This is a genomic window from Ectobacillus soli (genome assembly GCF_042610425.1).
GTDB lineage: Bacteria > Bacillota > Bacilli > Bacillales > Bacillaceae_G > Ectobacillus.
The window spans coordinates 57,672-115,096 of record NZ_JBGJZM010000005.1; the positions used below are offsets into that span (position 1 = coordinate 57,672).

Consider the following 57,425-nt stretch of genomic DNA (forward strand, 5'->3'; position numbering starts at 1 on the left):
ATTGGCTTGTGCAACAATATCTAAAATAATTGAAACGAGAATAATAAATCCAAAGCTTGTTGTTAAGCTTTGTGTGAATACCGTTGTTTGAGTCATAAATCCAGGTCCAATAGCTGAGGTTGCCATCAAGAAAGCAGCGCCTAGTAGTAAAGACCAATTTACTTTTTTGGGGGATACAGAAGTTTGCTCTGTTTGTGTGGCTTGTTTTAATATCGCCATTGTTTCTTTCCTCCTTCATTCTATCTCGTATTATTTACCTATCGCCTGAACAGTTACTTCTGATGCTTCCAAAGTCTCTCGAATAAGACGAGCAAATAGTAGCGCTTTTGCACCATCGCCATGAATACAGACAGTATCTGCTTTAAGTGAAATATCAACGCCTTGCTGCGATTGTACTTTCCCTTGTTTAACCATTCTGATTACTTGATGAATGGCTTGCTCTTGATCATGAATTAATGCATCTGCCTGACTGCGAGATGTTAGCTTACCATCCTGTTGATAGGTTCTGTCAGAAAAAACTTCGTGTGCCGTTTTCAGACCAATTCTTTCTCCTGCATGAACTAATTCGCTTCCGGAAAGACCAAAAAGAATTAAGGTTGGATCTACGTTATAAATTGCTTCAGCAATTGCTTCAGACATTTTTTTATCTTTGGCTGCCATATTATAGAGAGCACCGTGTGGCTTTACATGCTGCATTTTTGCTCCCTCTGCTTTGACAAATCCAGAAAGAGCACCTACTTGATAAACAATAATATCGTATACTTCTTGTACGGTAAGATTCATATTACGTCGACCGAAGCCTTGTAAATCAGGGAATCCAGGGTGAGCACCAATTTCTACTCCCTTTTCAAGCGCCAACTTTACCGTCTTTCGCATTACCCCAGGATCTCCTGCATGAAATCCACATGCAATATTTGCTGATGTAACAAAATTTAGAATCTCTTCATCCATTCCCATTTTATATGCCCCAAAGCTTTCACCTAAATCACAATTCAAATCGATTCGATACATGGAAATCCTCCAATCTTCAACACTGAAATCCTATAATTTTCAATATATTCAGAAATTTAACGAACTACTTAATCCAATTCGATTAACCACCTTTCAATCGTTTATCTTTTGTTCCATTTTACGGAATTATTATTCTGAATTTTGGTTATATTTATTGTAGCATAAAATTTTCATTCATCTATCTTTATGTTAGATTTTCTTACAAATTTATTGTTATAGTTATACTTTGTATTCCTTGAAGAAGGGTGGAATTCACGCCTAATTTAGATAAAATTTCTACTACTAACATAGGATAGTTCTTCTACACAAAATCAGCGCTCTGTTGTATAGTTAAAAGTATCATTGTTTAATAATTTAGATATTTTCTGACAGATAGAACCTAATTTATTTGTCTCGTGTACTGTGAATTACTTAGAATCTAGCTATCATTCTTACTTCCACTAATTAAAAAGAAACGAGGGTCATTCCACTATGATTAAAGCAATCTTTTTCGACCTAGATGACACACTGCTATGGGATCAAAAGAGCGTAAAAGAAGCGTTTGCTGCTACTTGTCGCTATGCACAAAAGAAATATGCAGTTGATCCAGAAGTGTTAGAAGAGGCTGTGCGCAAAGAAGCGAGAGAACTTTACGCATCTTATGAAACGTATGAATTTACGAAAATGATAGGAATTAATCCTTTCGAAGGACTATGGGGAAACTTTTTAGACGACGAGGATAACTTCCGTAAAATGAAAGACATTATTCCAGCCTACCGCAAAGAAGCATGGACGCGGGGATTGCTAGCGCTTGGCATTGATGATCCGGCATTCGGCTATGAACTTGCGGAGCGTTTTCCAGAGGAACGACGCAAGAGTCCATTTGTCTATGAAGAATCATTTGAAACACTAGATGCGCTAAAGGGCAAGTACAAGTTGTTACTCTTAACCAACGGCTCTCCTGACTTACAAAATACGAAACTAGACATTACGCCGGAACTCGTACCGTACTTTGATGAAATCGTCATCTCTGGTGCATTCGGTAGAGGTAAACCAGATCCTTCTATCTTCGAGCATGCCTTATCTCTTATGTCGCTAAATAAGGATGAAGCAATTATGGTCGGCGATAATTTAATGACAGATATCCTCGGTTCTTCCCGTGTGGGAATGAAATCCGTTTGGGTGAATCGTCATAATAAAGAACGTAACGAAGTCGTACCAACCTATGAAATCAAGCATTTAAGTGAGCTTCACACGATTTTGGACTCTCTTAAATAAGGAAAAGCAGCTCAGGCCCTGAGCTGCTTTTTTCTAATCAAACGTTTGATTAGCTTTTTTTCTACTAGAAAGATGCGTATCTTGAAAATGTGTTGGATATTTCAAACCGTAACCTAGCACACGGTCTATCGCAATATGTGCTGTCCAGATGATGCCAATCATGATGACTGCATCGCTATGAATCCAATATCCCACAAGGAACATTGCTACAGACAAGATGTACGTATGAAAAATATTGTAGATCCACGCTCCGACCTTTTCCTTCCACACATATCCAATCATAGACAAATCCGGCACAAACAATAGTAGAAAAAAGGTAAGCCACCTAAATCCATACATCCCATATACATATAGACTCAAGATCAAAACAGCTACATTTTCGAACCGAAGTAGAAGTTTAGTACTATCCATACTTTGTCTTAGCCCTCCACTCTCTCCTTCAATGCTTGATTCATTTTTTCATAGCCTTGGAGCGTATCGGTGAACATTTTCTTTTGAAATGCTTGTATAATCGGAATGAGAATGCCGTCAAAATCTTCGTATTGAACAAATTTCACTTTTTCATCCGAGATTCGTTCGATTACAAGATGATGATTTCCATCAAAGATTTTCGGGATATTTTCTGCTCTACCAATCCAATTAATTTCTTTGTTTTGCTCTACTTTGAGAAGCGTTGGAGTAAATGGATCTAATGTTAAGCTACCGTTTTGCAATCTCATATGAAGGGTTTGGCCAGGTTGTAACTCACCGTTTGCACTTTGCATAAATGGATTCCATTCTTTATAGGCTGATAAATCACTTAAAACAGCCCATACTTTATCTTCTGATGCATTGATTTCAATTTCAGAAGATAAACGTTGATGTCCAAAGCTAAGTGCAAGCAAAAGTACCCCGAAAAACACGACAGTAGCAATCACAATTTTTACCCAACGCTTCATTTTCATTTGTTTTAATCTCCTTTTTCGTTAAGTTGGTATACTGATTCCCATTCCCTTTAACACCCATTCAATTCCTGTAATGCCGTTGCGATCAAGCGAACCAGCAGCTTGCAAGGTTAGACCATCTAGTATGGCCTGCACAATACTTGCTAGCACTTCAATTTGTGTATCCTCTAAGTTAAGCTCTAACCGTTTGATTACCTCGCAAACCTCAACTTGCATCTCTTTATAAATCTCCGTAAGTGCAGCCGCTAACTTTTCGTTCTGTCTTCCTTCTACCCATAAACTAACTAACAAGGTAAACCATTCTGGATTTTCCTTTCGAAATTCTACAACATGATTCATGGCAGCAAGTAGAATTTCATTTGGACTTTCAACCTTTTGAAGTCTGAGAGATGCATCGCGCATTCCCCTGTTAATCATCCACTCTCGTACCACATCCACAAGTAATTTTTCTTTACTCCCAAAATGATAACCAATTAATCCTTGTGCGACGCCTGCCTTTGCTGCAATTTCTTTCATGGATGCCTTCGAGTATCCTACCGTTCCAAATAGCGTATAGGCCGCCTGTAAAATAGCGTCTCTGCGATTGTCACTTACTTCAGATGATTTTCCGTTTTTCATATCTTTCACCTCAAAACTGTTTGAACAACCAATCAACTTATGTATTCATCATAATACTGTTTGAATGAACAGTCAATATTCCACTATCACTTATCTTCATTGATTTACATCCGTCACGTTATAAGCATGACAAAAAGGCTTCCTGTCCTCCGAAGCCTTTTTGTGTGATACCCTTTATAAAATCATTGCTATCTGCCCAATCCTTTTTTATAATAGTCTTCCATTACCTCTTTTGGAACCATACTGCCCCCTGTAGCCCACATAATGTGTGTGGCATTTTTCATTTTATCTGTTAGGTGATTTTTTTGTATATATTCCTTTCCTTCTTTTTGCTTCCATAAAGAAATTGGACCAAATACACTTGCTAATGCGGAAGGCTCGAGGTAAATATTTTCTGTATCAATCAATGCACGTAATAGTTTATACAGCCTATCATCACTTACGGTATAGCATCCGCTTAACAGAGGCTCTATAGTTTGCCCCACAAATCCGGATGACCTTCCAACCGCAAGGCCATCTGCTACTGTCCTGTTGTCGATGCCAAAGTCTTGAACAGACACTTTATCATACAATCCTGTTACTAAACCTAGTAACATACACGGTGAATGAGTAGGTTCTGCAAAGAAACAATGCACATGATCTTGATATGCTAGTTTTAAACCAAAAGTAACTCCCCCTGGTGCGCCACCTACTCCGCATGGAAGATAAACAAACAAGGGGTGATTTTCATCTACTGTAATTTTCATATCCTCTAATTGTTTTGTTAGACGAGAGGCTGCCACTGCATAGCCTAAAAATAAATCTCGAGAATTTTCATCATCTATGAAATAACAATTAGGCTCGCTATTCGCTTGCTTTCGTCCTTCATCTACAGCTTTACTATAATCCTCCTTATATTCAATAACCGTTACACCTTTACTTCGAAGAAGGTCCTTTTTCCACTCCTTTGCATCGGCGGACATATGGACCGTTACGTTAAAGCCTATTTTCGCACTCATAATTCCAATGCTAAGTCCTAAGTTACCTGTCGAGCCTACTGCAATAGAATAGTTTGAGAAGAAGGTTCTAAATTTCTCGCTATCCATCATGGAATAATCATCATGCAGACTTAACAATTGGTGTTGAAGAACTAAGTCCTCTGCATGTTTAAGCACTTCATAAATGCCGCCTCTTGCTTTAATGGAACCTGAAATAGGAAGATGACTGTCACATTTTAATAAAAATTGACCTGGTAATTCTAGTTCATGTATTAGTTCTAAATGTTGGTGCATAGAGGGGATTTTAACGATAGGAGATTCAATAATTCCATTTAAATTTCTTGTTTCAGGAAAGACTTTCGCGATATACGGAGCAAATCGCTTTAACCTTTCTTCTGCATCTTTTACATCTGCACCCCCGAGCTTAGTTTTCTTAATTCCCTCTTGAAATGATTCATATGCAGGATTTGGCCAAAATACTTTCGTTGTTGAAATAAGTTCGTTTAATAACGGATATTCATGTATCCAATCCTGTATGGCTTTTCCCTCAATCTGAGTGGTTCTCATCTTTGTCCCCCTCTATTCAAAATAACGGTTATATGATTATTATTTTATTAAACCTAACTGGAACACTTCATAACATGTATTTACCTTTGAGAGACTTTATTTACAGTCCAAAAATTAGCTATATCTCGTCTAATAGTAACACTTTCGGTTACATCGGATGAACAACTAACTACATTTTCCATTGTTGTTCCAATTACAAAAATAATATAACGGTAGTCCCCACATACATAGATTCGGTGAAATATGTTTTATTAATCATTATGTTTTATAATGAAAGAAGATCTAATCTAGAAAGGCTGGTGTCCTATGACACATTCTGAACCCATTAAACTTACATCTCTATCATCAAAAGGGGGCTGCGGCTGCAAAATTGGTCCGTCTGATTTAGCAGAAGTCATGCGTACCCTTCCAAAGTCCATAGCAAATCCAAATTTACTTGTAGGACTTGATACAAGCGATGATGCTGGTGTGTATCAAATCAATGATGACCTTGCACTCGTACAAACGGTTGATTTCTTTACACCGATTGTGAACGACCCGTATTCATTTGGACAGGTTGCAGCTGCGAATGCCATTAGTGATATTTATGCGATGGGCGGAACACCGCTCACTGCCCTTAACATTGTTGCGTTTCCAATTGATACCGTAGACAAACAAATTCTTGCTGATATCCTACGCGGTGCAGCGGATAAATTGAAAGAAGCAGGCGCAACCCTTGTTGGAGGTCACTCCATTGACGATAAAGAACCGAAATTTGGGATGGCTGTTACCGGCCTCATTGATCCCAAAAAGGTACGGACAAATGCAGGTGCAAAACCCGGTGACAAGCTTATTCTCACAAAGCCGATTGGCGTTGGTATTATGACTACTTCGATTAAGCACGAAGCCTTAACAAACGAAGAAATTGACCGTGTTACGAAGGTTATGACAACCTTAAACAAAACGGCTGCAGAAACAATGAAGCCGTACAATGTTCATGCCTGCACCGATGTAACGGGTTTTGGTCTTCTTGGACATGCAACAGAAATGGCCAAAGGAAGCGGCGTTGGTATTCATATTGTGAAGGATCAAGTACCTGTATTACCGCGAGTCAGAGAATTAGCTGAGCAAAAGCATATACCAGGTGGTACGAAAAATAATTTTGCTCACGTGAAGGACTCGATTACTTTCCCACAAAACCTCGATCAAATCGATCAATGGATTCTTTGTGACGCAGTGACTTCAGGAGGCTTGCTCATATCTGTAGCAGGCGATGAAGCAGACACATTATTAGCTGACCTTATTAACCGAGGTGTAGAAGCAAGCTTAATTGGAGAAGTTGTTGCCGAGCACCCTGGACAAATTATTGTGAAGTAGGACAAGAGAGGGAATGATTGCGTTGTTCCATGACATGGAAATCGAAGAAGTACTTGAATTACGAAATAAGAAGGATCTTGTTTTCATTGATGTAAGATCCCCTTCTGAATTTAAAAATGCGACGATTCCCGGTAGCATCAATATACCGCTTTTTGATGATGCAGAACGGGCAGAGGTTGGTACTATTTATACGCAAGAAAGCGTTCAGCTGGCGAAGCAGCGAGGTCTTGAGATTGCTTCCGCCAAACTACCTGCATTCGTGCAGTCCTTTCACGAAATCGAAGCAGAGAAAGTAGTCTTTTGCTGGCGCGGCGGTATGCGTAGTAAAACATCCTCGACGGTTTTAGATCTTATGGGCATTCACACATACCGGATTAAAGGCGGGTTTCGTGCGTATCGTAGATATGTTGTAGACGCGTTAGAGCATTTTCATTTAGAACCTCCTGCTTATGTAGTGAACGGGTTCACTGGATCTGGAAAAACCATTATTCTGCGAAAACTGTTAAGCGAGGGCTATCCTGTTCTCGATTTTGAAGGAATGGCAAATCATAGAGGTAGCATCTTTGGACAAATTGGCCTTACACCGCACAACCAGAAGTCATTTGATTCTCTTCTTTTCGAAACCTTGCTTCCCCTTCAGCAAGCACCATATGTATTGATGGAAGCAGAGAGTCAGCGCGTCGGAAAAGTCGTACTTCCCCATTTTATCATGGAGAAGAAAGAACAAGGAAAAGAGTTATTTATTGAATTACCGACGAAAGAGAGAGTTCGCAACATTCTAGAAGACTATCGTCCTTGGGAATACCAACAGCAATGCATAGACGTATTCCAAAAAATCAAAAGTCGTATTCATACCCCGATTGCAGCACAAATTCAGGCAGACTTACTAGCCGGCGATTTTGCTTCCGCTGTGGAGTTATTACTTGAAAACTACTATGATCCTCGGTATGAATATACGATTAAACAATATCCAGAAAATCGCAGAATTCATATTCAAGCGCAAAATACAGAAGAAGCTTTCTTGAAAGTTCGAGAAATCTTGCAAAAGCAGCATGTATAAAATTGAGGCCACTGAAATACGTTACGTTTTTCAGTGGCCTCTTTGATTTTTCCTCCTTTTCATTTCGGATCATATCCTATCAATTTCGGATTGTATTTCCTTTGTTTTGGATCATATCCGTCGTTCTTCCGATCATATCTTCGTCCGGTTCCCCTTGTTCTAGCCGAATCCCCATGCCTTGGATCATATCCTATCAATTTCGGATCGTATTTCCTTTGTTTCGGATCATATCCGTTGTTCTTCCGATCATATCTTCGTCCGGTTCCCCTTGTTCCAGCTGAATCTCCATACCTTGGATCATATCCTATCAATTTCGGATCGTATTTCCTTTGTTTCGGATCATATCCGTCGTTCTTCCGATCATATCTTCATCCGGTTCCCCTTGTTCCAGACGAATCTCCTCACTATTTATGAATCCCGGGGGTTATGCATATATTTACAGCAACAAGCCTACATACAAACCGAACAAGCCAAATCCCAAAAGTATTAAACCAGAAATCCAATTAATCCAGATCAACGATTTTAGGTTCATTTTATTTTTAAATAATCCTACCCCTGTGCTTAACAGAAGCCACCATAACGCGGACCCGACAAATACACCCGCTACTAACATAAATGCTGAAAACGAAGAATGTTCCATTGTAGACATTCCAAGCCCTGCAAACACACTTATGAAGAAAAGAATCGTCATTGGGTTCGTTACCGTTAAAAACAACGTCGTGGTGTATGCTTGCAACAAGCCATCTCCCTTCGCTTGTGCCGCATGTTCAGCAGGTCTGCTTCTAAGAGTGCTCACACCTAAATAACATAGAAAACATCCACCAATCAATTGAAACCATAGTTTTTGATCGATGAGGAAGGTAGTGATAAAGGATAAACCAAATCCTGCAATGCTTCCATACATCGCATCCGCCGTTGCAGCCCCAAGTCCCGAGACAAATCCGTAAAGTTTCCCTTGCGCAAGTGACCTACGAATACAAAGAACCCCGATTGGTCCAACCGGTGCGGCGATTACAAACCCCAGCAATAGCCCTTTAAATAACAAGTTTACATCCATTTGTACACCTCTTATTATTCAGATTCTTTTACATAAAGCGGAACCTGATGGGTCTCCTTGTATGTATCCATCACAATAGTTGTTCTCGTTTTAATAACACCTTTTTTGAACCCGATCCGCTATCGTCGGAGCAGATAAGCCAAGTTCAGTTGCTAAATCGGCCATGTAACTCTTGCAAGTTTCATTAAAATTTCAATAATTTTCAAATCAACTGAATCCAAACTATATCACCTTCGATATAAAGATATTTTTATTAAAAATACTATAAATAAAATGTAATATAAACATTTATCTTATACATAAAGGAATAGAATATGAATTAGTCTGGTATATAAATTTACAATTATTTGAAAGTAGTTAGAAACGTACTTTTTCAGCTGGTTAGGTGTAACTTACTATTTAACAAAACTAGAGGCCACTGAAACAAAGTTTCAGTGGCCTCCCCATTCCAACAACTTCTTCTTATTTCTTTTCTAATTCCTTTTTTGCAAACCATTCTGTCGGAGCTACGTGTAAGTTAACGTTCACTTGCTTCGTTTCTAAGTATTCGTCGTATCCATACGTTCCTAGTTCTCTACCAATTCCACTTTGCTTATAGCCACCCCACGGTGCTTCATTATACGTATAATGATACGTATTAATCCATGTGATTCCAGCACGTAATCGTTTAATCACACGGTGTGCTTTCGCTACATCCGAAGTGAACACAGCCCCAGCCAAACCATATTTCGTACCGTTGGCAAGTGCAATGGCTTCTTCTTCGGTTTCAAATGTTTGAATCACTAGCACAGGACCAAAGATTTCTTCTTGTACAATCCGCATGTCTCGTGTGGTATCCGTGAAAATAGTGGGCTCGACGAAATAACCGGCTCCTTCCATTCGTTTACCCCCGCATAAGACAGTTGCTCCTTCTTCCTTACCTAGTTCAATATAACCAAGAACTCGGTTCAGCTGTTCCTTAGAAATAAGCGGACCCATTTCACTCGCAGGATCCGTCCCTGGTCCAACAACAATCGCTTTTGCACGGTCCACAAGCTCAGTTACAAACGAATCGTATATTTTCTTATCAAGCAACAATCTAGAGCCTGCTGAACAAACTTGGCCTTGATTAGCAAAAATAGCATAGAGAGCATGATCCACCGCAACGTCAAAATCAGCATCATGAAACACAATATTAGGTGATTTCCCGCCTAGCTCAAGTCCTACTTTCTTCACAGTATCTGCCGCTGCCTTCATAATCGCAATTCCTGTTGATGTTCCGCCTGTAAAGGCAACCATATCTACAAGCGGATTTCTAGATAATTCTGCTCCAACTGTCTCACCGGCTCCTAACACCATATTAATGACACCTGGCGGAAAATCCAGCTGATCGATTAAGGAAAAGAGCCGAATCAGTGATAGCGGAGTTTGTTCTGCCGGTTTAATGACAATCGTGCATCCTGCAGCTATAGCCGGTGCAAGCTTTTGCGTAGCCATTACGAGCGGATAATTCCACGGAATAATTTGTGCAACAACACCGACTGGCTCGCGTACTACCATTGCTTGCATATCCTCTGGTACATCATAGGTTTGTCCATGAGGGGCAGCTGCTAAACCTGCGAAATAACGCAACTGATTCACAGCATCGCTCACATCATAATCCGCTTCTCGCATCGTTTTCCCGCCATTTAATGTCTCAATCTTCGCAAACTCTTCCCTGTCTGCTTCTAGAAGATTCGCTAACTGGTGAAGCAAATGGGCACGATCTCTAGCATGACTCGAACCCCATTCAGCTTGGTTATCAAAGGCACGTCTTGCACAGGCAACGGCCCACTTGGCATCATAAATCGTACCTTCCGTCACATAACTAATCACTTCTTCTGTAGCTGGGTTCACAACAGGTCTTGTATCCCCTTTAGAGCCAAACACCCATTCTCCGTTAATGTACATTTTCCCTACTTGTTGTTTTTGCATACATATCCCCCGTTTCTCAACCTAGCTCCTCTATTTTGCTACCTCATTCAAAATGGGTAGAACCTGCTCATTCTGATCGAAAATTAAATTTTTCAAATTCACTTTGAAAACCTTTGTTATAAATAATACGTATACAGTGCCAATGGCCGCCCAGCTTAATCCTAGAATAAAGGACGTTGGTTCAATATTAAGCCAAAGCACAAACACAAAGGAGAAGCCAATCAACGGAAGCACAATGTTATTAAATATATCTTTCATCGTTTTTACCTGTTTGTTCTTAACTGCATAATGAGCAATAACAGACAGGTTCACAAAGGAAAAGGCGATTAACGAACCGAAATTAATAAAAGCTGTTGCAGTTTCAAGATTAAAGAAAATCGCAGAACTGGAAATCACCCCTACCATTCCAATGTTAAAAACAGGTGTTCTCCACTTTGGATGAACATAACCGAATGTTTTCTTTGGCAGTACACCGTCTCTTCCCATTACATAAAGTAAACGAGATACACTTGCCTGAGAGGCAAGGCCAGATGCAATGACACCAACGAAAGAACTCGATAAAAAGATCAACTGAAATATTTTCCCACCTACATATAAAGCGATTTCCGGCGCTGTAGCATCTGGGTTTTGAAACACACTCACATTTGGATAAATCGCCTGAGCAAAATAAGAACTAACGATAAAAATTACCCCTCCGATAATAGCTGTTAGAAAGATGGCTAACGGAATCGTTCGCTTCGGATTGTCAGTTTCTTCGGAATACGTTGTGATTGCATCAAATCCTAAAAAAGAAAAGCATAAAACAGTAGCCCCGGTAACTAGAGATGATAGATTCATATCTCCTGAGAAAAATGGTGCAGGTGTGAATACTTGTCCATATCCCATCCCTTTTTTAAGCTCCATAATCGCAAGAACAATAAAGGTTCCAATAATTAGGACTTGATACAAGACAAAGAGTTTACTTAGGTTTGCAGTTGTGTTAAGACTAGTCATATTTACAATTGAAAAGAATAAAACAAATGCGATAACCCATATCCAGGAAGGAATATTTGGGAAAATTGCTTCTAAATATATTTTACCTAGCAAGACATTTACCATCGGTAACAAGAGATAATCAAGAAGCGATAGCCAACCAACAAAGAAACCGATTCGGGGACCCATTGTCCGCTGCGCATAGGTGTATGCTGATCCAGATGTTGGGTAAACACGAACCATTTTCCCATAACTAAACGCTGTAAATAACATAGCGACAAGTGCGATTATATACGCAGTCGGGACGTGACCATTCGTATCTCCGGATACAATTCCAAACGTATCAAATACTACCGCAGGTGTTAAGTAACCTAACCCAAGAACCACCACTGCCCACAATCCGAGAGACCGTTTTAATGTCACGCCATTTTCCATATATCATTCCTCCTCATGTACCAATCAAATTTTTCTAGGCCAAGCCTTTATCTCAAATAATCAGCAATTATTTTCTAAAAATTCAGTTAATTATTGATACACGACCATCATAACTGCGTTTGCAATTCCTTATATTCCTTGGCAAGTGATGCAAAACTACGATTCAACGTTTCTAGCAATCTATCAATTTGTTCATAAGAGATGACAGCTGGCGGTTCAATTCGGATAACTGTTGCATTATTTATCGTTCCGCTCACAAGAATTTTCTCGTCAAACAATCGTTTCGCTATATCGTATCCAAGTTTATTGGATGTAAATTCCATTCCAATTAATAACCCTAGTCCGCGAACTTCCTTTAAAATCTCTGGATATTTCGTTTGCATTTCCATTAAATGACCGACTATATATGCGCCCTTCTCGCTCGCTTGCCCCGGAATATCATCTTCGAGAATCGTTTTAATTCCAGCAATAGCCGCTGAACAGCAAAGTGGATTCCCCCCAAATGTAGAAGAACCAAGAAGGAATGGATTCTCCTCCATTTTAGCCCACAGCTTTTTCTTAGCTACCATAGCTGCTATAGGCATTACGCCTCCGCCAAGCGCCTTGCCAAGGGTCATAATATCCGGTACAACATCGTAATGCTCGATTCCAAATAGCTTACCCGTACGACCCATACCTGTTTGTACCTCATCTACAATTAACAAACATTCATAACGATCACATATTTCTCGTAACCGTGGAAAATAATCAGCAGGCGGAACATTTACTCCCCCTTCACCTTGAACAGGTTCCACAATAATACCCGCTACCGTTTCTCCGACTTGAATTAAATTACGGATTGCTTGCTCAGTGCTATCAGCATCCCCATATGCAACATGGGTAAATCCCTGCAACAGTGGCATATACGGTTCCCGGAACAGTGCCTTCCCTGAAGCAGAAAGTGAACCAAGCGTTTTTCCGTGGAATCCATTAATAGTAGAAATAAAGTGTTTTTTCCCCGTTGATAGGCGGGCCAACTTTAATGCCATTTCATTCGCTTCTGTTCCGCAGTTAACTAAGTAAGACATCTGTAAATCCCCAGGTGTGATGTCTGCAAGTAACTTTGATAAATACCCTCTAAGCGGATCGACCAGTTCTTGACTATGAAGAGCATAACGTCCTAGTTGTGCCTGAACTGCTTCCACTACTTGTGGATGTCGATGTCCTAGCAAGAACACTCCGTACCCACCTAAGCAATCTAAATACTCATCACCTTTCGTATCACGAAACACAGCACCTTGTCCTTCCCATTCCACAACCGAGGAATCACTAGAAACGGATTTGCGGTGCTTCAATATCGCCTCATTCACAAATGTATTAAAATTGTATACAGAATCCTGAATAATCTGTTGCTGCTCTTGCTCATTTAACGTTGTTTTTTCAATAAGTGTAAGTATTTCTCCCGCCGACTTTAACACGTCTTCTTTTGACTTCTGCATAGTATCACCTTTCATAATTAAAGACTCTTTTCCTATTCACAAAAATATAAACTACGTTCTCCACCTATTCCTCGCATGAATAAATCTATCAGACCTCCTTATTCTTCATGTAGTTAGGTGTCTATTTTTTGTGAATATCGCCTCCCTTAAATGCGCTGTATGTATATAAACAGATTATGTTTACGATTTATATACTCTTCCTATTATGTAAAGATAGATGGTATATGAGATAATTTATCTACGGAACCACTAATTAGTAATTAATGAGAATTATACTATTTGGTTTTTCCCATTGTCAGAATATTTGTTACATTTTCTTACATTGTATTTTACTTACTTAAGTTTCTTTACATTTATAACAAGTACTTGTCAGCTTTGCCGCGAACAGATAAAAAATAGCGAAGGAGACCAAGGCATGCTATCTACACAACAAATTGATGCGATTCACGATATGCAAATGGTGTGTGAACAAGAGGAATGGATTCGCTTAAAACTAAACTGGGATATGCTTACCTCCCCTGCTGAAAATACAACTACCTTCCTTCATTTTGAACAAGAAGAACTAGTCGGATTTATCGGTCTATACATCTTTGGGAATAACGTAGAATTGTGCGGAATGGTAAAGCCAAATTATCGAAAAAGAGGAATTTTTACCTCCATGTTCCAAAAGGCGCAGGCATTCATCGAAGAACGGAACTTTAGCCAGGTTCTGTTGAATGCACCATCCTCCTCTATGTCTGCCAAGGCATTTTTACATCATGTAGGTTGTGATTATATATTTTCTGAGCTTCAAATGAAATGGGTTGAGACAGAGCTAGGTGAAGTGGAGGGCATTACGCTAAGACAAGCACTTCCGAATGATTTTGACATAGAAGCGTTACTAGATGTGCACTGCTTTGGATTTTCAGAAGAAGAAGCCATTGATTATAATCAACGAATCAAACAGGAAAGTACACAGATATTTTATATAATTGAAAAGAACAAACAACCAGTAGGAAAAATACGTATCAATCATCACAATAATGAGGCTTGGATTTACGGGTTCGCTGTTTTTCCAGAATATCAAGGAAGAGGAATCGGTAGAAACGCTTTAAAAGCAATCATACAAGCTTGGCGTACCCATAGTCTTTTTCTAGAGGTAGAGATGACAAACGAAGGCGCAATAGAATTGTATACATCTTGCGGATTTCGCATTATTCAATCTCAGGATTACTATCGTTATTACTAAAAAAGGTCAGACGCTTTGTCTGACCTCCTTAAATATCCATAAACCCTTTTCCAAATACATCCCGAACATCATGGACAATCACAAAGGCTTGCGGATCAATTCTTCTAATAATTTTCTTTAATCGAAGTAACTCTTGTTTATTAATGACAGCATAAAGAATTTCCTTTGATTCCTTTGTATAATTTCCGCGACCATTTAATATCGTTACCCCTCTCTCTAGTGTCGTATTAATTTCAGTAGCAATTTCATCTTTACTCTCAGAAATAATCGTCACTGCTTTCTTCGTGTTAATCCCTTCAATAACATAGTCCATCACTTTCGTTCCAATATACAGCATCGCAACCGTAAACATTAACTTCTCTGCGCCAATTACGAAATACGTGAAGACGACAACGATTAAATCGAAGAATAATAATGCATAGCTAACATTCCAGTCCAAATATTTATTTGCAATTCTAGCTAATATAACAGAGCCGGCTGTTGTGCCACCCACACGTAACACAAGTCCAATCCCAAACCCCATTATGACACCCGCAAAGACAACACCAATTAATTGCTCATGTAATGGAACCGCCCATCCTGCTGTAACATGTAAAAAGAATGAATTGGCAACTACCGCTACGATCGTATAATAGGTCGTTTTTGCATCTAGAAATTTATATCCAATTACTAGTAAAATAGCATTTAATACAAGAGTACTAATACTTGGCGATATATGAAACAAGTAATAGAAAATAATGGAAAGTCCAGTGACCCCGCCTTCCCCAAGATTAATTGGAATGACAAACATATTAATTCCTAATGCAAAACAAAATGATCCTACTAAAATAAAAAATAAATCCTTCCACACACGTTTATCCAAGCGAATACCTCCTTAAAAAATGCAATAAAAAAAGAGCTCTCTTTCAAGACGAGACACCTCTTATACATCATCATTATTCAAATTATCAATAAACCATTCTAGCTAACAGAATGAATATAGTATGTCAAAGTATGCTTGTCAACACATATGGAAATAAAAAATAATTGCTTTTTGCTACGAATTTGTACTATAATAGCCTAGCGATGAGCTGAGTTGTGTAAGTCGCTGAACATGCCTCTTTTGGCACACACGAATGTGGCGTGTGGTTCAAGCGCCTCAATACGCGAAAGACGTTTGCTTGTAAAAGCAAACGTCTTCTTTATTTACAGCTCAGATAATTTTTTAAGATGCTTTTCCGTAATATCCTCTACTTTTTTTACACGTCTCGCATATTTTTCGACTTCTCCCATAAAATCTGTATTCATCCATACATTCACGATTTCAAGAGCTATCGCCGAACCAATGATTTTTCCGCCGATGCATAGCACATTGCTATTTGTATGCTCCCTTGCTAATTTTGCGCAGAACGGGTCTTGGCAAACAGCTGCTGTAACACCATAAATCCGGTTTGCAATAAGGGCACTTCCATACCCAACGCCATCAATAAAAATACCTCGTTCTACCTCTTGTTTTGCAACAGCTAAGGATGCGGGATAAATATAGTCTGATAAATCACATGCCTCTTTACTATTTGTACCAAAGTCTACAACTTCATGACCTTGTTTTACTAATAATTCCTTTACTTCCTCTTTCAAATCTCTACCTGCATGATCACTTGCCATCGCAATTTTCATAGAAGTACCTCCAATATGTAGTGATGTATCCTTCATCTATTTTTACATACTGGAGTCATTCTTATTAATTATTCGTATGAAAATTACATGACTTTTCTAGGTAAAAATAGAGGAATAGCATGATTATCCATTCCTCTGTTACTTGTTATTTTCCAAACGAAGACAAAAACTTAACCCGATCTCCCATTGGTGGTACGTTGTTATCTACAAGGGAAATTTCAAGTAAAGCCGGACCTTGCTGCTTTAGTAAATATTGAATTTCGGTTTCTTGAATGTCTTCCATTGCCGTAATCTGATAGCTCGGTACACCCATTGCGGCTGCCATCGCTGCAATTGAAACAGGCTGTTGCTCAAATCTTTCATGAACCCGTTTGTATTGCAAGGCATGTCCGTGATACACCATGCCTAGTCTCGCATTGTTCATGACGATAAATAAAATAGGAAGATTATATTCCTTTGCAGTTAAGAGCTCCATACCATGCATAAAGAAGCATCCATCTCCTGTGATACAAGCAATCGGTCTAGATTGATCCGCTAAGCTCATTCCTATCGCAGTCCCAATTGCCGTTCCCATTGCCCCGAAGTGAACATTAAGATCAAATGACTGATAAGAAGGCACCTTCATATAATGGATGACATAGGACATGAACTCTCCAATATCTACGTTGTATCGCATCGAAACAGGCATTTGCTTTTGCACTGCTAACAATACATTTTGCGTATTATATTCCTCTGTAACCTCATATGTAATTTCATACATGTTTTCATCTACGGAAGCACTCATTCCGCGTGCTTCTAATTCATCAATAAGCATGCGAAGTGTTTCTCTCACATCTCCTAAAATTGGCATATCAACCGCATACTTTCTTCCGAATATGTCACGATCATGATCAATTTGAACGACATATCTATTTTCTGTTAGCTTTGTATTATAGTTATTTGTTGCTGTTTCTCCTAGGCTAGAGCCGATCACAACAAGTAAATCATTTGCTTCCCCATGAATAAGGGAGGAAGCTTGCTCGTGACCAGCAAATCCATAAATTCCTTTATACAATGGATAGGATTCTGGCAGCAAGCCCTTTGCTTGCGGGGTTGTGACAATCGGATATTGTAGCAACTCTGCTACCTGCAGAAATTCAGGAACAGCATGACGTGCTCCTTGTCCGATGAAAAGAATTCCTTTGCGAGCCAGAAGCTGATTTGCAAGCTCTGCGATTTCTTCAGCTCTCGGAACAAGCTTTTTGCGAACCGGGAATTGCGGTATGATAGCCGATTCAATTTGTTCAAGCTGCAAATTAATTGGCATCGCAACATGTACCGGACCTGGTACACCAGAAAGGGCGATTTCTACCGCCTTTGCTACTTCCGTTAGTAAATCCTCTGCTTTCTGAACGGTCACACTGTATTTTGTTACCGGTGCATAGATAGGTTCTGCATTTAACTCTTGCGAAGCATTTAAACCAACTGTAGTCGTAGGAACAGCTCCGGTTAAAAATAAGATGGGAAGCTGTTCCCGCATTGCATTGGCTGCACCCGTCACTAAATTGGTACTTCCAGGGCCACTGCTCGCAATACAAACCGATAAATTGCCTGAATACTTTGCGTAGCTAGCTGCCATATAAGAGGCAGCCCCTTCATGCTTCGCTACAATCGGTGTCATGCTCGGGATTGTGTACAATTCATCAAAAAAAGCGTTCACGGAGCCTGCTGGAATACCAAATATATATTCCACCCCGCCATTTGCTAAATAATCAAGTACCGGTCTGACTGCTTTCATTGTTATCCTCCTAGTGTAGTTAAATAATTGCTGGATCTAGTGTATGAGATAATAGTAGATTTGTTAGGTCTTTTGCTGGCAGTGGCTTACTAAAAAAATAACCCTGTATTTGATTACATGCCTTAGATTGCAAGTAAACAAGCTCTTCCTCTGTCTCGACTCCCTCGGCAGTCACAATTAAATCTAATTGATGCGCCAAATCAATGACTGTTGAGGTAATCGCTTTAATTTTGGGATCAACCTTGCAATTACGAACAAAGGACTGGTCAATTTTTAAATTATCAATTGGAAAATCTTTCAAATACCGCAAAGAAGAATAACCTGTTCCAAAGTCATCGATTGCAATTGTAATACCAAGCTTTTTTAATTTGTGCATTTTTTCAATGGCAGAGCTTTGTAAGACTACACTTTCCGTAATCTCAATCTCTAAATGCTGCGGACTTAACTTGGTTTCTGCGAGTATATTCCCTATAATCATACTGATGTTCGATTGATAAAACTGTCTCGTAGATACATTCACAGCAATGCTAAGCTGTTCAAATCCGAGCTCTTGCCATATTTTATTTTGCGCACAGGCCTCGCGTAAAACATACTCCCCAATGGATAAGATTAAGCCCGACTCTTCAGCCAATGGAATAAACCTAGCTGGAGAGATAAACCCTAATTGCGGATTGTTCCATCTTAGCAATGCCTCGGTGCCGATAATTTTCCGTTTGCATAAGTCTACTTTCGGCTGATAATACACTTCTAACTCTCCACGCTCTAACGCCGTATGAAGACTATTTAATAGCTCCGCCCGTTCCTTACTTTCCTTATTCATGACAGGAGAATAGAAATGATAGCAATTTCCACCATTCTCCTTGGAACGGTACATCGCTGCATCAGCACGAGCAATCAGCATTTCTACTTCATCGGCATCAGTTGGATATAAACTAACCCCGATACTTATGGTTGTAAACAAATCCTGTTCTTCAATGGTAATTGGATCTCGGAACGCTTTCAAAATGGTCTCGGAAAGGATAGATAGTTCAGATGATCCTATTACATCCTCAATTAATATCAGAAACTCATCGCCGCTTAACCGGCCTAATGTAGCTCGTTTGTGCATACAACCTAGCAATCGGTTTGCCACCTGCTCGAGCATTTTATCCCCCATGCTATGCCCTAACGTATCATTAATGAGCTTAAACCGGTCTAAGTCAAGGAACATAACAGCTATAGAGCTTTTCTGCTCCTTTGCCTTTTGCATCGTCGCTTTAATTTTTTGATTCAAGGAAAATCGATTTGGAAGCTGTGTAATCGAATCAAAGTAAGCCTGATGATGAATTCGTTGCTCTAGAATCTTTCGTTCGGTGATATCCTTAAACGTAACGACAATCCCAACAATCTCTTCCTCTTCTCGAATTGGTGTACTTACATATTCAATTGGGAATATAGCCCCATTTGTTCTGCAATAGTATTCATCATTTCGTTGCTGGACAGTTCCTTCTGTTAAAGCCGTATAAAGAGGCGACTCCTGAAAAGAATACTTGTTTAAGTTTCCACGCAAATGTTGAATAACCGCTTCATAAGGCTTACCCACGACCTTATCTATCGTCAACCCGAGCATTTCTGCCGCCTTCGGATTGCAAAATGTAATGATATGGTTTCCATCCATACCATAAATACCCTCACCCGCGGAGTTTAAAATCAATTCGTTTTGCTTACTTAAATGCTGAATTTGTGCGACTACTGATTCTAGCATTACATTCTTTTCTCGAATTTCTTCAGTTCGTTTTGCCACAATTTCCTCTAAATTTTCCCTGCGTAGTATATTGGCTAATGCAGTTCCAGATGCATCAACAATGGACTGTGCAAGCTGAATTTCATATTCTTCATAGCTATGTGGTTCATATAAACTCACAGCTGCAATTGCCCCTACTACTTCGCCAGTTGCAATAAGCGGAAAAATATACATCCCGTGTATATTGAAATTCTCAATGATTTTTCGATTTGGCCTTGGATCTAATTCCACATTTGGAATAATAATTGGCTTCTTCGTTTGTAGCACTTCAACAAAAACAGGGTCATTCTTAAAATCCGCATTTAACTTCTCATGATCCTTCTTCCACTGTTCTTCATCCCAATCACTTTCTGCACTCAATCCTGTAGGTGATATCTTACCCTCAAAATGATCAACAATATGAACCCCGATATTTTTATTCTGCAATACTTCTCCAACATAGTGAAAACATACTTCAAATACTTTCTGACTGGTTAAACATAGAGAAAACTCCCGTATTGCATCCAGTAAGATTTGCTTTTCAGCAAGAAGAGCTTGTTTTTTTGAGAATAAATTCGTATTTCGTATAGCGACTGCTGCCATATTTACATACGCTTCGATGGATTCGATTTCATTCTTTGTTAAATTTAAAAATTGGTCGTAATTAAACAAAAACACAGCGCCAAAAATCTCTTCTTCATAAATAATCGGCATCGCAAATAGAGACTTAATACGAAAATTCTCAACCGGCCTTGCATCGGGCCGTTTATCTAATTCTGTATTCGGAATGTAAATGCCTTTCTTTGTTCGAATGATTTCTCTTAGAAGCATATCACTATCTGGATGAATCACGTGCTGATCCAATGTCATACCGTTAATCGTTTCCGGTTTGCCAACATACCCTCGAAAGGAACCGTCTCCTTGCTGAAGATAAATTCCTACCGAATCACATTGCACAACCTCTTCCGAAATTGCTGTAACTACATGTCCCAACGCTTCATACAAATCTAATTTCGAATTAATAAGCTCTGTAATCTTAGCAAGCTTGGAAAAACGTGCGTTTTCTGGCATAGTAACCCCCTTTCTTGCCTGTATCTATCATCACAAAAAGGCAATTAGAATAAATGAGCATAATGCTTCTGCAATAGGGTCACAACTAATCCCATCGTTTGACCTTTAAAGGAATCGGCAACCGGTTCACCCATAGCCGTAGTATAGGAAGATTTACCTGTTTCTTCATCATACATAAAGCCTAGTTCTGCTAATGCTTCCTGAATCAACTCAGGTAATCCAAAGCGTCCCATCTGCTCCGTAAAATACGCTGTAGGATAAATTTCCACTAACCCGTCTCCAACATCGGTAAAAACAGTTAGTAAATCATAATCGTTTTTTAGTATCCATTGACCTTTAGAAAACAAGGAAATGCGAGCGTTTGCTAACAAAGATATGCCATCTAAATTCACACCATAAATATCATTGATAACTTTGCGTATTTCTGAACCTGTTAAATCCTGGTTTACCTCCAAAAATAGATCCATAATTTCCGTCTTACTTAAGTCGCTTACAGCGTAGATGTTTCCTACAGAAGAACCATTCTCAATTACGTTCATTAAATACGCTGGATAGTCCTCTTTCTGCGGAGATACAACTTTTTCTAAATGAATAGCAAACAAGTTATCTACTATTTCTCGAATCACTTTACCTGAAACTTTAGTACGTTCCGTAAGCAGAGTGTCCATCTTCTCTACCTTACTCAAATGATCCACTTCATTAGTTTCATACTCCGGATTTGCATAAACGAGTTGTGTCAAAAATATTCTTCCCTTCTACGTTGAATGCTAGGTTTAGTTGTGTGATTGGTTGCAATAACTAGTAGTATAAATAAACACTTTCTATCTAGAAACATATATTCTATTTTACTTTTAGTAATTATAAAAATGAAAGTAAAATATTATTACTATAATGTTAAGTTATCGAAGATCGTACGCTCCTTACTGACATCATATCGTAAGAAAATAGACGAAACAATATTGTAATAAAAAAAGATTGCCATCAAAGGCAATCTTTTTCATTCCTAATCATTACACCATTAGCTTACAAATATCATTCGTAAACTCTACTGGATCTTCAATGGATAATCCCTCAATGAGTAGTGCTTGGCTGTACAATAAATTCGTAAATAATGCTAATTTATCTTTATCCTGTTCAAACGAATCTTGTAAGGAATGGAACACTTCATGATTTACATTGATTTCTAAAATCTTGTCCGCTTTTACGTTTTCGTTATTTGGCATAGATTGCAGTACTTTTTCCATTTCAATCGTAAGCTCACCGTCCGTAGAGAAGCAAACCGGATGTGTTTTTAATCTCTTCGATGCCCGTACATCTTTTACTTTGCCAGATAAGATATCCTTCATCGCTGCAAAGATTTCTTTGTTTTCACTTTCTTCATCATCTGTCTGTTTTTGTTCTTCTGACTCAATACCTAGATCACTGCTAGATACGGATTTGAATTCTTTCTCCTTATAAGTCATAAGTGTTTTGATTGCGAATTCATCAATATCCTCAGTAAAGTAGAGAATTTCATACCCTTTATCAGATACTAATTCTGTTTGTGGCATTTTTTCGATTCGGTCGTAAGATTCACCAGAAGCATAGTAGATATACTTTTGCTCTTCTGGCATTCTAGAAACGTATTCGTCTAACGTTACCATTTTCTTCTCTTTTGAAGAGTAGAACATAACTAGGTCTTGAAGTACATCTTTATTTGCACCGAAATCACTATACACTCCGTATTTCAATTGTCTACCGAAGGACTTATAGAATACTTCATACTTTTCACGATCATCCTTTAGCATACCTTTTAATTGGCTTGTTATTTTGCTCTTTATGTTTTTACCAATTAATTTTAGCTGTTTATCATGCTGTAGGATTTCGCGTGAAATGTTAAGTGATAAGTCTTCTGAATCTACCATCCCTTTAACGAAGCTATAGTAATCTGGAAGTAGATCCGCACATTTTTCCATAATTAATACGCCGTTAGAATAGAGTTCAAGTCCCTTTTCAAATTCCTTTGAATAATAATCAAACGGAATGTTTTCCGGAATGAAAAGAATCGAATTGTAGCGCACTGCACCGTCTACTTTGACATGAATATGCTTCAGTGGTTTATCAAAGCCATAACGTTTTTCCACATAGAAGTTTTCATAATCTTCGTTAGTGAGCTCGCTTTTATTCTTTCTCCAGATTGGCACCATGCTGTTAATCGTTTGTTCTTCTTGTACAGATTCGTACTCGCTTTCGCTTTCTTCTTTTAATTTGCTTTCAGTGACATCCATTTTAATTGGGTAGCGGATGAAATCAGAGTATTTCTTTATAATTGCTTTCAGACGATATTCTTCTAGATATTCATCATAGTTCTCATCTTCTATATTTTCTTTTAGCTTCAAAGTAATTTCTGTACCTACTGCTTCCTTATCACACAGTTCAATGGTATAGCCATCTGCACCTTCCGATTCCCATTTATAAGCTTCACTACTACCGAGTGCCTTACTCTTTACCGTCACTACATCAGCTACCATAAATGAGGCATAGAAACCCACGCCGAACTGACCAATAATATCATAGCCGTCTTTCAATTCCGTTTCCGCCTTGAATGAAAGTGAGCCGCTCTTCGCAATGACACCAAGGTTTGTTTCAAGTTCTTCCTTTGTCATTCCTATACCTGTATCGATTAGTGTTAACGTTCTATTTTCCTTATTTGGAACTACCTTTATGTAATAATCTTCCTGATTGAAGCTTAGTTGTTCATCGCTCAATGCTTTGTAATAAATTTTGTCGATTGCGTCACTAGAATTGGAAATTAGTTCGCGTAAGAAAATTTCTTTTTGCGAATAAATCGAATGAATCATCATGTCAAGAATTCGTTTGGACTCCGTTTGAAACTGTTTTTTCTCCATTATGAATCTCCTCTCAAATTAGGAATCGTTACAATTTCTTAGCACTCGGTTCGATAGAGTGCTAACTCTATTTTAATAACATATCGTGAAGGATATGTCAATGCATACCAGTTTTAAAAGGAGGGCTTAGTAAAACCCATGGATCTATTAAGACCTATTCATGGATTACTAATTACATTATATTATTTCTTCATTCTGATTGGCTATCTGGAATACCTTCTTTTGCAAAGTTACTTTCTTGTTCCAATTGCAACAAGTGTTTTACCGAGACCATATATTACCTGGAAAGAAAAAGCAAAAAGGAGCCTTGTCTACGTTAATAGAAAAGGCTCTTTTAAGTCCTGCCTATAATATACCGAAGTGTGATGAAGCTTAAGACACTTTATATTTAAAGCGATAGAAGACCAGTCCGATAAGGGTGCCGATAGCGGCTGGAACAAGCCATCCTAATCCTAAATCATAAAATGGAAGAATATTGGAGTAAAACTTTGCAATGCCGTCAAAAACAACATTTTGTGTACCTGGCATCATGGTTATTAATGCATTGTAGCCATCTATTAAGCTAATAATTAATGTTAAAGCTACAGTTGAAAAATAAACTGCGGAATTGCTTTTGAATAGATCGGCAAACAGTGTTAGCAAGATAAGCACAATGGCTATTGGATAGACAATCATTAAAACAGGAACAGCTAATTTCACGATATTCGTTAGACCCACATTTGCGATGATGAACGAAATAAAACTCATAATGAAAACAAAAGTTTTATAGCTTACCTTTGGGAACACTTCATTGAAGAAGGTGCTGCATGAAGTGACAAGTCCGATACTTGTTTTAATACAAGCTAACACGATAATTAATGCAAGCAAAAGACCGCCAAACGTGCCAAAATAGTGATGAGATACAGCGCCAAATATAAGGCCGCCATTCTCAAGTAATCCGACTTGGTTCACACTCGTCCCGCCCATATAGGCGATGCAGCCATAAATCACCGTCATCAGTCCCATAGCAAAGAGTCCTGACTTCCATGTAACATCAGCTATCTTTTTAGCATCCGTAATACCGCGCTGCTTAATCGCGTTAATAACGATAATCCCAAAGGCAAGTGAAGCTAGTGCATCCATGGTGTTATAGCCTTCTTTAAAACCTGTTGTAAATGGCTGTGTAACATAAGTGCTTTGCGCATTATTGAAAGTACCCATTGGTTTGATAAACGAAATAATAATTAATAAGAATAGAAAAAATAAGAAGATAGGTGTTAAATATTTTCCGATGTAATCCATAGCTTTTGCTGGATTACGAGAGAAATAGTAAACTGCAGCAAAGAATACGAAACTAAAAATAGCAAGCATGGGCGTTTGCATGGACTGACTAACATAAGGTTGAATACCCACTGCAAATGGAACCGTAGCCGTTCTTGGTAAAGCAAATAAAGGTCCGATAATTAAATATAAGCAAATGGAAAAAGAAATCCCAAAGATTGGATGGACACGGCTAGCGATATCTTTCAGACCGTTGCTGCCAGACAGTCCGATAGCGATAATCCCAATAAGCGGCAGACCGATTGCCGTCGTAAGAAAGCCAATTAGAGCTAACCAAAAATGATTACCTGCAAGCTGGCCCAATTGAATGGGGAATATCAAATTACCAGCACCAAAAAACATACCGAATAGCATGGTGCCGACAATTACATACGTTAAGTAATAATTGTTCTTTTGCAAAATTAAAACTCCTTCTTTTTTATTTGCCTAAAAGCAACACTTTTTTTAGGTAGAATGAGATCGACAAAATGATGTATTTAGCGATTAAAATACAATTAATTGTAGATTATAGCATAAACTTTAGCTGGCTAAAATGTCTTATCTATATGTTTATTAATTCAATAAATTATAAATATTCATAAAAAAAAGTATATTTACTTTTAGGAAATCGGAATCAATTTTTCTGTTCAAAAATCAAAAAGAATACGAGTTGAAATAAGTACGTTCACGCAAAACCAAGCGTTTTCCTGATTCCAGCATTTCATAATGTTTGAGCATGCAAGCCGAGCAACTTCAAAAGGATGGATTTGATATAAAACTATTGTACAAAACCGTGAAAGAACATGAATACGGTGGAGAATTACTAGAGCAATTTTTGATACTTGCTGGATTAAAAGAAATATGTTTATAACCAAAGAAAAAACACCACTAAACCAGTGGTGTGAACGCTCATCTTCTTTAGATTATTGGGCTATATTATAATGCATCATGTTCAATCAAACGTTTGATTGATTTAATCGCATCAAAATGCATGCCTTCATGATACATGCTAAAGCTTAGAAATTCTGCTACAGATGAAAGAGTTATCCCAGATGAAGTTGTGTACGGCTCCTTGACCGCTTCTGTAATACGTGGTTCTAATACTTGTTCTATTCTAACTATTTGATCTTGAAGCAATGCAATCAATTGCCGAAGAGTCGGCACCTGTTCATCCCAATCTGTCGGCTTTGAGCCTGGGCCAAATTGTTTCATGAAATGATCTGGCATATTCATTTTTTCCCCTGTGAAATGAAAGGCAAACCTTTCTTGCACAACATAAATATGTCCAAGATTCCATTTGATATTGTTATTAAACCCTTGTGGTATATATAGCGATGCTTCCTCATACAAGTTTTCCACACTACGAATCGTATTCTTACGTACAAATTGTAATTGCTTGAAAATATAGTGACTCATTCTTCTTCCTCCCCAGAATTCAATTTCATAGCCAAAAGGTTGGGTACTGCCGGGTGTCTCGTAAGTTATTAATGATTAGCGCTGTGAAAACAATCATTACCGACCCAAGGAGGATTGGCATAAGCAAGTAACTAAAGCTATCCCCCCATTATCACAGCAAGTGGGTCTGCTCCTGCTGGGGAATGTGTTGTTCTTGTCATCATCATACTTGCATTTGCTAATCCTACAGCTAAGCTCATTAGCCAAACGGCATTTGTCATATTTGTTAAAAGCGCTAATATCAAAATTGTTACAAATCCACCGACTAGTCCCGTTATTACATCTTTTGCATTTACCTGTAAGGGACTTCTCCCCTTCCCTTTCATTTTTGTTATAAAATGATGGGCTTGTTTCTGCTTTACTATTTCTAAATCACTCATCATTCTCCCTCCTTTTATTTACATTTTACTTTACATCGCCTAAAATAACCTGTCAGTCATAGTTCCTTTACTCCTTTCCATTCTTTTTCTAACCATTTTCTTATTATATGGACAGTTAGTATAAAATACGAGATAAGACAAAACGCTAAAAAAAAAGCACGCCCCAAACGTTACGTTCGAGACATGCTTTCTTTGTTTCTTATTTTCTAACCGTAAGTACGCCGTCTTCCATTTGATACACCTTATCACAGTATGCAAGCATCCGTTCATCATGCGTAACCATAATAGCAGCTTTATTCCGTGCTTTTACTTCTTTTGCAATGAGCTCAACAACTTCATGTGCGCGGTGAGAATCTAAGCTTGCTGTCGGTTCATCTGCTAGAATCAAATTCGAATCATTCACAAAAGCACGTGCAATGGCAACGCGCTGACGTTCGCCGCCAGATAATTCATTTGGAAACTTATTTAATTTATCTTCTAATCCTAGTTCAGTTAACAATTTAATAGCAAATGCTCGGTCGTCCTTTGTTACACTCCCCGCCATTTTCTTAACGATCAACAATTGATCAATCACTTTCAAGTAAGGAATGAGATTAGATGTTTGAAGAATAAATCCAATTTCATTTAGACGCACGCTTGAGAGCTGTTTATCACTCATTTTGGCTATATTGATATCATTTAAAATAACTTCTCCTTGTGTTGGTTGCAACAAGGCACCTGCAATAGAAAGAAACGTACTTTTTCCTGAGCCTGACGGACCAACAATCGCAATAAACTCTCCTGGTTCAACCGCTAACGAAACGTTGTCTAATGCTGTGACCGTAGAGTCACCCTCCTGGTACATCTTTGTAACATTCTTCATTTGTAATCCAATCATCATTCTACCCTCCCTAGAGCAGTTAGTGGGTCGATTTTTGTAACGCGTCGTACTGATACAAGGGAACTTACTACACTAATGAGTAATAATACAAGACTGTATATGAATACCATTTTGGCATCTAAGCTAAATGGCATTTCTTTCGGGAAAATAAGAGCCGTCAAATACGTTAAAATTACCCCAATTGCGATACTAATAAATGATAGAACAAACACCTGTGAAACAATCGTGCGTACTAAGAAGCGATTGCTTGCACCAATCGCTTTCATGACGCCAAATTGGTTTGATTTTTGAAGAGTAAGTACATAGAAGAATACTGCAATAACAAAAGCAGAGATGACAACGAGAAAAGCAAGCATCATCGTAATGGTTCCATTTTCTTCTTTATATCCAGGCATACCTTGTACCGCCTTTGCCTTCGTTGCCGTTTCAATTCCACTTATTTGCTTATCTATATTGGCAGCATCCACTTTCGTCCCCTGCACAACAATTGCATTGACAACGTCTTTTATTCCATTATTGGCACCTGGAGCTGCAAATTGATAGGTGCGCCACTCTTCCATTGTTGCAAAAAGGGCAGGTAAGTGATTGTACGTTTGGTTTTCCACAAATCCAATAATTTTGAAGCTTTCCTTCGAACCAGACGCAACGACCGTATCGCCAAGTTTATATCCTTTATCCTTTAATGTCTTGTTTGCAAGCACACCATTTTTAATGGAGGCATCTAACGCTACGCCTTCAACTATTTTTGGTTCTAAAAATGAGCCTGGCTCGATACCAAGAAGGGCAATATCCGTTTTATCTGCTGAATTATCCATTTTTTCTTTCGAAATAGCACCCATTGCAGCACCAAAGGCGGCTACATCTTTCACATTATCTTGTTTCTTTATATCTTGCGCTAACGATTCAGAAAGAAGGGATTTACTAAAGGTAGCACCTGCTCCCTTTTGATATACAACATAATCCGCATTCATATTTTTGACGCTTGCCGCACTTAATGTGGATAGACCATTCCCAAGCCCGGAAAGAATGAATACAAGCCATGCAATGAGAACAATAATAAAACCAATCATGAAATAGCGTAGTTTCGAACGCTGCATTTCTTTCCAACCTAAAAACATCGAATCTCCTCCTTTTTTAAAAGTTACACATCCGTCACTTTTGGTAAAAAAAAGTTTCACGCATACATGAGTATACACATAAGTTACACATCTGTCACCTATTGTTTATTGGAAATCCCATGGAGAATCATTTGTTTTACTGCCTGCATAAACGTATCAGCTGGTACACCGGTATGATTTGGTATATCAATGGTTTGAAAGATAAATCCAATGATCATTTCATTCGAAAGAGAATCAACGAGAAACCCTTCTTTCTTCCCGCGTTCGATTATCCCTTGCAAAGGACGATACATCCCAAAATGCAATTGCTCCAATTTCTCTTTCTTTTTGATGATAGTATTCATTCCCCTACTATCAATCTGACTCGCTGCCCCAAGCATTTGGTGAAGATCTTTGTATTGAAAGATCTTATGAATGAGCTGATCCAACTGCTCTATAAAAGTAGCCTCCGAATCAATCCTTCCGATTTCCTCAACTATTTCATTCATTTCTTCCAGCATGAAATCCATAATCAGTTCTTCTTTGTTCGTATAATATTTATAAATAGCTGCACGTGAAACAGCCATACTTTCTGCCAATAAACTAATGGTAAATCCTTCATAGCCAACCTTAAGAAGTAGTTGCTTCGTCAATGTGAATATCTCTTTCGTTGTAAACTTTCGCTCCCTAGCCACTTCACTCACCCCTCATCCTTACACAGTGCCTTCATTTTACACCTTGCTTTCATCAAAATACTAGCACTTTTGTACAGAATAAAAATACAGCACAGGCGTGAGGTTACAGTTTTGTAACTATTACGTGAAACATGTTACCATAAGGAAGAATAGTACGATTTATAGCTATAAAAATTTTGTAAAAAGGGGCGCTCGTATATGTATATCGTCACAAATCGCATTAAAGTAAAAAAAGGATTTGCTGAAAGAATGGCACCTAATTTTACACGTCCAGGTGTTCTAGAAACATTCGAAGGATTTCTAAAAGTAGAAGTTGCGGTATGTAAAGATTTTGAAGAATATGATGAAATGAGTGTAAACATGTACTGGGATACACTTGAACATTTCCGCGTGTGGCGTGAAAGCGATGCATTCAAAGCAGCACATAGCCGTCCAGCCAAAGACAGTGGCAGCACGCAAGCAGAATCACCGCTACTCGGTAGCCAAATCGTTATCGCTGAAGTAGTAGCAGCGCTTCAAGGTAAGTAACAGTAAAAACAAGAAGGAGGGCTCATCCCTCTTTTTTTATTCTCGCTTTCGTTCCTATACTACCGCCTTTTCCACCTCCCCAAGCACACTCCCTTCTCACCCATCAAAAAAGGCGCTCACTTTTCCCTGAGCACCTTCCCATCTTTATTTCGTTTTCATCCCAGTATAAATCCATACCGCGTCGCGCAAAAACTGCGCAGCGCCTTTATGCGTTTTCTCATAATACGCAGTAAATCGTTCGTCGTCGACATACATCTGTGCGACACCTGCATGTGCTTCCTTCGTATACTGATTCCAGAAATAACAGAGCCACTGCCGGTGCAAATCAGCTGCCTGCTGCGCCAATTCGCCGGCAGGATCACCGGTAACAAATGCTTTGTTCAGTACCTCCAAAACCTGCCCCCCAAGATTTTCAGCCTCTCGGTATTTCTCCTCTGACATCCCTTTTATCTTTTCGTTCGAACGACTAACTTGTTCGTCCCCATATTTCTCTCTTACTTCCTTGCCATACTTCTTTTCGTTCTCATCTATTAGCTGTTGTTTAAATCCTTCAAACTTTTCACGATCACTCATCATTATTCTCCCTTCTCTTACCGCTAACGTCTTCTCTACATTCGTAAGCAAAACGTCTAGCTGTTTTCGCTTTGTCAGAAGCCTTTCACGATGCTCTTCCAATGCTTTTCTGTCATCGAAGGCAGGAGAAAATATGATATTCTTAATCGTTTCCAAATCCACATCAAGCTCGCGGTAAAATAATATTTGTTGCAACTGATCTACTTCCACCTGACTATAAATCCGGTACCCTGACGAATTGATTCTCGCCGGCTTGAGAATCCCAATTTCATCATAATATCGAAGCGTCCTGCTCGTAACCCCAGCTAGCTTTGCCAACATTTGCACCGTATACTCCATACCCTCATCTCCCTGACATCATGACTATAAACCTTTACGTAACGAGAATGTAAAGAGGGATTTTCATCATCATATACACTAGTATTGCTATTTGATTTTAAAAAATCAAACCATAAGAATGGAGGATAACGGAATCAACTCTCTCACGCTCCTAGAAACTATTTTCTTAAAATAGTAATTTTAACTATTTTCACTATGGCATAGTCATAAAACCGCCCTCATCTATTCTTGTTTGAATCTACTCAAATTTCCTTGATTTATAAGTCCCGTAAATAATTGACGGAACTTTAATGGATTGTTAAAATATCGATAGGAATAAATGTGAATCAATTCATATTTTATGGATTTTGTTTTTCTAATAAAATATTAAAAAGGAGGCTATTCATCTTGAAGAGAATTCTAACACTAAGCACTCGGAAGCTGAAGGAAACTGCAAAGCACGGCGGATGCGGAGCATGCCAAACATCTTGCCAGTCCGCTTGCAAAACGTCTTGCGGCGTTGCAAATCAAACGTGTGAAAACACACAGAACAGATAAGAAACAAAACAGATACCGCCCATGCTTCCATACAGATGGGCGGCAATTTTTTGGAGAGTTTGGTGATCAAAGTGATACATCAATATAAATTAAATGGATATAACATCGTGCTCGACACCTACAGCGGATCGGTGCATGTGGTCGACGACCTTGCCTACGAAATCATATCGCTTTATGAAAATATGCCTGCAGAATCAATCATGATTATGATGATGGACAAATATACATTTGATTCTAGCGTCACCGTGGAAGACATTCGTCAAACAATCGCAGATATTGCGGAACTAAAACTAGAGGGACAACTCTTTACTGAAGATGAGTTTAAGGACCTCTCCATAGATTTGCGAAATCGCCAAACGTATATAAAGGCGCTCTGCCTTAATGTTGCGCACACATGTAATCTATCCTGCGAATACTGCTTTGCCAGCCAAGGGAAATACAACGGAGACAGAGCCATCATGAGCTATGAGATTGGACAAAGGGCTATCGATTACTTATTAGACAATTCGGGCCATCACCGAAACCTCGACATCGACTTCTTCGGGGGCGAGCCACTCATGGCCTGGAAGGTTGTCAAACAAATTGTCGCTTACGCAAGAAGCAAAGAAAAAGAGTACAAAAAGACATTCCGCTTCACTTTCACAACAAACGGAATGCTACTCGATGACGAAGTTACTGAATTCTTAAATCAAGAAATGTACAATGTCGTACTTAGCCTTGACGGAAGAAGAGAGGTCCATGACCTACTTCGTAAAACCGTGAACGGAAAAGGAAGCTACGATCATATCGTTCCCAAGTTCCAAAGCTTTATTGAAAAGCGCGGAGACAAAGAATATTACGTACGTGGAACCTACACCGGTAACAACGTTGACTTTACCAATGACATCTTTCATATCGCTGACCTTGGCTTTGACAAGCTCTCCATGGAACCGGTCATCTGTCATCCAAAGGAACCGTATGCACTCACCGAGAAGGACCTCCCTGAGATCTACAACCAATATGAAATTCTCGCCAAGGAAATGCTCACACGCGGTGAAAACGGAAATGGCTTCACCTTCTACCATTACATGCTTGACCTATCCGAAGGCCCTTGCATCCAAAAGAGAATTTCAGGTTGCGGATCCGGAACCGAATATCTCGCTGTCACACCATGGGGCGAGCTCTTCCCTTGCCACCAGTTTGTCGGTGATGCAGCATACAGCATGGGAAACATCTGGGACGGAATCACAAAACCAGACATTCAAGCCCAATTCAAAGAAAGTAACTGCTACTCAAAACCAGAATGTCAGAACTGCTGGGCAAAGCTCTACTGCAGCGGCGGTTGCCCGGCCAACGCACTACACGCAACCGGCTCCCTAAATGGAACGTACGACTTCAGCTGCGACATCTTCCGCAAACGAATCGAATGCTCGATGATGTTGAAGGTTGCTGAATCTATAAAAGAGATGGAAACGGATGAGCAAGCTTAATACAAACATATGAATTCTATGAAACCTTACCGCAAACCCCGGGTAAGGTTTTATTTGGATCATAGCTACTACATCACAAAAAAGAACAGCCTCAAAAATAGAGTGAGCTGTTCCCGCCAGAAAAAACATGATATAAAATTCGATTAAGCGACCTTCTTGCTTACCCCGCCCTTTTGTCTTGTTTCTGGGAAGGTAGCTGCCATAAAGATATATATAGTAGAAAAAGCAATAAAGAAAATCATAGATGGTACGTAGCCTGCGCTACCTAGAATGTAACTCCAAATGATTGTCGCGATTGTTTGCCCTGCATAAGCAAGTGCCCAGAATAAACCGAACATAATCGTCAATCTTTGCGGTGTCATTCCTTTTAATTCGTGCGGAAGATTCAAAAAGATTGGGTACTGAATGTACATGAAAAATCCAGACAAAGCAATTAAAATGTAAGAAAGAGATGGAATGGAACTTGCAAACACTAAAGCAAGAGCAAATGTTCCAACCATTCCAATTCCGGATAATATAAGAATTGGCTTTCTCGGCATATCTCTATTTCCAATCGCAATCCCAGCAAATGTTCCGATAATCCCAAATCCTGAAATCAATAAGTTTGTAACAGAACCATTTAATAAGGTATATTGCTCAAAAACCGTTTTGAAACTTACAAGTGATAAAACATATAAGGTTAAGAAAGAAGCAAATGCTAGACCATAACGCCATAAGAACCCATCCTTAATCGCATCCTTATAACCGTATGACTCAGCTTGTCCATCATTATTATCTTGTGTTTCAAAGCTTTCTGCCTTCCAAAGCCAAGCAACGAACATCACAATCGTCAAAGCAGCAAAGCATGTTAATGTGAAACGCCAGTTGGAAACCATTTGTTTAGAAAAAAGTGTAAATAAGATAGCTACAATAAATGCACCCGAATTATAGGAAACCGTATTCGCTGCATTAATACGTAGCTTTACCTTTGAGTTTGTTACATAGTGAGCAACTACAGGGTTCATATAAACGATAACCATAGAGCCGCCTACAGCCATTACCATTCTTGCTACCGTATACGCCCAGTAGTTAGGCAGATAAATTGCAACAATCCCCATCATTAATAGTCCAATTGCCGTACCAGCGGCTTTCTTAGGTCCTAATTTCATTAGCACAACCGCTGCTAATATGTTGGCAAACACACGAGCTGTTGTAATCGAATAATTCACCAATTGAGAAATAACAGGACTTACTGGACCGCCAAAGAAGAATTTTGTAATTTGCGGTGTCAAAGAAGATCCTGCCACCCAGTTCATTGCAAAGGTTACGTAAGCAAGCCATAACACAGCCATCATAAAATAACCTTTTCTTGTATGATTAATAGTATCCATAATATCACCTACTGTTAGTTATATTATATGCAAGGTAAAGTATATACTACACCAATGGCAAAACAAGACACTTCACGAAATAGCCAATAAACCTCCATATTGAGTGCGCTTACTTGACACAATTGATATTTTTTGAATTTTTCTGATCATTTATGCCTTTTTCAGGGATGTTTAACTTTGTATATTCTGGCAGGTGAAAGATATACTCATGTGGATATTTTTCAAGTGACTTTTCGAATTAAAGCAATAATGAATAAAATGAGTGGAACACCGGTTTGCAAAGGTAAGTGGAGATAAAGAGGAACCCACTTTAATCCAATTTGAATATGTTCTGTAAAATTGCTTGCAATTTTAATTGATGAAATTAAGATAAGTACACTAAGAGCAAGAATACAATACGTAATGTGATTTTTCTTTGTTAAGTGGAATATTTCAACAACTCCAACAAAACCTGCATAGAAAAAGATCATAATTTTAATAAAAACACCTAGAATTAAAGTGGCGACAACAATCACGTCTAGCCTCTGGATAAAGTTTGCTATATTTACTCTAGAAATGGTCTCAAGTAAGGGAAACTGATTTGCAGCTACAGCAATTGGTCCAAGGATGGATATTTCAATTGCAATCGTTACACTTAGGACTATTCCACTAGCAAGCATAGCAAAGAGTCCAACTCTTCTCCCCAAGTGAGGTTTATTCAAATAGGGGAGAATCATAGTAAATACAACCATTTCGCCAAACGGAAACGTATAGGTTTGTTTAAACACAGTAGAAAGGATCGGTTTCCACCCGTTCTCGAAAAATGGCAACAAATTTTCGATTTTGACAATCCCTGAAAATACAATGACAATAATTCCAATAAAGCCTAATAAAGATATCAGTAAAAAAACAAGTTCACTTGTTCTTCCGATTCCCTCTATCCCCTTAGCTATACCGAAACTAATTAAGAGGATCATCAAACCGTTTACAACAAGTAATGGTGTTTGACGCAAAGTTGAGGTGATTAACAAATCTCCGAAATCTCTTAATACCCTTGCCGCAATATAAAGGAAGTATAAAACATAGATAAAGGATAGAGGAATTCCTATATACTTGCCAACTAGTTTTGGTATGTACCCAATTAAAGTTTGATTCGGAAATCGAAAAAAAAGATAACTATAGATTAGAAATAAAACCAGTCCGCTCATCATCCCCAATAGAATTGCCAACCAGGCATCCTGCTTTGCTTGCAAGCCGACACCAACCACAATAGAACTTCCAAGTTCAAATAAATACATGAGACAAAATAATTGAAAGGGACTAATCTTTTCTTTATCCATTTGAATGACCCTGCTTCCTAATCGAATCTGTATTTCTTTTTTTGAATCGCTTCTTAACTGTGTCAACTACAAGTAACATAACTGGTAAAATCAATCCGTAAATAAGTACGAAAGGTGTCCATGCTTTTAGGATGAACCTATTAAAATAAATGATATTCGGAAACAAAATGATTGAAAGGACCAGGACAATCATCCCTAAAGGAAAGGTTAACATCTCGTACTTTTTCAATCGAAATATTTGAGCTAAGCTTAATGCCATGGAATAAAAACAAATGGTGGTTTTTATAAACATAGAAATGAAGAGAATACCTCCAGCTAAAACTTCAACTCTTTGAATAAAATTACCGATATTTATTTTTTGTGCTAGAGCATAAATAGGATAATTCAGATTGGAGGTTGAATCAGGTCCGAGAACAAGAATAGAAAAAATGATAATAAGGAATATGAAAATACCACCCAGCATAGTCGCAATGATTAAGGCCTTTCCAATCTGTTTAGGTGTATCCACATAAGGCGTTATCATTAATAAGATGACTATATCCAAGATAGGAACACCAAGTAATTGAAAAGCTCCCCTTAAGACTGGTTTGATACCATCCTCTAGAATAGGCGCTATATTCTCAAACCTAATTTCAGGTATTAGAAAGAGGATCGTGAAAAGAAAAAAAAGAAAAATCGTTGGAAGAATGATTTCAGAAGTCCGAGAAAAAGTTTCAAGACCAAGACGCACTGCAAAAATAACAGTTAAAATAAAAATAATTTCAATAGCCTGAATCGGGGTTTCAGGCATAAGATTCGTCGTTATAAAATCACCAATCACTCGAACCAAACCTGATGTAAGAATTAAAAAATACAAGAAGAAGAGAAACGATACGATTTTCCCAATCCATTTTCCTAATATAGTTTCACTGGTTTCAATCAATGTCATCTTAGGATAACGTCGCACAAGAATTCCATAAAGTAGTGCCAGTAGGAATCCCAAGCCGATGCCGACAAGGGCCGAAATCCAAGCATCCTGCTTTGCCAAATTTACTACTATATAAGGAGATAATGAGGTAGATGTACCAACCATAAAAAGCAATACCAAAGTTGTAAATTGACTAATAGATATCTTTCCTTGTTCCGGCATTCTTTTTTCCTCCCCTACCCCAATAGATAATCAATCAAGTTCATCAAGGGCTTAAGGATAATCAAAAGCCCTTCTGAGGGATTTGGTAAATTAACATCTAAAGCGAAAGCCATCATTAATGCGGTGCCTAATAAGAGTAATACGCTAAACACAACGCATTCTTTTAGTAAAGATTTCTCTAACATTGGCGGTATTTCATAAAAAGCAAGTAAGATAGCTACTATAAAGATTGCAATGCACAATAACACAGATTTTTTACTCCTTTACTTTTTCAAGAAACGATTGATTCACTTTACCTGTCCGTTTAATTTTAAATTCCGAATGAATGGTAATTGGCAGTTGAACAAACTCTTGGTCCCAATTCTTTTTTAAATCTTTCCATGCTTTAGGGTTAGCACGATGAACGACTTCCCCAATCCCAAAAATATCTACACCTAAATCTTTCGCTTTTTTTATAGCTGTATTAAGAAGATCCACATTCACTTTTGCAGCATTAATCTCTAGTTTCTTAATAGATTCCGGTTTTGTTAAATCGATGTGACAAGCAACTTCCCCAATATCTGCTTCCGCTTTAACATTAATTGTAATTTCGGGTTTTCCGTTTATAACCTTTGCTTTCACTTTTGCTTTCGATCGCATAATTTCTAAAACCATCGTCTCTTTATTACCACACGGCATATGACCCACTGTACTGCTCACGTTGTTTTTAATAAAATTAAAGCCCTTACTCTCCTTTTCGTTAAGCCATCCAATTAATTTATCCTTCTTAAAAATAGCTATGTTTTTATATTTTAAACGAGCAAAAGGCTCAATTCTCTGCACATTATTCATCAATTGCCCATTATCAGCATTTCCCTGTATAGAGATACCTGTAAGTACAGGGTTATTCCCGTCACTCGTTAAAGAGGATATAAGCTCATCCAACTGGATAGCTACAGTTGGCGCCCATGCTTTTTCTGACGTTTCAAGAGAAGAACGCATTTTTTGTGCTGGAATTTTTTCTATAGAAGTCAAATTTTTAAGGATTTCATTTGCTTGAATATCCTTAGAAACAACGATATAAAAATTCTTACGAAATTCAGAGTCTCTCGTAAAAAAGTCTAATATATTGTTAATCCCTTCTTTAGCGACTTCTTCACTAATAACAAGCATTTGAAGATGGGAAAAATACAATTTTCTTGGGGTAACCGTCGTCATTCTTCGGACTGCCTCAAAGACATGTTTTCCTTTATCAGTATAAGTAGTAATAGGTGCTCTACTTCCTCCTCTTGCGTTTGAGGACACCTCACCGGGGTCAACTACTTGAGCCGTTACCATGTATTGATCACCTGATTTATCAATTGACATAGCTACAACTAGAGCTAGCTCGTTTAATTCCCTTCTATTCCAGCATCCTGTAAGAAGAGGTAGACAAAGAGCAACGATCAATAGCCATGAAATCTTACTCATTTCATCTCATCCTTTGCAATTGAAGCTATTTTCTAGGTTCCGGCTTGGCTTTATTCGGGTTTGCATTACGTTTTATATTTTTTTGGCTAATTAACCTCGGGCGAGTTAATAAGCTCCCCTGTGGAAACCGAAAAATGGTATCTTTCACATCATCAGGAATAAACGGGCCGAACGGAGCCATATAAGGAACGCCGAAAGAACGTAAGGAATTTAAATGAAGTAAGAGAGCTAACATCCCAATCGTGATTCCATACACCCCAAACGAAGCAGCCAACATCATCATGAGAAATCGTAGCATTCGTACAGAAATTGCCATATTGTAAGCAGGGAAAACAAAATTTGCGATTGCCGTAATTGAAACAACAATAACCATGGAAGCAGAAACAATTCCCGCCGCAACGGCAGCTTGACCAAGTACCAAGGCACCAACAATTGATACGGCTTGTCCTACTGCCCTTGGCATTCGAATGCCAGCCTCGCGCAGAATCTCAAAAGTAATCTCCATAATAACTGCTTCAACGAAAGCTGGAAAGGGAACCCCCTCTCGTTGTGCAGCCAAACTGATTAAAAGGGGTGTTGGTAACATTTCCTGATGATAGGTAGTAACCGCAATATAAAAGGATGGTCCTAGCAATGCAATTAAGAAACAAATCATTCGTAGCATTCTAAGAAGACTGCTTACATCTGCTCGCTGGTAATAATCTTCTGCTACCTGGAAGCTCTGTATAAATAAAGAGGGGACAATAAGAACAAAAGGCGTTCCATCAACAAGAATGGCAACCCGGCCCTCAAGGAGACAAGCTGCAACTACATCAGGACGTTCCGAATTAAAAATGGTTGGGAAGGGAGTATAGGCTTCATCTTGAATTAATTCTTCGATATAACCACTTTCTAAAATTCCATCAATATCAATTCTGTCCAAGCGTGTATGTACTTCCTGCACAACCTTATCATTCACGATTCCTTTTATATACATGACAGCAATATTTGTTTTTGTTACACGACCAATTTGCTTTTGTTCACAATAAAGGTTGGAATCTTTAATTTTTCTGCGAACAAGTGCTGTATTCGTTCGAATGTTTTCCGAAAATCCTTCGCGGGGTCCACGAACGACTGTCTGAGAAGTAGGTTCAGAGACAACTCGATCCTCCCAGCCAGCTGTTGAAGCACTAATTGCCTCTCTAAAACCATCAATCAAAATAATTGTATTTCCTGATAAGATAGATGTGAACAGTGCCTCGAAATCTGTGATTTCCTTTATTTCTCCAATGGTTAAAATGCAATTTTTAACCCTATTAAAAACTTTTTCATGCATAACGTTCTCTTTCGAGTTCTCCAATTGTTTTGTTTCCATCATTAATGACTCGAGAATAACGTTTTGAATAGAGGTCGTATCCGCTAAACCATCTGTATAGACAATGGCTGCCTTAATCATTTCATCCTTTCCAATACTAAATTCTCGAACTACAACATCTGAACTTTTTTCGAAGGTTTTCATGATCTTCTGCAAATCATCTGTAAATATACCGGAGAGAGGTTCATTCGATATTACATTTTCACTAGAAGAACTTCGAGAGTTTTTCCGTTTAATATTCTGTTTCTTAGAGTGAAATAAGCTCATTCCTGTTCCCCCTCTCAAATTCACTTTTAATAAAACATGGAAATTAAACTAAATATCGTTATTTAATATTTTCCGTACTTCATTTTTTAATGCATGTGAACTCTGATATATTTTTTAAAATATGGATGTTTATAACTAATTGTTATTGCTCTTGAGATAAGTGCCACATCCAGGCATATTGGGTCCCTATTTGATTCAATCGCTTACGTTGAGACAAAAAAATCACCTCTTAAGATAACGAAATCTTAAGAGGTAATCAAATCGTTAGTAAAAAAATTATATGATTCTTTGCATAATAGACTGATGAATATCTTCGAAGGATTGCACAACCCCTTTTTCATCTTTAAATATTATATGTTCCCTTGCAAATTGATTGGGCGATTCCAGACCCGTTGCTGCAGCTAAACGAAAAAGGCCTTCACGTAAGGTGACAATGTAGTTAACCACGCGAAATTTTTTCTCATCAATAACCAATGCTTTCTGTAGAAAGGGATCCGTTGTCGCAACACCAACTGGGCAGGCATTAGAATGACATTTCAATGCCTGCACGCAACCTACTGTAATCATGAACCCTCGTGCAATGTTAACTAGGTCTGCACCCATGGCCAATGCCACAGCAATGCGGTCAGGGGTAAATAATTTTCCTGAAGCAATAAGCTTTACACGATCACGTACTCCATGATGATGCAGTGCGGCATCAACTATTGGTAAAGCTGATTTGATAGGTAAGCCCACACTGTCGGCGAGTTCTTGATAGGTAGCACCACTTCCCCCTTCTCCCCCATCAATGGTAATAAAATCCGGACCTTTTCCTGATTGCTTCATGTACGTTGCCAATTCATTGGCTTCCTTGTAACTGCCTATAACAATTTTAATGCCCACTGGTTTTTTCGTAACGTTACGAATGCGCTCTATAAAGTCAAATAAGGTTGGTAGATTATCAAATTCATGAAACCGATTGGGGCTGTCAATGGATTTATAAGGTTCGACCATACGAATTTTGGCGATTTCTGGGGTTACCTTTTCACCGTCCACATGTCCTCCACGGATCTTAGCCCCCTGAGCCAATTTAAGTTCAAAAGCTTTAATTTGCGGAATCTCACTCTTTCTCCTTAACTCCTCCCAATTAAAGTCCCCTGCTTCGTCTCGAACCCCAAAAATCCCAGGACCAATTTGCATAATAATATCCACATTCCCTTTTAAATGGTACTCTGAGAGTCCACCTTCACCTGTATTCATCCAGGCACCCTTTGCTATACCTAAGCCTTCGGATAATGCTGTGATCGCCCGATTTCCAAGAGCCCCAAAACTCATTGCCGACATACCAATAAGCCCCTTAACCACGAAAGGATGATCCGTTTTTTCTCCAATAATAACAGCGTCTTCATCCTCCAACAAATAGGAAAGTGTTTCTTCATCTACAAGATGTTCTTTTCGCTGGGTAAATAAAGTGTCCTTTATCAGAAGATATTTTTTCGTTAGTATCTTTGTTTTCCGATCCATTTTCAATTCATCCATTTGCCTTGGAAACATCGAATTTCTTACATAATAACCAGCTTGTTCAAAATCCCGTTTCGAACCATATCCGATCACATCTCGTTTATACTTTGCACTTTTCACAATGTGCTCATAATCATCCCGTGAAAAAGGCTTGCCTTCTGTATCGCTATTGAAGAGATATTGGCGTAATTCTGGACCAATTTTCTCAAGAAAATACCGCACTCTTCCGAGGACTGGATAATTACGTAATACAGGGTGCTGTTTTTGTCTTATATCCACTACATATAACCTGATTACTACCAATGCAATGACCACGGGCAAAAGAATAATTACGATAAATCCAATAACAATTAAATAGGTAGATATATTCATGTTCACTCACCTCAAATGTTTTTGGGAATTTCCTTACTAGTTTATGGAATAAGGTTGTAATTATTTGATGTTTATTGAATGGAAAAGTACGAAAACAACTTTTAACAGTTTGTCCTTCAAATCACTAAAGTAACATAACCCTGGATATGTAAAAAACAAACTACGTTACTGCATAGTTATAACTATTCAAAATGATAAAGACGTCTCACGAAAACGTGAGACGTCTACTCTTTTAATCATTTACTATTGTGCCAAATAAAGTTGTTTAACTAACATATTTCAGCTGAGGAATTCATAGTGAAAGAAAGAAAAAAATACTACAATTCTTACATTTCAAAAAAGTTATGTCTTTCTACTTTGCAAACTCTGAGAGAGAAATTTTTATACCATTCTGTCTTCCCCTTATCTTGTGCTACTCTATGGGCTACATGTTCCTTCCAATCTTTTATAGATTCTAAAGAATCCCAATACGAAACAGTAATTCCTAGCCCTTCATCCCGAGCACTTTCTACACCTAAGAATCCCTTCTGACTAGAAGCTAACTCTACCATTTTGTCCGCCATTACTTTGTAACCTCTGTCACCAACCGTTCTCTTTGATGTAAAAATCACTGCATAATAAGGTAGTTCAGGAATGTTTTCACTCCCACTCATCGTTCATTCCCCCAATAAGCTTAAATAACCATTTTAGATCATTCTATCTAAAATGGTTATTTTTATCAGTTCCTATTCAAAAGGATATACTAAACCCCATTATACCTTTTTAACAAATTCAGATTTTAAGTACATAGCTCCGAATCCATCAATCTTGCAATCAATATCATGATTTCCTTCGGCCTTATCAACTAATCGTATATTCTTTACTTTCGTTCCGATTTTTAAGACAGATGAGCTTCCTTTGACTTTTAGATCTTTGATTACGGTTACCGTGTCACCATCATGTAACACATTTCCGTTCACATCTTTGACAACTTTCTCTTCTTCACTCGTTTCGGTTTCTGATGCTACCGTCCACTCATGTGCACATTCGGGGCAAACCAAAAGACTACCATCTTCGTACGTATATTCTGAATTACATTCAGGACAATTTGGCAAAGCTACCATATTTTCATTTCCTCCGCTCGTTATTATGCATTTTCTACAACTTCGTATAACTATTAGTTTTGGATTTGAAATCAACAAAAAAATATAGGAAGTTCCTTATATTCTGCCATAGTCTTTTCATTTTGAAAACCCCTAACCATATTTTCCTTAAATTTCTATTTTTGATTTACCTTGCTAAAACAAGACAACCTATCTAGAATAAAAATCTTAAGCCATGTTTTGATCATTGTTTTGTAAAATTGATTTTCCTCGTTTCAAAACAAACGAATAAAATCCTATATAATATACAGCTAAAAGAAAGAAACTACTCATAGTAGAAGGATCCGATATAAAAGGCTGACTATTTACTGAAGTATTCATAGATGATGGTGTGTTAGAAGTAGAAAATAAGGTGAAAAGACGGAAAACAAAACGGCTAAGAAACAAAAATAAAACAATGGATTCAATCCATATATGCGTTCGATAATACAATACCTCTCCTCGGATCTCAAACGTACTATGTTTCCTTGCATATAAGACTACTATTATTCCTACCAGAACACCTGCGGCATCGTAGAAATATAACAGAGGCTTTGATGCACTCATATCAAGTAAAAGAACCATGATAATCGAAAAAAGTACAATTCTTATAATAAGTCGACGTGCTTTAAAAGGCTGAAATCCAATGGAACGTTTAATTCTTCTGTATAAAATAAACGCAATCAGGAGGATTATGAACCCATACTGCGTAACTACATGCAAATCCCTCACCCCTTTACAAGAATTTTGGTTATTTATAATACCTTCATGTTACCCTTACCCACTATACGCATTGAAACTTCCAATCATTACTTCGGTCTCTATTAAAAATTTCCAATATAAACCTTATATTTCTTTTTCTTCATTTTACCATATGTACAAACAGCTAACCATTTCCCCTTGTTTATAGAAGCAAAAAAAGTCTAAGCATATATACTTAGACTTCCCTTCATCACAATCAAACACGTACATCAATATCTTTCCCCTTGCCGTCAATATCTCCATCATGATCGGCATCTACTGAATTTGACACTTGCGTAGATTGATTCATATTATTATTTACTTGTTGAACGGGTGCCTGACTTTGCTTAGCTGCTCTAAGAGATTGATACGTTTGCATTGCGCTATTTCCTAATCCAGAAATTTGCATAAACTCACCTCCCCACTCGTTTTTTCATTATGTACAAAGGTGCAGAGTAGTGGTCAACGCTATCTATCTTGAAAAAATCACTACATTTTCATTGTAATATCCATTTATTAAAATTTTCTTAAATCTGATAATTTGAAATACTAAGAATAGCCGATTTTTTACCGTCTTTAATAAAAAAATTCCTTTATAATGGGTGTACAGGTGGCTTTTGTCCATATCCAAAACAAAAGAATGGGCAAGATAAAAGGATTAGGATTAGCACTACTTGTGTTTATAGATAAAACGTGCGTTACTTTAAAAAACTAAAGTCACAGCAGGGAATTTAGCGACTTCGTTGGGCAATTCAATTATTTTTAAGTGGTTGAAACAATTTTATAGAATGAGTGAGTCAATTGTACAATGTCATCCTGCGTTTCTAGGCAGCACTAGTGGATATACATATATAATTTTAAAAAAAAGGGGAAATCATATTGACAGGAATCTATATACTGTTGGCCATTGTGATAATAATTGCACTAATTTTTACCTTTACAAACGGACTACATGACGCAAGTTCAGTCGTTGCCACAATGATAGCTTGCAATGCTGCTAGCCCAATACAGGCAGTGCTTCTAGCTTCGGTATTTGGACTGCTTGGTGTTTTTTTCAGCGGAAACCTAGTTGCTGATACTGTGTCAGCAATAATAAGAATCTCTCCGGGAATTGATCTTATACATATATTAATCGCTTCCATATTAGGGGCAGTCATTTGGAATATCATTACTTGGAAAATCGGGATACCCTCCAGTTCAACCCATGCCCTTATTGGAGGACTCATTGGAGCTGCCTGGACTTCCAATGGTCCCTCCAGCATTTTATGGGGCGTATCTGAGCTCTTTACAGGCAACCACCAAGTGGTAGGGATTATAAAGGTTATTGTTTCACTTATTTTTTCACCATTGCTAGGTTTCACCATTGCATATCTAATTCAAAAAGTATCTGCTCTACTGTTAAGAAATGCTAAATTCCGCATTACTAGCACGATAAATAAACTACAGTGGGTTGTAGCCGCTGCACTGGCATTCAGCCACGGCTCAAATGATTCTCAGAAGATAACCGGACTGATTTCACTAGCACTCATATCTGCCGGTGTAGTGAATACACATTCAGTTCCACCTCTCATAAAGATAATAGTGGGCTTGGTTATGTTTGTTGGTACCGCTTTAGGCGGTTGGAAAATAATGAAAACAATTGGGAACAAAATATATGATCTTAGATCAATTCACAGCTTGAATTCAATGCTATCTTCAGGGATATCAATACTGTTTGCCACCTTCACTGGTGCACCAGTTTCCACAACCCATGTGGTAGTAGGCGGCATAATGGGTGTGGGTACAGCAGACGAATATAGAATGGTAAACTGGAACATAGGTAAGGAAATCGTCACTGCCTGGTTTATAACAATTCCATGCTCTGCCATAGCTTCTGCTGTTATCGACTTACTAATTAACGGGGGGATTATATAATGAAAGAGAGTACTTTTTTTGACAAAATATTTCCTAAGAAGTATAACTTCTATTCCATGCTTCTCGAGCAGAGCAAAATAAATTATCAAGTCATTCATGCTCTGGAAAGATGGATCAAAGATAAAGATGATACAGATTCTAATGATTTGTTCATTAAGAAAAGTGAAGCTGATAAAATACGATTTAAGCTTGAATATGACCTTGTAGAGGCATTTACAACCCCATTTGACAGGCAGGATCTGTATTCCATTTCTGTGGAGATGAGCAAAATAATTGATTGCTCAATATCAGTATTTAAGACAATTAAGGCTTTGAACATCGAAGTGGACTCTACCATAATAGGCATGTCTAGCTTATTAAGTCAGGGCGCCCTAGAACTTAGTGAAGCCATTTTAGTTCTGGAGAAAAATCCTGCTGAATCCCAAACTAAAATCGAAAGTATAAGAATTGCTCAAAATTCAATGGAAGATATATATATTTCAGGGTTTTCAGAGCTTTTTTCAAGCAAAGATGCTATCGCAATCTTAAAATATAGAGAAGTGTATAACTTTTTAAAAGAAGCAGCTATATTACTGGGAGATACAGTGGATATATACCACAGAATCTGCGTTAGGATGATATAAGGGGCTATTGATTGTTTGAAAATAGCTCCTATCGGCTACCAGATTAATAACTAGTTTAGGAGGTGAATACTTGCAATTATTATCAAGTTTGTTTCCCATTATTGCCGTTCTGGCTGACATAGTAATCATGATAACGTGCTTAAAAAAGATTTCCACTCAAATCTATTTCAACTATTTCAACAAGAACATATGGATGTTTATTGTTGTTTTCGGTAGTTTTTTTGGACAACTACTGTATTTTATAATGGAATGGAATGACAATAATAAGTAAATTTTAAACATCTATATAAAATCAAATTTGCCACCTGGTTGGGATATTTTAAGTTCCAAAGGACAAGGTTTTCAGTTAGTACTTTATTCCTTTTCAATGATTATTGATAGCATCATTCGTTTTCTTATAAATGCAAGAATGCACCCTTTTTTCGACACAATCGAATCTCTTTACAATATTAAACTTAACATTTTTATTTAACTCCAAAGGCAAATGAGTGACAATTGGTTTCCCTTGTTCTGTTGTGACAATCGTGCCAAAGGAGTTTTTTTGAACAAAATCCCACCTAAAAAATTATATAAGTGTTTTAGTCATTATAAAATCCATTTGTTCTTCATCACCCATATAAAAAGAGTGGGCGCCAGTTTGAACAAACCCCATTTTCTTATAAAAAGCTATAGCATTTTCATTTTTTTCCCATACGCCTAGCCAGATTTTCTTTTTATTACGTTCTACCGCAATTTCCATCGCTTTATTTAGCAGATATTTGCCAAGCCCATGTTTTTGAAATTTGTTTTTTATGTAAATCCTCTCGATTTCAAGTGATTCATCACCCATTTCTTCAGACTGAGCATCATTGGTATTAACTTTTAAATATCCAGCGACTTCATTATTAAAATAAACAAAAAAGAATTGCGAAGAAATATTGGACAATTCTTGTGCTAATTGTTTTAAGTTAAATGCTCTTTCCAAATAGGCATTCATATTTTCGGGTGAATTCTGATGCTTAAATGTCTCATTAAATGTTTCATAACTAATTTCTTGAAGTTTGCGTGAATCATCAAAGGTACACTTTTTTAAATTTATAGTCATTTAAATATGTCGCTCCTTTATATAATCAACAATTTCTCTTGTTTCTCTTTTTATAAAAGGATAAACCTTTTTCCCTTCTCTATTGGAAAAAGTGCGATTATAGCACGAACTGCTCTTTCTCGATCTACCTTCATCATCTCAGATAACTTTTCTTGAATGATTCCTGGGTTTTCACATATTCGAACAAGGTACAAATATTGCCCTTTTGTAAGGTCATATTCTTGAAATTCTATATTACTTATAGAATTTAATGCCTTGCTATCTTTCCAATTTCACGAAGAATTCCCTTCATAATTAACTCCTGCATACACATTTTATTGCAAATACAACAAAATTAGGTTAAATTTAATATATATTATTTTTATTGCATTTGCAACAAAATAACAATGATAAAGAGGTCGAACAAAGTGAAATATGTTTTTTATGTATTAGGAATTTTAATCTTAACTCTTGGTATTTCGTTCACTATACAATCAGACCTTGGAACTTCCCCTTTTGATGCACTTTTGGTAGGACTGTCCATAAATGTGGGGCTTACTGTGGGAAGTTGGGAAATAATAATAGCTTTACTATTGATAGGCTGTAATTCATTTTTAAAAAGACAAAGGCCAGAAGTCTTGGGGTTGTTAACAGCTTTTATAACGGGTATTGGTATTGATATGTGGCTTATTTTATTGCGTAATTTGATAACATCTGAACTATGGTACAGCAAAGTTGTTTGTTTTGGAATCGGGTTGGTTGTTATAGGATTAGGAACTGCAACATATTTACACACAAATTTTGCACCGACTCCAGTTGACCGATTAACATTAATCATACAAGAATTAACTCGAACAAATATATTTTTTTCGAGAACATTCATTTACCTCATATTCTTGATAATGGCAATGATTTTAAATGGACCAATTGGCGTTGGAACTTTATTAACCGTTTGTTTAGGGGGGCTAATACTTAATTACTGTATGTCATTTACTGAAAAAATATTAGACCGCATATTAACGCACTCTAGTACATCACTAAATTATTATAAAAATAAAAAGCATTCAATATAGAATGCTTTTTATTTCTTGTTCATCCTGCCCCATAGTTAAAGAAAAAAATCCTGCAAAAACAGGATTTTTAATCAATCTTTTTTTATAAAACTATAACCAAACTCACTTAAAATTCCATCTCACTCAACTGTAACTGACTTGGCTAAGTTACGTGGCTTATCCACATCGCAATCACGATGCAAGGCTGCGTAATATGCGATTAGTTGAAACGGGATTACGGATAGAAGCGGTGTAAGTGCTTCGTTGACCGCTGGTAAGATGAAGCGATCGCCGTCCATTTCTAATCCCTTCATGGAGATAATGCATGGGTTGGCGCCTCTCGCTACTACTTCTTTGACGTTGCCGCGGATACCTAGGTTTACGCTTGCTTGCGTTGCAAGAGCGATCACTGGTGTGCCGTTTTCGATTAGGGCGATTGTTCCGTGCTTTAATTCGCCGCCTGCGAAGCCCTCTGCTTGGATGTATGAGATTTCTTTCAGCTTTAATGCGCCTTCTAGACCTACGTAGAAGTCTATACCGCGGCCAATGAAGAAGCAGTTGCGCGTCATTGTTAAGTATTCAATTGCGATTTTTTCCATTTCTTCTTTTTGGTCACATAGTGTGATCATTGCTGTTGCGACAATGCCTAGTTCTTGTTTTAAATCAAATCCAATGGATAGACCCTTTGCTTTGGCTACGTCTGCAGCTAAAATTGCAAGGGCAGCTAATTGCGCCGTATAAGCTTTAGTAGAGGCTACAGCAATTTCTGGGCCTGCATATAAGAGCATGGTGTAATCTGCTTCACGAGAGATTGTAGACCCCGGTGCGTTTGTAATTGTCAACGCTGGGTAGCCGAGTTCGTTCGTTTGTACGAGTACGGCACGGCTGTCTGCTGTTTCTCCGCTTTGTGAAATATAAATGAAGAACGGTTTTTCAGTAAGAAGTGGCATGTTGTATGAGAATTCACTTGCTACGTGCACTTCTACTGGAATTTTCGCAAAGCGTTCGATAAATTGTTTACCAACCAATCCTGCGTGGTAACTTGTTCCGCAGGCTATGATGTATATACGATCACTTTCTAAAATAGCATTTCGAATGTCTTCAGAAAGTTCGATTTCACCATTTTCATTTTCATACTTTTGAATAATATTGCGAATAACGAGCGGTTGTTCATCAATTTCCTTTAACATGAAGTGGGGATACGTTCCCTTTTCAATGTCGCTTGCATCCAATTCCGCAGTGTAAGGTGCACGTTCAATTGTATCTCCTGCTAAGTTTTTAATCGTTACGCTCATATCTGTAATGATTACCATTTCTTTATCCATTAATTCGATAAATTGATCCGTTACTTGTAGCATAGCCATGGCGTCACTAGCTACTACATTGAAGTCTTTCCCAACACCAACCAATAGTGGGCTCTTATTCTTCGCAACGTAAATAACGTCTGTATCTTCTCTATCAAGCAGAGCAAGTGCATAAGAACCGTTCAGCAAGGATAATGTTTTGCGAAAGGCTTCTTCAGCGCTCAAGCCTTCAAGTGCAAACTTTTCCACAAGCTGCACAATTACTTCTGTATCGGTTTCACTTGCAAACACAACATCTTGTAAATATTCTTTTTTTAGTAATTCATAGTTTTCGATAACACCGTTGTGTACAAGTGTAAAACGCTTGCTTTCACTTTGATGAGGATGTGCATTCGTTTTACTTGGTACGCCGTGCGTTGCCCAGCGTGTATGACCGATTCCTACGTTTGTAGCTACATTTGGATTTACAATTTCACGAAGCTTTGCAATCCGACCTTTTTCTTTAAATACGACAACGCCATTTTCAGCTTGAACGGCGATTCCTGCTGAATCATAGCCCCGATATTCAAGCTTCTCTAATCCCTTTAACAAAATTTCCTTTGCGTCCTGCTGTCCGATATATCCAACGATTCCACACATATTTCTTCGTCGTTACGGCAGCTTACTATCTAACAATAACCTCTCCCAAAAACTGATTCCGATTTTCCAAGACGATAACGGAGGTAAGCTCGGTACGTGATCGTTTGACCGGGTACTCTCTTGATGTGGTTCGTTAGCCTTTGTAAGCCCGTAACGACTTCACCTTCCTCTCTGTATTTAGGTTTGCGTGCATCGTCCTTTTTCCCTCATCACTTTCTTATCTTTGTCCATGAAGTTACCCCCATGTTTTTAATAAGAAATTTCGGTTGTGATGAACAACCGGGAGTCATCCGCCGAATTTTCGATAAAACTCCTCCTCGTCAACTACCGTTGTAGTTCTGGCGCTTCGGTCTTTCAAAAGTGAGAAAAAGAACAAGCTAATCTTACAATAACTGGACTTTTGCCGTCAAACAAAATTTTTTTGAACGGTTATAAAACTATATGCACAAGAAGGAAAAAAGGTTCTTCTTGTGCATATAGTGGAGTGTCTATTTCATTCTATCAGAGCAATTTACTTTACCCCGACTTCTTCCTTCACAACAGCTACAATACGTTCTACATACGCTTCACAAAGCTCGTGTGTAGGTGCTTCTGCCATAACACGAATAAGCGGCTCCGTGCCGGAAGGACGAACGAGTACACGACCATCCGCACCCATTTCTTCTTCTACTTCTTTAATCATAGCTTGAATACGTTCATTTGCTAACGCTTGCTTCTTATCTACTACGCGTACATTTACAAGTGTTTGCGGGAACTTCTGCATTTCACTTGTTAACTGTGATAAAGATTTTCCCGTAACCTTCATAATGTTTACGAGTTGAATAGCACTAAGCATGCCATCTCCTGTGGTAATGTGATCTAGGAAAATGATATGACCAGACTGTTCACCGCCTAAGTTATAGCCGTTCTTGCGCATTTCCTCCATTACATATCGATCACCAACACCAGTTCGAACACTTTTCATTCCGTGCGTTTCAATGGCCTTATAAAAACCAATATTGCTCATTACAGTGGACACAACTGTATTTTTCTTTAGTTTTCCTGTTTCATTTAAATATTTTGCACAAACGTACATGATTTGATCGCCGTCTATAATCTCGCCTTTTTCATCAACTGCTATTAAGCGGTCCCCATCTCCGTCAAACGCTAAACCAATATTGGCTCCTTTTTCTTTCACAAATGCAGCAAGAGCTTGTGGGTGAGTAGAACCAACACCATCGTTTATATTTGTTCCATTAGGAGATGTACCCATTGTAGAGATATCAGCATCTAAATCTGCAAATAAGTATGGTGCGAGAGAAGAAGTTGCTCCGTGTGCGCAATCAAGCGCTACGTGAATACCTGTAAAATCTTCATCAATTGTTTGCTTTAAGTATTGTAAATACTTTTGACCACCTTCAAAGTAGTCATTCACTTGACCTAGATCCCCACCGATTGGACGTGGTAGATCGTCGGTTTCCTTATCTAAAAGTGCTTCTATTTCAAGCTCTTGTTCATCAAATAGCTTAAATCCATCCGGACCAAAAAATTTAATACCATTATCCTGAACAGGATTGTGAGATGCGGAAATCATAACTCCAGCTTGTGCTCCTAGTGCTTTCGTCAAATATGCAACTCCTGGTGTAGAGATTACACCTAAGCGCATTACTTCTGCGCCGATGGATAGCAATCCTGCTACCAGTGCACCTTCTAGCATATGGCCTGATACACGCGTGTCGCGACCAATTAGCACTTTCGGACGTTCTTCATTCTTGGTAAGAACATATCCTCCAAATCGACCAACCTTAAAAGCTAATTCAGGCGTTAATTCGCTATTGGCAACACCGCGAACACCGTCAGTACCAAAATATTTTCCCATAACTACAATCGCTCCTTTGTTTCGTTCACTTAGCTTTTCTTAACAATTTCAACTTTAGCGCTTTTTTGTTTCAGTACCAATGTTACATTTGTAGGATTATTTATTTGAACCGGTACGTCATACGTTCCGGGAACTAAATTTTGCAAACTTAACGATGCTTGAATCTGTGATGATGACAATTTATCTACGATACTTGGATCTCCCACGACATCAACGCCCACTTTCCCACTGGCGGGATCAATGAAATTCATATTATACGTAGTCGCAAGTCCAAGAACTTGCAAAGAAACATCAGAAAGCGATTTCGTTTCTTGCTTTTGAATTTGAATTGCAACCTTTACTTTACTTGGAGATGCTTTTAAAACACCTGGTGGCAATACGACATCTGCATCATATGTTGTATTGCTTGATATCTTATCTAAATCTACTACAACACCGTTAATTGAATCAATAGTATCTAGTACATTTTGTGGGCCATATAATGTCACAACCTGCGGGTCTGTCGTAATACTTGTAATGGTTATGCCCTGTGCAAGAGTACCCTTGCGAGAAATTTGAATCGGGACCTGTTTCTCCGGACTTGAAATTGGCACTGTTACATTTACAACCGAAGGATTGGTTTGGACATCCATTTGATTTCCATTCTTATCATATACTCCGATTTTAGCTTCCTTTGTAACCGTTTGACTAAGACCATTTAAATCTACATACACTTTAACCAAGCTAACTTGATTTAATTGCTCCTGTGTACCCGCAATTTCAATTGTATTTGGCTTAACGGAGACTTTATCTGCATCAAAATTTCCTTTGACCTGATCGCTATTCAAAAATCCAACTTCTACTGGAAATTGTTTTTTTACTTTATCTGCAATGGTCACGCGCACCTTCGATGGGACAATCTTCACCTTTAAGTCTTCCGAAATATTATGATATTCCAAATTTACATCATACGTACCAGGTTCATACCCCTTCAAGTTCGCTTCCACTTGATACTGCTTACTAATTTTCGCAGCAGTAATTAAACCGCTTTGCCCTTCTAATGTAATACTTACCGTTTTTGGCAAACCGGTTATTACATATTTATCTTGATCGTACTGTGCAGTGACATCTACATTTTGGATGGTTTCTGTTGTATCTCCAAATGGTAGACCTGTGGAGAGAATACTACTACTTGTTGACTGTTTCTCTAAGCCCGTAGCCATAAATAACATGAACGCTAACAACAAAGAAATCCCCTTTAGAAACCACGTGTTATCCATCCACTTATCCATTTTGTTTTTTCCTCCAATTCCACAAAGATGTAGAAGTGGGTTTCTCATTTCCACTAAGCTCTTTTAACAACATTTCCTTCAACTGTCCAGGCAGTAAGCTACGGTGAAGCTCACTATTTTTCGTTACTGAAATTTGACCCGTTTCTTCTGACACAACTATTGTGAGACTATCCGTTACTTCACTTATTCCAATTGCTGCACGATGCCGCGTTCCAAGTTCCTTCGAAATAAAAGGACTTTCTGAAAGCGGAAGATAGCAGGCAGCCGCCTTAATGGAATCTCCCTGTATAATAACGGCACCATCATGAAGAGGTGTATTTGGAATAAAAATATTAATTAAGAGCTCAGCAGACGTAATTGCATCGATGGCAATTCCTGTTTCGATGTAATCCCCCATACCTGTTTCTCTTTCCAGTGAAATGAGAGCTCCTATACGCCGTTTTGCCATGTATTCTATAGCCTTTATAATTTCATTCACAAATGTTTCTTGTTCCGATTCTTCCTGTCCAACTCCTCTAGAAAACAAGCTACCTCGCCCTAGTTGTTCTAATGCACGACGGAGTTCTGGCTGAAAAATAATAATAATCGCTAGAAATCCCCATGTCAACGCTTGGTTCATTAACCATTCTAACGTATGTAATTTGAGCAATGAGCTCAAAATCCGCACGACTACGATGACAATAATCCCCTTTAATAGCTGTACAGCTTTCGTACCGCGAATAATGAGAATCAGTTTATATATAACAAACCATACAAGGGCAATATCAACAACATTGCTGAGATAGTTTAAGAACACAGTCATATCTCCAAAAGGCATTCTTACCCTTCCTCCATCAGTATGTATTTACAAAAATCAAATTGGGTGAAATGCGAAAATCCAATTTGATTCGACTTTCTAACAACTCAGGAATCTCCCGTCTGTTAGAAGCTGCACTTTATTATACACCATATATTATGGCCATCACAATTACAACAGACAGCGTATGTTGGCTTATAAGAAAAGAATATGAACGAATCTACAAAACGTTTGTAAATTCGTCCATTTCATAGCAATCTTATATTGATTTTTGGAAAAAAGTTTGGTCTATTTCAGCTTCTCCCCTAATAGTGAGCCAATAAGGGCAACGGCTGCTTTTGCAGTCTTATTTTTCTCATCTAATATTGGGTTCACTTCTACGAATTCTGCAGAGGTTATGATTCCTGATTCAGCAAGCATTTCCATTGCTAAATGACTTTCCCGATATGTTAACCCACCAGTAACTGGTGTACCGACTCCCGGTGCATCATGAGGGTCTAATCCGTCTAAGTCGAGAGATAAATGTACACCATCACATTTGGATAATCTCATCATGGTTTCTTCCATTACATATGTCATTCCCATTCTATCAATTTCATGCATTGTATATACTTTCAAGCCTTGCTCACGAATAAAATCCTTCTCTCCTTTATCTAAAGAACGTGCCCCAATAATAATCACGTTTTCTTTTTTCACCTTAGGAAACTTATTATATAAATGTGTAAGACTCTTATTTCCATGTCCTATACTAGCCGCTAAGGACATACCATGAATATTTCCTGACGGAGTAGTAGCATCCGTATTTAAATCTCCATGTGCATCAAACCAAATTACACCTAAATTGTTATAATGCTGTGCAAGTCCAGAGATTGAACCAATGGCAATGCTATGGTCCCCGCCTAATATAAGCGGAAATCTAGCACAATTTATCACTTCATCTACTGCTTTTGCTAATTCATTGCACACGGCAATGACTTGTTCCGCATTTTTCAACTTTGGATTTTCTACTCCATCATTATGCTGCAAACGATCTACTGCAATATCACCTAGATCTTTTACTTTATACCCTAATGCTTCGATACGTTCGATAATACCAGCATAACGAATGGCACTAGGCCCCATATCGACACCTCGCCGTGTTTGTCCTAAATCCATTGGAACTCCGACTATAGAAATATCCATTCTAATATACCTCCCAATTCCATTAATTGTATCCAATCGGTACTCCATTGTAGAAGATATTCGTTTTGTAAGTCGTCATATGCAAGAGCGTAGAAAAAACCATTATACTTCTTATAGAATATTCTAAATCTTTTACATGTTCTGACTCAACTGCACATCTTTATGGATATATATACAGAGCAGAGCAAAAGGAAATGTTCCTATATTATTTGTAATAGAAGTGGGGGATAATTTGCGAAAATACAATAAAAAAAGTCGTAAACCCTTATTGGATTTACGACGAATTTGTGTGTATGTAATTGGTGGAGCCTAGCGGGATCGAACCGCTGACCTCCTGCGTGCAAAGCAGGCGCTCTCCCAGCTGAGCTAAGGCCCCATACAATACAACCTTGGCAAGGTTGTATTCTACCACTGAACTACTTTTTGCAAAGATGGGCCATGAAGGGTTCGAACCTTCGACCCTCTGATTAAGAGTCAGATGCTCTACCAACTGAGCTAATGGCCCGTATTATGGCTGGGCTAGCTGGATTCGAACCAACGCATGACGGAGTCAAAGTCCGTTGCCTTACCGCTTGGCTATAGCCCAATAATTCGTTTAAGCAAACGAAATAAACGAAAGAATCGTTTATTGTTCAGCATAACATATAAAATGGTGGAGGGGGGCAGATTCGAACTGCCGAACCCGAGGGAGCGGATTTACAGTCCGCCGCGTTTANTTCGTTTAAGCAAACGAAATAAACGAAAGAATCGTTTATTGTTCAGCATAACATATAAAATGGTGGAGGGGGGCAGATTCGAACTGCCGAACCCGAGGGAGCGGATTTACAGTCCGCCGCGTTTAGCCACTTCGCTACCCCTCCGAAATATAATGGTGGAGGATGACGGGATCGAACCGCCGACCCTCTGCTTGTAAGGCAGATGCTCTCCCAGCTGAGCTAATCCTCCAAAGTGATGACCCGTACGGGAATCGAACCCGTGATACCGCCGTGAAAGGGCGGTGTCTTAACCGCTTGACCAACGGGCCAAATCAGAAACAATAAAAAGCTCCCAACCGGGCTTGAACCGGTGACCTCTTCCTTACCATGGAAGTGCTCTACCTACTGAGCTATGGAAGCATGGCTCCGCAAGTAGGATTCGAACCTACGACCTATCGGTTAACAGCCGATTGCTCTACCGCTGAGCTATTGCGGAATGAAAAGGGCACATCCAATCGTTGGTCAATTCATAGTTAGAAAGCTTATCTCATTAAATAAGATGACTTGTTGTAAGATGTGATGAATAGTTAAACCTTATCCAACCCATTTTGCAGCAAACCAACTTTTTTTAAAAAATGAGCCCGGCGATGTCCTACTCTCACAGGGACAAAGTCCCAACTACCATCGGCGCAAAAGAGCTTAACTTCCGTGTTCGGTATGGGAACGGGTGTGTCCTCTTTGCCATCATCACCAGACTCTTATTATTATACTGACAGATGTTTCACTGTCAATAAGGAATATTAAATTCCTTCAAAACTAGGTAACAAAAGTGTAAAGGGTGTAACCTTCCTAACGAAAGTGTGGAATCTAGTTCCGCCGGCTTGCTCCTTCCGGCCGGAAAACCTCGCCTCACAAAAGGCAAAGAACGCCTTTTTGAGTCGAGAACTTCCGTCCTCCGGAGCAGAGCGAGCCGGCTCCACTTTTTGCTTTTTGGATAAGCCCTCGATCGATTAGTATCTGTCAGCTCCACATGTCACCATGCTTCCACCTCAGACCTATCTACCTGATCATCTTTCAGGGATCTTAC

General features: G+C 38.4%; 49 protein-coding genes, 8 tRNA genes, 2 rRNA genes and 3 pseudogenes (1 of these 62 only partly in view). 11 read left to right on the forward strand and 51 right to left on the reverse strand.

The window, feature by feature from the left end; all coding sequences use genetic code 11:
* Positions 1–219, reverse strand: the beginning of a protein-coding gene (locus ACAN53_RS16765) for an NRAMP family divalent metal transporter (RefSeq protein ID WP_379971303.1). It extends 1,017 nt beyond the left edge of the window; 219 of the gene's 1,236 nt are visible here — the first part of the coding sequence; it begins with the start codon at positions 217–219; its stop codon lies beyond the left edge, outside the window.
* A gap of 30 nt (positions 220–249) precedes the next feature.
* Positions 250–1,011 (reverse strand): 5-oxoprolinase subunit PxpA, encoded by a 762-nt coding sequence (pxpA, locus tag ACAN53_RS16770; RefSeq protein WP_379971304.1) that lies wholly within the window; start codon positions 1,009–1,011, stop codon positions 250–252.
* A 471-nt stretch (positions 1,012–1,482) separates the two neighbouring features.
* Here pxpA and ACAN53_RS16775 point away from each other — a divergent pair, with 471 nt between their 5' ends.
* Positions 1,483–2,268: an HAD family hydrolase gene (locus tag ACAN53_RS16775; RefSeq protein ID WP_379971305.1), complete on the forward strand. Its 786-nt coding sequence runs from the start codon at positions 1,483–1,485 to the stop codon at positions 2,266–2,268.
* A gap of 33 nt (positions 2,269–2,301) precedes the next feature.
* On the opposite strand, the gene ACAN53_RS16780 is transcribed toward ACAN53_RS16775, so the two are convergent.
* The 4 genes from ACAN53_RS16780 to ACAN53_RS16795 all read right to left on the reverse strand — a co-directional run bounded on the left by ACAN53_RS16780 (position 2,302) and on the right by ACAN53_RS16795 (position 5,374).
* Positions 2,302–2,679 carry a DUF4260 domain-containing protein gene (locus ACAN53_RS16780; RefSeq protein WP_379971306.1) on the reverse strand — a complete coding sequence of 126 codons (378 nt, stop codon included), beginning with the start codon at positions 2,677–2,679 and terminating at the stop codon, positions 2,302–2,304.
* A gap of 8 nt (positions 2,680–2,687) precedes the next feature.
* Positions 2,688–3,212, reverse strand: a complete 525-nt coding sequence (locus tag ACAN53_RS16785) for an SRPBCC family protein (RefSeq protein ID WP_379971307.1) — start codon at positions 3,210–3,212, stop codon at positions 2,688–2,690.
* Positions 3,213–3,233: 21 nt separating this feature from the next.
* Positions 3,234–3,830: a TetR/AcrR family transcriptional regulator gene (locus ACAN53_RS16790; protein ID WP_379971308.1), complete on the reverse strand. Its 597-nt coding sequence runs from the start codon at positions 3,828–3,830 to the stop codon at positions 3,234–3,236.
* Between the two features lie 188 nt (positions 3,831–4,018).
* The gene (locus ACAN53_RS16795; RefSeq protein WP_379971309.1) at positions 4,019–5,374 is read right to left on the reverse strand and encodes a D-serine ammonia-lyase; all 1,356 of its coding nucleotides are present in this window, start codon (positions 5,372–5,374) and stop codon (positions 4,019–4,021) included.
* Positions 5,375–5,680: 306 nt separating this feature from the next.
* Here ACAN53_RS16795 and selD point away from each other — a divergent pair, with 306 nt between their 5' ends.
* Both selD and mnmH read left to right on the forward strand, forming a co-directional pair.
* Positions 5,681–6,730: a selenide, water dikinase SelD gene (gene selD / locus ACAN53_RS16800; protein ID WP_379971310.1), complete on the forward strand. Its 1,050-nt coding sequence runs from the start codon at positions 5,681–5,683 to the stop codon at positions 6,728–6,730.
* Between the two features lie 22 nt (positions 6,731–6,752).
* On the forward strand, positions 6,753–7,790 hold the full coding sequence (gene mnmH, locus ACAN53_RS16805) for a tRNA 2-selenouridine(34) synthase MnmH (protein ID WP_379971355.1): 1,038 nt from the start codon (positions 6,753–6,755) through the stop codon (positions 7,788–7,790).
* 436 nt (positions 7,791–8,226) lie between these two features.
* On the opposite strand, the gene ACAN53_RS16810 is transcribed toward mnmH, so the two are convergent.
* The 4 genes from ACAN53_RS16810 to ACAN53_RS16825 form a co-directional block, all read right to left on the reverse strand.
* Positions 8,227–8,847 (reverse strand): LysE family translocator, encoded by a 621-nt coding sequence (locus ACAN53_RS16810; RefSeq protein ID WP_379971311.1) that lies wholly within the window; start codon positions 8,845–8,847, stop codon positions 8,227–8,229.
* 462 nt (positions 8,848–9,309) lie between these two features.
* Complete coding sequence (locus ACAN53_RS16815) at positions 9,310–10,800, reverse strand: aldehyde dehydrogenase family protein (RefSeq protein ID WP_379971312.1); 1,491 nt, start codon at positions 10,798–10,800, stop codon at positions 9,310–9,312.
* A 30-nt stretch (positions 10,801–10,830) separates the two neighbouring features.
* Positions 10,831–12,207: an APC family permease gene (locus ACAN53_RS16820; protein WP_379971313.1), complete on the reverse strand. Its 1,377-nt coding sequence runs from the start codon at positions 12,205–12,207 to the stop codon at positions 10,831–10,833.
* Between the two features lie 107 nt (positions 12,208–12,314).
* Positions 12,315–13,700: a putrescine aminotransferase gene (locus tag ACAN53_RS16825; protein WP_379971314.1), complete on the reverse strand. Its 1,386-nt coding sequence runs from the start codon at positions 13,698–13,700 to the stop codon at positions 12,315–12,317.
* Positions 13,701–14,100: 400 nt separating this feature from the next.
* On the opposite strand from ACAN53_RS16825, the gene ACAN53_RS16830 reads away from it, so the two are divergent.
* Positions 14,101–14,913 carry a GNAT family N-acetyltransferase gene (locus tag ACAN53_RS16830; RefSeq protein WP_379971315.1) on the forward strand — a complete coding sequence of 271 codons (813 nt, stop codon included), beginning with the start codon at positions 14,101–14,103 and terminating at the stop codon, positions 14,911–14,913.
* Positions 14,914–14,941: 28 nt separating this feature from the next.
* Here the strand turns inward: ACAN53_RS16830 and ACAN53_RS16835 are convergent, their stop codons facing one another.
* From ACAN53_RS16835 to brnQ, 7 genes are all read right to left on the reverse strand, one after another.
* The gene (locus ACAN53_RS16835) at positions 14,942–15,775 is read right to left on the reverse strand and encodes a YitT family protein (protein WP_379971316.1); all 834 of its coding nucleotides are present in this window, start codon (positions 15,773–15,775) and stop codon (positions 14,942–14,944) included.
* Positions 15,776–16,098: 323 nt separating this feature from the next.
* Positions 16,099–16,569 (reverse strand): RpiB/LacA/LacB family sugar-phosphate isomerase, encoded by a 471-nt coding sequence (locus tag ACAN53_RS16840; protein WP_379971317.1) that lies wholly within the window; start codon positions 16,567–16,569, stop codon positions 16,099–16,101.
* Positions 16,570–16,714: 145 nt separating this feature from the next.
* Positions 16,715–18,346 carry a thiamine pyrophosphate-binding protein gene (locus ACAN53_RS16845; protein WP_379971318.1) on the reverse strand — a complete coding sequence of 544 codons (1,632 nt, stop codon included), beginning with the start codon at positions 18,344–18,346 and terminating at the stop codon, positions 16,715–16,717.
* Positions 18,347–18,365: 19 nt separating this feature from the next.
* The gene (locus tag ACAN53_RS16850) at positions 18,366–21,179 is read right to left on the reverse strand and encodes an EAL domain-containing protein (protein ID WP_379971319.1); all 2,814 of its coding nucleotides are present in this window, start codon (positions 21,177–21,179) and stop codon (positions 18,366–18,368) included.
* 44 nt (positions 21,180–21,223) lie between these two features.
* A complete protein-coding gene (locus ACAN53_RS16855) occupies positions 21,224–21,919 on the reverse strand; it encodes a hypothetical protein (RefSeq protein WP_379971320.1) in 696 nt (231 codons plus the stop codon).
* 270 nt (positions 21,920–22,189) lie between these two features.
* Positions 22,190–24,067, reverse strand: a complete 1,878-nt coding sequence (htpG, locus tag ACAN53_RS16860; protein WP_379971321.1) for a molecular chaperone HtpG — start codon at positions 24,065–24,067, stop codon at positions 22,190–22,192.
* 372 nt (positions 24,068–24,439) lie between these two features.
* Positions 24,440–25,786 (reverse strand): branched-chain amino acid transport system II carrier protein, encoded by a 1,347-nt coding sequence (brnQ, locus tag ACAN53_RS16865; protein WP_379971323.1) that lies wholly within the window; start codon positions 25,784–25,786, stop codon positions 24,440–24,442.
* A 316-nt stretch (positions 25,787–26,102) separates the two neighbouring features.
* On the opposite strand from brnQ, the gene ACAN53_RS16870 reads away from it, so the two are divergent.
* Positions 26,103–26,237 (forward strand): hypothetical protein, encoded by a 135-nt coding sequence (locus tag ACAN53_RS16870; protein WP_379971324.1) that lies wholly within the window; start codon positions 26,103–26,105, stop codon positions 26,235–26,237.
* Between the two features lie 65 nt (positions 26,238–26,302).
* Here ACAN53_RS16870 and ACAN53_RS16875 read toward each other — a convergent pair whose 3' ends face one another.
* From ACAN53_RS16875 to ACAN53_RS16895, 5 genes and pseudogenes are all read right to left on the reverse strand, one after another.
* The gene (locus ACAN53_RS16875; RefSeq protein ID WP_379971325.1) at positions 26,303–26,782 is read right to left on the reverse strand and encodes a DinB family protein; all 480 of its coding nucleotides are present in this window, start codon (positions 26,780–26,782) and stop codon (positions 26,303–26,305) included.
* A 25-nt stretch (positions 26,783–26,807) separates the two neighbouring features.
* Positions 26,808–27,201, reverse strand: a pseudogene (locus ACAN53_RS16880) (HPP family protein).
* Between the two features lie 199 nt (positions 27,202–27,400).
* Complete coding sequence (locus ACAN53_RS16885; protein WP_379971356.1) at positions 27,401–28,078, reverse strand: ABC transporter ATP-binding protein; 678 nt, start codon at positions 28,076–28,078, stop codon at positions 27,401–27,403.
* On the reverse strand, positions 28,078–29,199 hold the full coding sequence (locus tag ACAN53_RS16890; RefSeq protein WP_379971326.1) for an ABC transporter permease: 1,122 nt from the start codon (positions 29,197–29,199) through the stop codon (positions 28,078–28,080). Before ACAN53_RS16890 ends, ACAN53_RS16885 begins: the two co-directional genes overlap by 1 nt.
* Before the next feature lie 98 nt (positions 29,200–29,297).
* Positions 29,298–29,873, reverse strand: coding sequence for a TetR/AcrR family transcriptional regulator (locus tag ACAN53_RS16895; protein ID WP_379971327.1), 576 nt, complete (start codon positions 29,871–29,873; stop codon positions 29,298–29,300).
* Between the two features lie 198 nt (positions 29,874–30,071).
* On the opposite strand from ACAN53_RS16895, the gene ACAN53_RS16900 reads away from it, so the two are divergent.
* Positions 30,072–30,401 carry a heme oxygenase gene (locus ACAN53_RS16900; RefSeq protein WP_379971329.1) on the forward strand — a complete coding sequence of 110 codons (330 nt, stop codon included), beginning with the start codon at positions 30,072–30,074 and terminating at the stop codon, positions 30,399–30,401.
* 144 nt (positions 30,402–30,545) lie between these two features.
* Here the strand turns inward: ACAN53_RS16900 and ACAN53_RS16905 are convergent, their stop codons facing one another.
* Positions 30,546–31,313 carry a MerR family transcriptional regulator gene (locus ACAN53_RS16905; RefSeq protein ID WP_379971330.1) on the reverse strand — a complete coding sequence of 256 codons (768 nt, stop codon included), beginning with the start codon at positions 31,311–31,313 and terminating at the stop codon, positions 30,546–30,548.
* 387 nt (positions 31,314–31,700) lie between these two features.
* On the opposite strand from ACAN53_RS16905, the gene scfA reads away from it, so the two are divergent.
* Positions 31,701–31,850, forward strand: a complete 150-nt coding sequence (scfA, locus tag ACAN53_RS16910; protein ID WP_379971331.1) for a six-cysteine ranthipeptide SCIFF — start codon at positions 31,701–31,703, stop codon at positions 31,848–31,850.
* Positions 31,851–31,921: 71 nt separating this feature from the next.
* A complete protein-coding gene (scfB, locus tag ACAN53_RS16915; protein WP_379971357.1) occupies positions 31,922–33,319 on the forward strand; it encodes a thioether cross-link-forming SCIFF peptide maturase in 1,398 nt (465 codons plus the stop codon).
* Between the two features lie 143 nt (positions 33,320–33,462).
* Here scfB and ACAN53_RS16920 read toward each other — a convergent pair whose 3' ends face one another.
* The 10 genes from ACAN53_RS16920 to ACAN53_RS16965 all read right to left on the reverse strand — a co-directional run bounded on the left by ACAN53_RS16920 (position 33,463) and on the right by ACAN53_RS16965 (position 44,350).
* Positions 33,463–34,689 (reverse strand): MFS transporter, encoded by a 1,227-nt coding sequence (locus ACAN53_RS16920; protein WP_379971333.1) that lies wholly within the window; start codon positions 34,687–34,689, stop codon positions 33,463–33,465.
* Positions 34,690–34,910: 221 nt separating this feature from the next.
* Positions 34,911–36,008, reverse strand: coding sequence for a GerAB/ArcD/ProY family transporter (locus tag ACAN53_RS16925; protein ID WP_379971334.1), 1,098 nt, complete (start codon positions 36,006–36,008; stop codon positions 34,911–34,913).
* Positions 36,001–37,137, reverse strand: a complete 1,137-nt coding sequence (locus tag ACAN53_RS16930) for a GerAB/ArcD/ProY family transporter (RefSeq protein ID WP_379971335.1) — start codon at positions 37,135–37,137, stop codon at positions 36,001–36,003. The genes ACAN53_RS16925 and ACAN53_RS16930 overlap by 8 nt, the downstream gene beginning before the upstream one ends.
* A 255-nt stretch (positions 37,138–37,392) precedes the next feature.
* A complete protein-coding gene (locus ACAN53_RS16935) occupies positions 37,393–38,586 on the reverse strand; it encodes a Ger(x)C family spore germination protein (protein ID WP_379971336.1) in 1,194 nt (397 codons plus the stop codon).
* A 25-nt stretch (positions 38,587–38,611) separates the two neighbouring features.
* Positions 38,612–40,207, reverse strand: coding sequence for a spore germination protein (locus ACAN53_RS16940; protein ID WP_379971337.1), 1,596 nt, complete (start codon positions 40,205–40,207; stop codon positions 38,612–38,614).
* A 276-nt stretch (positions 40,208–40,483) separates the two neighbouring features.
* Positions 40,484–42,079, reverse strand: coding sequence for an FMN-binding glutamate synthase family protein (locus tag ACAN53_RS16945; RefSeq protein WP_379971338.1), 1,596 nt, complete (start codon positions 42,077–42,079; stop codon positions 40,484–40,486).
* Between the two features lie 326 nt (positions 42,080–42,405).
* Complete coding sequence (locus ACAN53_RS16950; RefSeq protein ID WP_379971339.1) at positions 42,406–42,732, reverse strand: antibiotic biosynthesis monooxygenase family protein; 327 nt, start codon at positions 42,730–42,732, stop codon at positions 42,406–42,408.
* 99 nt (positions 42,733–42,831) lie between these two features.
* The gene (locus ACAN53_RS16955; RefSeq protein WP_379971340.1) at positions 42,832–43,182 is read right to left on the reverse strand and encodes a zinc ribbon domain-containing protein YjdM; all 351 of its coding nucleotides are present in this window, start codon (positions 43,180–43,182) and stop codon (positions 42,832–42,834) included.
* A 207-nt stretch (positions 43,183–43,389) separates the two neighbouring features.
* Positions 43,390–43,923 carry a sporulation protein gene (locus tag ACAN53_RS16960; protein ID WP_379971341.1) on the reverse strand — a complete coding sequence of 178 codons (534 nt, stop codon included), beginning with the start codon at positions 43,921–43,923 and terminating at the stop codon, positions 43,390–43,392.
* 235 nt (positions 43,924–44,158) lie between these two features.
* On the reverse strand, positions 44,159–44,350 hold the full coding sequence (locus ACAN53_RS16965; RefSeq protein WP_379971342.1) for a hypothetical protein: 192 nt from the start codon (positions 44,348–44,350) through the stop codon (positions 44,159–44,161).
* A 470-nt stretch (positions 44,351–44,820) separates the two neighbouring features.
* Here ACAN53_RS16965 and ACAN53_RS16970 point away from each other — a divergent pair, with 470 nt between their 5' ends.
* On the forward strand, positions 44,821–45,855 hold the full coding sequence (locus ACAN53_RS16970) for an inorganic phosphate transporter (RefSeq protein ID WP_379971343.1): 1,035 nt from the start codon (positions 44,821–44,823) through the stop codon (positions 45,853–45,855).
* Positions 45,855–46,478, forward strand: a complete 624-nt coding sequence (locus ACAN53_RS16975) for a DUF47 domain-containing protein (protein ID WP_379971344.1) — start codon at positions 45,855–45,857, stop codon at positions 46,476–46,478. The genes ACAN53_RS16970 and ACAN53_RS16975 overlap by 1 nt, the downstream gene beginning before the upstream one ends.
* Positions 46,479–46,941: 463 nt before the next feature.
* Here ACAN53_RS16975 and ACAN53_RS16980 read toward each other — a convergent pair.
* The 3 genes and pseudogenes from ACAN53_RS16980 to ACAN53_RS16990 all read right to left on the reverse strand — a co-directional run.
* Positions 46,942–47,034, reverse strand: a pseudogene (locus ACAN53_RS16980) (FMN-binding negative transcriptional regulator); the annotation flags it as partial.
* 9 nt (positions 47,035–47,043) lie between these two features.
* Entirely contained in the window at positions 47,044–47,562 is a 519-nt protein-coding gene (locus tag ACAN53_RS16985) for a spermidine/spermine N(1)-acetyltransferase (RefSeq protein WP_379971345.1), read from the reverse strand.
* A 42-nt stretch (positions 47,563–47,604) separates the two neighbouring features.
* A pseudogene (locus tag ACAN53_RS16990) lies at positions 47,605–47,854 on the reverse strand (MarR family transcriptional regulator); the annotation flags it as partial.
* A 115-nt stretch (positions 47,855–47,969) separates the two neighbouring features.
* On the opposite strand from ACAN53_RS16990, the gene ACAN53_RS16995 reads away from it, so the two are divergent.
* Positions 47,970–48,614 carry a YczE/YyaS/YitT family protein gene (locus ACAN53_RS16995; protein WP_379971346.1) on the forward strand — a complete coding sequence of 215 codons (645 nt, stop codon included), beginning with the start codon at positions 47,970–47,972 and terminating at the stop codon, positions 48,612–48,614.
* 119 nt (positions 48,615–48,733) lie between these two features.
* On the opposite strand, the gene glmS is transcribed toward ACAN53_RS16995, so the two are convergent.
* The 15 genes from glmS to ACAN53_RS17070 form a co-directional block, all read right to left on the reverse strand.
* Positions 48,734–50,536, reverse strand: coding sequence for a glutamine--fructose-6-phosphate transaminase (isomerizing) (gene glmS, locus ACAN53_RS17000; protein ID WP_379971347.1), 1,803 nt, complete (start codon positions 50,534–50,536; stop codon positions 48,734–48,736).
* Between the two features lie 511 nt (positions 50,537–51,047).
* Complete coding sequence (glmM, locus tag ACAN53_RS17005; RefSeq protein ID WP_379971348.1) at positions 51,048–52,394, reverse strand: phosphoglucosamine mutase; 1,347 nt, start codon at positions 52,392–52,394, stop codon at positions 51,048–51,050.
* 29 nt (positions 52,395–52,423) lie between these two features.
* On the reverse strand, positions 52,424–53,665 hold the full coding sequence (locus tag ACAN53_RS17010; RefSeq protein WP_379971349.1) for a CdaR family protein: 1,242 nt from the start codon (positions 53,663–53,665) through the stop codon (positions 52,424–52,426).
* Entirely contained in the window at positions 53,658–54,482 is an 825-nt protein-coding gene (cdaA, locus tag ACAN53_RS17015) for a diadenylate cyclase CdaA (RefSeq protein ID WP_379971350.1), read from the reverse strand. Before cdaA ends, ACAN53_RS17010 begins: the two co-directional genes overlap by 8 nt.
* 267 nt (positions 54,483–54,749) lie before the next feature.
* Complete coding sequence (gene rocF, locus ACAN53_RS17020; protein WP_379971351.1) at positions 54,750–55,643, reverse strand: arginase; 894 nt, start codon at positions 55,641–55,643, stop codon at positions 54,750–54,752.
* A gap of 300 nt (positions 55,644–55,943) precedes the next feature.
* A tRNA-Ala gene (locus ACAN53_RS17025) sits at positions 55,944–56,019 on the reverse strand.
* Positions 56,020–56,075: 56 nt separating this feature from the next.
* A tRNA-Lys gene (locus tag ACAN53_RS17030) sits at positions 56,076–56,148 on the reverse strand.
* 6 nt (positions 56,149–56,154) lie between these two features.
* Positions 56,155–56,229, reverse strand: a tRNA-Gln gene (locus ACAN53_RS17035).
* A 190-nt stretch (positions 56,230–56,419) separates the two neighbouring features.
* Positions 56,420–56,503, reverse strand: a tRNA-Tyr gene (locus ACAN53_RS17040).
* Between the two features lie 9 nt (positions 56,504–56,512).
* A tRNA-Val gene (locus ACAN53_RS17045) sits at positions 56,513–56,588 on the reverse strand.
* Between the two features lie 7 nt (positions 56,589–56,595).
* A tRNA-Glu gene (locus ACAN53_RS17050) sits at positions 56,596–56,667 on the reverse strand.
* An 18-nt stretch (positions 56,668–56,685) separates the two neighbouring features.
* Positions 56,686–56,758 (reverse strand) — tRNA-Thr (locus ACAN53_RS17055).
* 1 nt (position 56,759) lies between these two features.
* A tRNA-Asn gene (locus ACAN53_RS17060) sits at positions 56,760–56,834 on the reverse strand.
* Between the two features lie 143 nt (positions 56,835–56,977).
* Positions 56,978–57,093: ribosomal RNA gene (gene rrf, locus ACAN53_RS17065) — 5S ribosomal RNA — on the reverse strand.
* A 235-nt stretch (positions 57,094–57,328) separates the two neighbouring features.
* Positions 57,329–57,425: ribosomal RNA gene (locus ACAN53_RS17070) — 23S ribosomal RNA — on the reverse strand; the annotation flags it as partial.

Coding starts and splice junctions, on each gene's coding strand:
- pxpA (WP_379971304.1), bottom strand. CDS start 1,011: ATGTATCGAATCGATTTGAATTGTGATTTAGGTGAAAGCTTTGGGGCA.
- ACAN53_RS16775 (WP_379971305.1), top strand. CDS start 1,483: ATGATTAAAGCAATCTTTTTCGACCTAGATGACACACTGCTATGGGAT.
- ACAN53_RS16780 (WP_379971306.1), bottom strand. CDS start 2,679: ATGGATAGTACTAAACTTCTACTTCGGTTCGAAAATGTAGCTGTTTTG.
- ACAN53_RS16785 (WP_379971307.1), bottom strand. CDS start 3,212: ATGAAAATGAAGCGTTGGGTAAAAATTGTGATTGCTACTGTCGTGTTT.
- ACAN53_RS16790 (WP_379971308.1), bottom strand. CDS start 3,830: ATGAAAAACGGAAAATCATCTGAAGTAAGTGACAATCGCAGAGACGCT.
- ACAN53_RS16795 (WP_379971309.1), bottom strand. CDS start 5,374: ATGAGAACCACTCAGATTGAGGGAAAAGCCATACAGGATTGGATACAT.
- selD (WP_379971310.1), top strand. CDS start 5,681: ATGACACATTCTGAACCCATTAAACTTACATCTCTATCATCAAAAGGG.
- ACAN53_RS16810 (WP_379971311.1), bottom strand. CDS start 8,847: ATGGATGTAAACTTGTTATTTAAAGGGCTATTGCTGGGGTTTGTAATC.
- ACAN53_RS16815 (WP_379971312.1), bottom strand. CDS start 10,800: ATGCAAAAACAACAAGTAGGGAAAATGTACATTAACGGAGAATGGGTG.
- ACAN53_RS16820 (WP_379971313.1), bottom strand. CDS start 12,207: ATGGAAAATGGCGTGACATTAAAACGGTCTCTCGGATTGTGGGCAGTG.
- ACAN53_RS16825 (WP_379971314.1), bottom strand. CDS start 13,700: ATGAAAGGTGATACTATGCAGAAGTCAAAAGAAGACGTGTTAAAGTCG.
- ACAN53_RS16830 (WP_379971315.1), top strand. CDS start 14,101: ATGCTATCTACACAACAAATTGATGCGATTCACGATATGCAAATGGTG.
- ACAN53_RS16840 (WP_379971317.1), bottom strand. CDS start 16,569: ATGAAAATTGCGATGGCAAGTGATCATGCAGGTAGAGATTTGAAAGAG.
- ACAN53_RS16845 (WP_379971318.1), bottom strand. CDS start 18,346: ATGAAAGCAGTCAGACCGGTACTTGATTATTTAGCAAATGGCGGGGTG.
- ACAN53_RS16850 (WP_379971319.1), bottom strand. CDS start 21,179: ATGCCAGAAAACGCACGTTTTTCCAAGCTTGCTAAGATTACAGAGCTT.
- htpG (WP_379971321.1), bottom strand. CDS start 24,067: ATGGAGAAAAAACAGTTTCAAACGGAGTCCAAACGAATTCTTGACATG.
- ACAN53_RS16870 (WP_379971324.1), top strand. CDS start 26,103: ATGCAAGCCGAGCAACTTCAAAAGGATGGATTTGATATAAAACTATTG.
- ACAN53_RS16875 (WP_379971325.1), bottom strand. CDS start 26,782: ATGAGTCACTATATTTTCAAGCAATTACAATTTGTACGTAAGAATACG.
- ACAN53_RS16885 (WP_379971356.1), bottom strand. CDS start 28,078: ATGATTGGATTACAAATGAAGAATGTTACAAAGATGTACCAGGAGGGT.
- ACAN53_RS16890 (WP_379971326.1), bottom strand. CDS start 29,199: ATGTTTTTAGGTTGGAAAGAAATGCAGCGTTCGAAACTACGCTATTTC.
- ACAN53_RS16900 (WP_379971329.1), top strand. CDS start 30,072: ATGTATATCGTCACAAATCGCATTAAAGTAAAAAAAGGATTTGCTGAA.
- ACAN53_RS16905 (WP_379971330.1), bottom strand. CDS start 31,313: ATGGAGTATACGGTGCAAATGTTGGCAAAGCTAGCTGGGGTTACGAGC.
- ACAN53_RS16920 (WP_379971333.1), bottom strand. CDS start 34,689: ATGGATACTATTAATCATACAAGAAAAGGTTATTTTATGATGGCTGTG.
- ACAN53_RS16925 (WP_379971334.1), bottom strand. CDS start 36,008: ATGGATAAAGAAAAGATTAGTCCCTTTCAATTATTTTGTCTCATGTAT.
- ACAN53_RS16930 (WP_379971335.1), bottom strand. CDS start 37,137: ATGCCGGAACAAGGAAAGATATCTATTAGTCAATTTACAACTTTGGTA.
- ACAN53_RS16935 (WP_379971336.1), bottom strand. CDS start 38,586: ATGAGTAAGATTTCATGGCTATTGATCGTTGCTCTTTGTCTACCTCTT.
- ACAN53_RS16940 (WP_379971337.1), bottom strand. CDS start 40,207: ATGAGCTTATTTCACTCTAAGAAACAGAATATTAAACGGAAAAACTCT.
- ACAN53_RS16945 (WP_379971338.1), bottom strand. CDS start 42,079: ATGAATATATCTACCTATTTAATTGTTATTGGATTTATCGTAATTATT.
- ACAN53_RS16950 (WP_379971339.1), bottom strand. CDS start 42,732: ATGAGTGGGAGTGAAAACATTCCTGAACTACCTTATTATGCAGTGATT.
- ACAN53_RS16955 (WP_379971340.1), bottom strand. CDS start 43,182: ATGGTAGCTTTGCCAAATTGTCCTGAATGTAATTCAGAATATACGTAC.
- ACAN53_RS16965 (WP_379971342.1), bottom strand. CDS start 44,350: ATGCAAATTTCTGGATTAGGAAATAGCGCAATGCAAACGTATCAATCT.
- ACAN53_RS16975 (WP_379971344.1), top strand. CDS start 45,855: ATGAAAGAGAGTACTTTTTTTGACAAAATATTTCCTAAGAAGTATAAC.
- ACAN53_RS16985 (WP_379971345.1), bottom strand. CDS start 47,562: ATGACTATAAATTTAAAAAAGTGTACCTTTGATGATTCACGCAAACTT.
- glmS (WP_379971347.1), bottom strand. CDS start 50,536: ATGTGTGGAATCGTTGGATATATCGGACAGCAGGACGCAAAGGAAATT.
- glmM (WP_379971348.1), bottom strand. CDS start 52,394: ATGGGAAAATATTTTGGTACTGACGGTGTTCGCGGTGTTGCCAATAGC.
- ACAN53_RS17010 (WP_379971349.1), bottom strand. CDS start 53,665: ATGGATAAGTGGATGGATAACACGTGGTTTCTAAAGGGGATTTCTTTG.
- cdaA (WP_379971350.1), bottom strand. CDS start 54,482: ATGCCTTTTGGAGATATGACTGTGTTCTTAAACTATCTCAGCAATGTT.
- rocF (WP_379971351.1), bottom strand. CDS start 55,643: ATGGATATTTCTATAGTCGGAGTTCCAATGGATTTAGGACAAACACGG.